Source organism: Tateyamaria sp. Alg231-49 (assembly GCF_900143535.1).
Lineage (GTDB): Bacteria > Pseudomonadota > Alphaproteobacteria > Rhodobacterales > Rhodobacteraceae > Tateyamaria.
This window is the reverse complement of the sequence record NZ_FRFA01000012.1, coordinates 1-56523: the sequence shown is the minus strand read 5'-3', so window position 1 is coordinate 56523 and position 56523 is coordinate 1. Positions and strand designations below refer to the sequence as shown.

The 56523-nt window shown below is 55.2% G+C and carries 58 protein-coding genes, 1 tRNA gene, 2 pseudogenes and 1 riboswitch (1 of these 62 only partly in view); of the genes and pseudogenes, 39 read left to right on the top strand and 22 right to left on the bottom strand.

Annotated features, from left to right (window positions below; translation table 11 throughout):
* The 5 genes in view from DHN60_RS16660 to DHN60_RS16640 are tightly spaced (at most 12 nt apart) and all read left to right on the top strand, a layout consistent with a single transcriptional unit that may run on beyond the window.
* On the top strand, positions 1–219 hold the final stretch of the coding sequence (locus DHN60_RS16660) for a peroxidase family protein (RefSeq protein WP_108838458.1). The gene continues 1569 nt to the left of window position 1, outside the view; only the last 219 of its 1788 coding nucleotides appear in the window; the start codon falls outside the window, past its left edge; it ends in the stop codon at positions 217–219.
* Entirely contained in the window at positions 216–1061 is an 846-nt protein-coding gene (locus tag DHN60_RS16655) for a hypothetical protein (RefSeq protein ID WP_108838457.1), read from the top strand. The genes DHN60_RS16660 and DHN60_RS16655 overlap by 4 nt, the downstream gene beginning before the upstream one ends.
* Entirely contained in the window at positions 1058–2386 is a 1329-nt protein-coding gene (locus tag DHN60_RS16650; protein ID WP_108838456.1) for an NADH:flavin oxidoreductase, read from the top strand. The genes DHN60_RS16655 and DHN60_RS16650 overlap by 4 nt, the downstream gene beginning before the upstream one ends.
* A 1-nt stretch (position 2387) precedes the next feature.
* Positions 2388–3887 carry a hypothetical protein gene (locus tag DHN60_RS16645; protein ID WP_108838455.1) on the top strand — a complete coding sequence of 500 codons (1500 nt, stop codon included), beginning with the start codon at positions 2388–2390 and terminating at the stop codon, positions 3885–3887.
* A 12-nt stretch (positions 3888–3899) separates the two neighbouring features.
* Positions 3900–4319, top strand: a complete 420-nt coding sequence (locus DHN60_RS16640) for a hypothetical protein (RefSeq protein ID WP_108838454.1) — start codon at positions 3900–3902, stop codon at positions 4317–4319.
* On the opposite strand, the gene DHN60_RS16635 is transcribed toward DHN60_RS16640, so the two are convergent.
* Positions 4316–5395 carry a serine protease gene (locus DHN60_RS16635; protein WP_108838453.1) on the bottom strand — a complete coding sequence of 360 codons (1080 nt, stop codon included), beginning with the start codon at positions 5393–5395 and terminating at the stop codon, positions 4316–4318. The two genes, DHN60_RS16640 and DHN60_RS16635, sit on opposite strands and share 4 nt — an antisense overlap.
* Positions 5396–5471: 76 nt before the next feature.
* Here DHN60_RS16635 and DHN60_RS16630 point away from each other — a divergent pair, with 76 nt between their 5' ends.
* The 4 genes from DHN60_RS16630 (at position 5472) to gcvP (ending at position 11265) form a co-directional block, all read left to right on the top strand.
* Positions 5472–6509 carry a hypothetical protein gene (locus DHN60_RS16630; protein ID WP_108838452.1) on the top strand — a complete coding sequence of 346 codons (1038 nt, stop codon included), beginning with the start codon at positions 5472–5474 and terminating at the stop codon, positions 6507–6509.
* 160 nt (positions 6510–6669) lie between these two features.
* Positions 6670–6754, top strand: a riboswitch (glycine riboswitch).
* Positions 6755–6915: 161 nt separating this feature from the next.
* Positions 6916–8040: a glycine cleavage system aminomethyltransferase GcvT gene (gene gcvT, locus DHN60_RS16625; protein ID WP_108838451.1), complete on the top strand. Its 1125-nt coding sequence runs from the start codon at positions 6916–6918 to the stop codon at positions 8038–8040.
* A gap of 16 nt (positions 8041–8056) precedes the next feature.
* Positions 8057–8416 (top strand): glycine cleavage system protein GcvH, encoded by a 360-nt coding sequence (gene gcvH, locus DHN60_RS16620; protein WP_108838450.1) that lies wholly within the window; start codon positions 8057–8059, stop codon positions 8414–8416.
* A gap of 11 nt (positions 8417–8427) precedes the next feature.
* Complete coding sequence (gcvP, locus tag DHN60_RS16615; protein ID WP_108838449.1) at positions 8428–11265, top strand: aminomethyl-transferring glycine dehydrogenase; 2838 nt, start codon at positions 8428–8430, stop codon at positions 11263–11265.
* Positions 11266–11504: 239 nt separating this feature from the next.
* Here gcvP and DHN60_RS16610 read toward each other — a convergent pair whose 3' ends face one another.
* Entirely contained in the window at positions 11505–12122 is a 618-nt protein-coding gene (locus DHN60_RS16610; RefSeq protein ID WP_108838448.1) for a response regulator transcription factor, read from the bottom strand.
* A gap of 164 nt (positions 12123–12286) precedes the next feature.
* Here DHN60_RS16610 and DHN60_RS16605 point away from each other — a divergent pair, with 164 nt between their 5' ends.
* The 3 genes from DHN60_RS16605 to DHN60_RS22355 all read left to right on the top strand — a co-directional run bounded on the left by DHN60_RS16605 (position 12287) and on the right by DHN60_RS22355 (position 15684).
* Entirely contained in the window at positions 12287–12781 is a 495-nt protein-coding gene (locus tag DHN60_RS16605; protein WP_108838494.1) for an oxidoreductase, read from the top strand.
* Between the two features lie 44 nt (positions 12782–12825).
* Positions 12826–15363, top strand: coding sequence for an ATP-binding protein (locus tag DHN60_RS16600; RefSeq protein ID WP_108838447.1), 2538 nt, complete (start codon positions 12826–12828; stop codon positions 15361–15363).
* A 117-nt stretch (positions 15364–15480) separates the two neighbouring features.
* Positions 15481–15684, top strand: coding sequence for a hypothetical protein (locus DHN60_RS22355; protein ID WP_159089251.1), 204 nt, complete (start codon positions 15481–15483; stop codon positions 15682–15684).
* Positions 15685–15734: 50 nt separating this feature from the next.
* Here DHN60_RS22355 and DHN60_RS16595 read toward each other — a convergent pair whose 3' ends face one another.
* The 4 genes from DHN60_RS16595 to DHN60_RS16580 all read right to left on the bottom strand — a co-directional run bounded on the left by DHN60_RS16595 (position 15735) and on the right by DHN60_RS16580 (position 20815).
* Entirely contained in the window at positions 15735–16736 is a 1002-nt protein-coding gene (locus tag DHN60_RS16595; RefSeq protein WP_234423678.1) for an alpha/beta hydrolase, read from the bottom strand.
* A gap of 481 nt (positions 16737–17217) precedes the next feature.
* A complete protein-coding gene (locus DHN60_RS16590; protein WP_108838445.1) occupies positions 17218–18945 on the bottom strand; it encodes a thiamine pyrophosphate-binding protein in 1728 nt (575 codons plus the stop codon).
* Positions 18945–20072: an enolase C-terminal domain-like protein gene (locus DHN60_RS16585; protein ID WP_108838444.1), complete on the bottom strand. Its 1128-nt coding sequence runs from the start codon at positions 20070–20072 to the stop codon at positions 18945–18947. The genes DHN60_RS16590 and DHN60_RS16585 overlap by 1 nt, the downstream gene beginning before the upstream one ends.
* On the bottom strand, positions 20069–20815 hold the full coding sequence (locus tag DHN60_RS16580; RefSeq protein ID WP_108838443.1) for an aspartate/glutamate racemase family protein: 747 nt from the start codon (positions 20813–20815) through the stop codon (positions 20069–20071). The genes DHN60_RS16585 and DHN60_RS16580 overlap by 4 nt, the downstream gene beginning before the upstream one ends.
* Positions 20816–20951: 136 nt before the next feature.
* On the opposite strand from DHN60_RS16580, the gene DHN60_RS16575 reads away from it, so the two are divergent.
* From DHN60_RS16575 to DHN60_RS16555, 5 genes are all read left to right on the top strand, one after another.
* Positions 20952–22193 (top strand): FAD-binding oxidoreductase, encoded by a 1242-nt coding sequence (locus DHN60_RS16575; RefSeq protein ID WP_108838493.1) that lies wholly within the window; start codon positions 20952–20954, stop codon positions 22191–22193.
* 33 nt (positions 22194–22226) lie between these two features.
* Positions 22227–23207: a TRAP transporter substrate-binding protein gene (locus DHN60_RS16570; protein ID WP_108838442.1), complete on the top strand. Its 981-nt coding sequence runs from the start codon at positions 22227–22229 to the stop codon at positions 23205–23207.
* A 63-nt stretch (positions 23208–23270) separates the two neighbouring features.
* Positions 23271–23807, top strand: a complete 537-nt coding sequence (locus DHN60_RS16565) for a TRAP transporter small permease (protein ID WP_234423677.1) — start codon at positions 23271–23273, stop codon at positions 23805–23807.
* Positions 23808–23811: 4 nt separating this feature from the next.
* Entirely contained in the window at positions 23812–25119 is a 1308-nt protein-coding gene (locus tag DHN60_RS16560) for a TRAP transporter large permease (protein WP_108838441.1), read from the top strand.
* Between the two features lie 3 nt (positions 25120–25122).
* On the top strand, positions 25123–26061 hold the full coding sequence (locus tag DHN60_RS16555) for a hypothetical protein (RefSeq protein WP_108838440.1): 939 nt from the start codon (positions 25123–25125) through the stop codon (positions 26059–26061).
* Positions 26062–26900: 839 nt separating this feature from the next.
* On the opposite strand, the gene DHN60_RS16550 is transcribed toward DHN60_RS16555, so the two are convergent.
* Positions 26901–28340: a lysophospholipid acyltransferase family protein gene (locus DHN60_RS16550; protein WP_108838439.1), complete on the bottom strand. Its 1440-nt coding sequence runs from the start codon at positions 28338–28340 to the stop codon at positions 26901–26903.
* Complete coding sequence (locus DHN60_RS16545) at positions 28337–28912, bottom strand: TetR/AcrR family transcriptional regulator (RefSeq protein WP_255415583.1); 576 nt, start codon at positions 28910–28912, stop codon at positions 28337–28339. The genes DHN60_RS16550 and DHN60_RS16545 overlap by 4 nt, the downstream gene beginning before the upstream one ends.
* Positions 28913–29499: 587 nt before the next feature.
* Here DHN60_RS16545 and DHN60_RS16540 point away from each other — a divergent pair.
* A complete protein-coding gene (locus DHN60_RS16540; protein ID WP_108838437.1) occupies positions 29500–30135 on the top strand; it encodes a glutathione S-transferase in 636 nt (211 codons plus the stop codon).
* 133 nt (positions 30136–30268) lie between these two features.
* Here DHN60_RS16540 and DHN60_RS16535 read toward each other — a convergent pair whose 3' ends face one another.
* From DHN60_RS16535 to DHN60_RS22350, 5 genes are read right to left on the bottom strand one after another with little or no spacing between them, the layout of a single operon-like run.
* Complete coding sequence (locus DHN60_RS16535) at positions 30269–31465, bottom strand: TonB family protein (RefSeq protein WP_108838436.1); 1197 nt, start codon at positions 31463–31465, stop codon at positions 30269–30271.
* Positions 31462–31839 (bottom strand): biopolymer transporter ExbD, encoded by a 378-nt coding sequence (locus DHN60_RS16530; protein WP_108838435.1) that lies wholly within the window; start codon positions 31837–31839, stop codon positions 31462–31464. The genes DHN60_RS16535 and DHN60_RS16530 overlap by 4 nt, the downstream gene beginning before the upstream one ends.
* 4 nt (positions 31840–31843) lie before the next feature.
* Positions 31844–32170 carry a biopolymer transporter ExbD gene (locus DHN60_RS16525; RefSeq protein WP_108838434.1) on the bottom strand — a complete coding sequence of 109 codons (327 nt, stop codon included), beginning with the start codon at positions 32168–32170 and terminating at the stop codon, positions 31844–31846.
* A 31-nt stretch (positions 32171–32201) separates the two neighbouring features.
* Positions 32202–32861, bottom strand: coding sequence for a MotA/TolQ/ExbB proton channel family protein (locus DHN60_RS16520; RefSeq protein WP_108838433.1), 660 nt, complete (start codon positions 32859–32861; stop codon positions 32202–32204).
* On the bottom strand, positions 32858–33142 hold the full coding sequence (locus DHN60_RS22350; RefSeq protein ID WP_159089250.1) for a hypothetical protein: 285 nt from the start codon (positions 33140–33142) through the stop codon (positions 32858–32860). The genes DHN60_RS16520 and DHN60_RS22350 overlap by 4 nt, the downstream gene beginning before the upstream one ends.
* Positions 33143–33549: 407 nt before the next feature.
* Between DHN60_RS22350 and DHN60_RS16510 the strand changes: the two genes are divergently transcribed.
* The 6 genes from DHN60_RS16510 to DHN60_RS16490 all read left to right on the top strand — a co-directional run bounded on the left by DHN60_RS16510 (position 33550) and on the right by DHN60_RS16490 (position 38623).
* Complete coding sequence (locus DHN60_RS16510) at positions 33550–34710, top strand: iron-containing alcohol dehydrogenase (RefSeq protein ID WP_108838431.1); 1161 nt, start codon at positions 33550–33552, stop codon at positions 34708–34710.
* A gap of 372 nt (positions 34711–35082) precedes the next feature.
* The gene (locus tag DHN60_RS16505) at positions 35083–36159 is read left to right on the top strand and encodes an integrase family protein (protein WP_108838430.1); all 1077 of its coding nucleotides are present in this window, start codon (positions 35083–35085) and stop codon (positions 36157–36159) included.
* Between the two features lie 353 nt (positions 36160–36512).
* Positions 36513–36926: a thermonuclease family protein gene (locus tag DHN60_RS16500; protein WP_234423676.1), complete on the top strand. Its 414-nt coding sequence runs from the start codon at positions 36513–36515 to the stop codon at positions 36924–36926.
* 215 nt (positions 36927–37141) lie between these two features.
* Entirely contained in the window at positions 37142–37345 is a 204-nt protein-coding gene (locus tag DHN60_RS22975; RefSeq protein ID WP_108838428.1) for a DUF4236 domain-containing protein, read from the top strand.
* A gap of 28 nt (positions 37346–37373) precedes the next feature.
* Positions 37374–37499, top strand: a complete 126-nt coding sequence (locus DHN60_RS22850) for a hypothetical protein (RefSeq protein ID WP_255415582.1) — start codon at positions 37374–37376, stop codon at positions 37497–37499.
* A 161-nt stretch (positions 37500–37660) separates the two neighbouring features.
* Positions 37661–38623, top strand: a complete 963-nt coding sequence (locus DHN60_RS16490) for a Gfo/Idh/MocA family protein (RefSeq protein WP_108838427.1) — start codon at positions 37661–37663, stop codon at positions 38621–38623.
* A 19-nt stretch (positions 38624–38642) separates the two neighbouring features.
* On the opposite strand, the gene DHN60_RS16485 is transcribed toward DHN60_RS16490, so the two are convergent.
* Positions 38643–39353 carry a hypothetical protein gene (locus DHN60_RS16485; RefSeq protein WP_234423675.1) on the bottom strand — a complete coding sequence of 237 codons (711 nt, stop codon included), beginning with the start codon at positions 39351–39353 and terminating at the stop codon, positions 38643–38645.
* A gap of 259 nt (positions 39354–39612) precedes the next feature.
* Here DHN60_RS16485 and DHN60_RS16480 point away from each other — a divergent pair, with 259 nt between their 5' ends.
* The 3 genes from DHN60_RS16480 (at position 39613) to DHN60_RS16470 (ending at position 42437) form a co-directional block, all read left to right on the top strand.
* Positions 39613–40617 carry an AraC family transcriptional regulator gene (locus tag DHN60_RS16480; RefSeq protein ID WP_108838425.1) on the top strand — a complete coding sequence of 335 codons (1005 nt, stop codon included), beginning with the start codon at positions 39613–39615 and terminating at the stop codon, positions 40615–40617.
* Positions 40618–40974: 357 nt separating this feature from the next.
* A complete protein-coding gene (locus DHN60_RS16475; protein ID WP_234423674.1) occupies positions 40975–41520 on the top strand; it encodes a CIA30 family protein in 546 nt (181 codons plus the stop codon).
* Between the two features lie 245 nt (positions 41521–41765).
* Complete coding sequence (locus DHN60_RS16470; protein ID WP_108838423.1) at positions 41766–42437, top strand: YitT family protein; 672 nt, start codon at positions 41766–41768, stop codon at positions 42435–42437.
* 117 nt (positions 42438–42554) lie between these two features.
* On the opposite strand, the gene DHN60_RS16465 is transcribed toward DHN60_RS16470, so the two are convergent.
* The 4 genes from DHN60_RS16465 to DHN60_RS16450 all read right to left on the bottom strand — a co-directional run bounded on the left by DHN60_RS16465 (position 42555) and on the right by DHN60_RS16450 (position 46202).
* Positions 42555–43562: an LLM class flavin-dependent oxidoreductase gene (locus DHN60_RS16465; protein ID WP_108838422.1), complete on the bottom strand. Its 1008-nt coding sequence runs from the start codon at positions 43560–43562 to the stop codon at positions 42555–42557.
* 76 nt (positions 43563–43638) lie between these two features.
* On the bottom strand, positions 43639–44058 hold the full coding sequence (locus DHN60_RS16460; protein WP_108838421.1) for a DUF3010 family protein: 420 nt from the start codon (positions 44056–44058) through the stop codon (positions 43639–43641).
* A 153-nt stretch (positions 44059–44211) separates the two neighbouring features.
* Positions 44212–44691: a TspO/MBR family protein gene (locus DHN60_RS16455; RefSeq protein WP_108838420.1), complete on the bottom strand. Its 480-nt coding sequence runs from the start codon at positions 44689–44691 to the stop codon at positions 44212–44214.
* A 98-nt stretch (positions 44692–44789) separates the two neighbouring features.
* Positions 44790–46202, bottom strand: coding sequence for a M20 family metallopeptidase (locus DHN60_RS16450; protein ID WP_108838419.1), 1413 nt, complete (start codon positions 46200–46202; stop codon positions 44790–44792).
* Positions 46203–46421: 219 nt separating this feature from the next.
* Between DHN60_RS16450 and DHN60_RS16445 the strand changes: the two genes are divergently transcribed.
* The 9 genes and pseudogenes from DHN60_RS16445 to DHN60_RS16410 form a co-directional block, all read left to right on the top strand.
* Positions 46422–46769: a carboxymuconolactone decarboxylase family protein gene (locus DHN60_RS16445; protein ID WP_108838491.1), complete on the top strand. Its 348-nt coding sequence runs from the start codon at positions 46422–46424 to the stop codon at positions 46767–46769.
* A 112-nt stretch (positions 46770–46881) separates the two neighbouring features.
* Complete coding sequence (locus DHN60_RS16440) at positions 46882–47493, top strand: HdeD family acid-resistance protein (RefSeq protein WP_108838418.1); 612 nt, start codon at positions 46882–46884, stop codon at positions 47491–47493.
* A 45-nt stretch (positions 47494–47538) separates the two neighbouring features.
* Positions 47539–47952 carry a cytochrome c gene (locus DHN60_RS16435; protein ID WP_159089248.1) on the top strand — a complete coding sequence of 138 codons (414 nt, stop codon included), beginning with the start codon at positions 47539–47541 and terminating at the stop codon, positions 47950–47952.
* A gap of 255 nt (positions 47953–48207) precedes the next feature.
* Positions 48208–50079 carry a molecular chaperone HtpG gene (htpG, locus tag DHN60_RS16430; protein ID WP_108838416.1) on the top strand — a complete coding sequence of 624 codons (1872 nt, stop codon included), beginning with the start codon at positions 48208–48210 and terminating at the stop codon, positions 50077–50079.
* Between the two features lie 80 nt (positions 50080–50159).
* Positions 50160–50378 (top strand): exonuclease domain-containing protein, encoded by a 219-nt coding sequence (locus DHN60_RS16425; RefSeq protein ID WP_306416014.1) that lies wholly within the window; start codon positions 50160–50162, stop codon positions 50376–50378.
* A pseudogene (locus tag DHN60_RS16420) lies at positions 50303–50980 on the top strand (tyrosine-type recombinase/integrase); the annotation flags it as partial. The gene DHN60_RS16425 and the pseudogene DHN60_RS16420, both read left to right, overlap by 76 nt.
* A gap of 134 nt (positions 50981–51114) precedes the next feature.
* A complete protein-coding gene (locus DHN60_RS16415; RefSeq protein ID WP_199913692.1) occupies positions 51115–51531 on the top strand; it encodes an EamA family transporter in 417 nt (138 codons plus the stop codon).
* A complete protein-coding gene (locus tag DHN60_RS22340) occupies positions 51528–51701 on the top strand; it encodes a hypothetical protein (protein WP_159089247.1) in 174 nt (57 codons plus the stop codon). The genes DHN60_RS16415 and DHN60_RS22340 overlap by 4 nt, the downstream gene beginning before the upstream one ends.
* A 2-nt stretch (positions 51702–51703) precedes the next feature.
* Positions 51704–52247 (top strand): annotated as a pseudogene (locus DHN60_RS16410) (IS5 family transposase); the annotation flags it as partial.
* Between the two features lie 97 nt (positions 52248–52344).
* On the opposite strand, the gene DHN60_RS16405 reads toward DHN60_RS16410, so the two are convergent.
* Positions 52345–52515 carry a hypothetical protein gene (locus DHN60_RS16405; RefSeq protein WP_159089246.1) on the bottom strand — a complete coding sequence of 57 codons (171 nt, stop codon included), beginning with the start codon at positions 52513–52515 and terminating at the stop codon, positions 52345–52347.
* Positions 52516–52639: 124 nt separating this feature from the next.
* Here DHN60_RS16405 and DHN60_RS16400 point away from each other — a divergent pair, with 124 nt between their 5' ends.
* From DHN60_RS16400 to DHN60_RS16385, 3 genes are all read left to right on the top strand, one after another.
* On the top strand, positions 52640–52912 hold the full coding sequence (locus DHN60_RS16400) for a hypothetical protein (protein WP_108838412.1): 273 nt from the start codon (positions 52640–52642) through the stop codon (positions 52910–52912).
* A gap of 475 nt (positions 52913–53387) precedes the next feature.
* On the top strand, positions 53388–53618 hold the full coding sequence (locus tag DHN60_RS16395; RefSeq protein WP_159089245.1) for a hypothetical protein: 231 nt from the start codon (positions 53388–53390) through the stop codon (positions 53616–53618).
* A 338-nt stretch (positions 53619–53956) separates the two neighbouring features.
* Positions 53957–54030, top strand: a tRNA-Gly gene (locus DHN60_RS16385).
* Positions 54031–54395: 365 nt separating this feature from the next.
* On the opposite strand, the gene DHN60_RS16380 is transcribed toward DHN60_RS16385, so the two are convergent.
* From DHN60_RS16380 to DHN60_RS16370, 3 genes are all read right to left on the bottom strand, one after another.
* Positions 54396–54872: a hypothetical protein gene (locus tag DHN60_RS16380; protein WP_108838410.1), complete on the bottom strand. Its 477-nt coding sequence runs from the start codon at positions 54870–54872 to the stop codon at positions 54396–54398.
* 927 nt (positions 54873–55799) lie between these two features.
* Positions 55800–55973: a hypothetical protein gene (locus DHN60_RS16375; protein ID WP_234423673.1), complete on the bottom strand. Its 174-nt coding sequence runs from the start codon at positions 55971–55973 to the stop codon at positions 55800–55802.
* 46 nt (positions 55974–56019) lie between these two features.
* The coding region (locus DHN60_RS16370) for an integrase core domain-containing protein (protein ID WP_159089244.1) at positions 56020–56523 on the bottom strand (504 nt) is incomplete at its 5' end.

The following is a 56523-nucleotide window of genomic DNA, read 5'->3' as shown; positions in this document are numbered from 1 at the left end:
GATACCGCGTTTCGCATCTTTATCCTGATGGCGTCCCGTCGTTTGAAATCGGATCGTTTCTTTACCGATGATTTCCGGCCTGAGATTTACACTGAGGCCGGTTTCCGGTGGGTGCACGAAAACACCATGGAGACGGTTGTGAAACGGCATTGCCCGGACCTTGCCCCGGCCTTTGGCAATGCGCGCAATATGTTCTTTCCCTGGACGCGCGCGTCATGAAGATCCCCGGCCTGATCGACGTACAGCGCGTGCGTGATCCGGGCGTTGTTCGATCTGTCGCGGCGGACACAAGGCTTGGGCGGGTTGCGCCCGGCCGCGGGCCTCTGGTGAACCGGTTCATCGCGCGGATGGCTGCCGATCTTTTTCGCGCAGAGGGGCGCGTGCTGCCCAGTGGGCGCGCACCGGATGACCGACTGAGGCTGGATATGCGCGCGGCTTTGGCCGAACGGATCGCGGCCCCTGATCTGGGCGACAGGTGTGCCGCCGCCGTCAGTGAGGCCGCCGCTTTTGTGCGCGGGGGATCGGGCGACGCGATGCGCGTCACGCAAGCGGTCCTTGGCTGTGTGGTTCTTGATGCTTTTGAGCCTAGCACTCAAACCGTCAAAGCGGCTGAGGACATTGGACGCGTTTTGAATGGCGGGCTTTTGCGGCAGGCGCTGGACTGGATTGTGGGGGGGTCGCGAGGTGCCCGTTCTATCCTTTTCAAGGTGTGCGATGGTGATCTTAACGCAGTGCATACGTTGGGGATTGCCTCGCAAAATTTTGCCGCGTCTCTGAACATCCTGCGGTCCTTGCCGCCAGAGACTGAGGCCAAAGTGGCCCTAGCACGTGCAATGACCGCACCTGCGCAGGTGGTTCGGCAAGGCAAGTGCCCGGCCGAGACACGTGCAGGCGGCGTGGACAGCGGCACCTTGGTGATCCTGCAAACCAGCGACGTCACCCGGCGCACGCTTGATCCGCGCGACGCGTTCCTGCGGGATGCCTGGAGTGGATGCCCGGCTCATGCGCTGGTGCCTGACCTTTTGCGCCGGATCTGGATCGAGGCGGGGGGCGCGCCATGAGCGATCCGATCTTTGAACCACTGGAATTCCGCAACCTCACGGTCAAGAACCGCATTTTCCGCTCGAACATCTCGGGCCGGTTTGACAACGAAGACGGCTCGCTCACTCAGACCCGGATCAACTGGGAATGCCGTTTTGCCGCCGGAGGTGCAGGGGCCGTCATCTCGTCCTATGTGCCGGTGCGTATGGATGGGCGGATCATCGCAGGCTACGCAACGATCCACCGCGATGAGTTTATCCCGTTGTGGCAAAAGCTGGGGGAGGCCGTGCGGGCGCATGGTGCCAAATACATCCTTCAGCTTAGCCATTCGGGTCGCCAGATGGATATTCCGGGGGTGCACAACATGCACCGCCCCAGCCCCGCGCCGACGTCGAACATGGAATCGCTGCATGGTTTTCTGTGTCAGGCGATGTCGACCGGCGAAGTGCGGCAGATGGTGCGCGATTTTGCCCAAGGGGCATGGCGTGCGCGCGAGGCGGGGCTTGATGGCATAGAATTGCACGCTGCGAACGGGTATCTGTTCACCCAGTTTCTGAGTTCCGCCATCAATGATCGCACTGATTGCTATGGCGGGTCGCTGCGCAACCGCGCCCGCTTTTTGCTGGAGGTGATCGAGGCGATCCGGGACAAGGTCGGGCGCGACTTTCATTTGCAGGTCAAACTGTCGGCAACCGATCACAACAATGTCCTGCCGTGGGAGGGCAAAGGAAACACCGTCGCAGATACGATTGAGGTGGCGCAATGGTGCGAGGCGTTGGGGGCGGATGCGCTCCACGTTTCAACCGGGTCACTGTTTCCACACCCGTTGAACCCGCCGGGTGATTTGCCGCTGGATGTTTTGGCGGTGACATATGATGCCATGATCTCTTCTGGAGTCAGTGGGTTTCGGAACTTCCTGCTGTTTCGCTATCCGATGCTGCGCCCGATCTTTCGCTGGCTGTGGTTCCGCATGAAGAAGGGCCGACCTGTAGAAGGTGTCGGATACGAAGAGGCGCGGTTGATCAAAGATGCTGTGACCATCCCGGTGTTGTCTACGGGCGGGTGGCAAACCGCATCGTCCGTGCGCAATGCTTTGGGGCACATCGACGGGGTGTCGATGGCCCGCGCGCTGGTTGCCAACCCGGATTTGCCGCAGATTTGGGCTGCGGGCCATGATCTGCCGCCTGCGCCGTGCACCCATTGCAACAAATGCCTTGTGGGTGCGCCCAAGCTACCAATGGGTTGTCACGAACTTGAACGCTTCCCATCGCGCGATGCGATGATCGATCAGCTGATGGAGGTCTATGACACCAAGGCTGAACTGCAAATACCGGAGGCCTCATGACATGACTGCCGTGTCTGCTGTCGAAGCCGCCCTTGCACAACGCCGCCGCCGTTGGCGCCCGGTCTTGTGGCTCCTCCTCGCCGCTGTGTTGGTTGTTGTGTTCATCGCGCTTGGTCTGATCATCCGCGTGTTGCAGTCGGGCACTCCGTATTACAGCGACGATGACCAGCACTTCCGTTTCGGCTCGATCGGGGCGGAGGTGGCTTCTGGCATTCCATACAAAGTGTGGCAGGCCCTGCCTGTGCTCTTCCCCGAAGACTTCCCGGCGGGCGACTACAGCAGTTTTGGGTTTCTGTACGACGGCACGGGGGATTTGCCGATTGGCATCTCGAAACGCCGGGTGAGCGGTGTTGATCTGGTTTGGTTCAATTGCGCCGTTTGCCATGCGGGCACCTATCGTGAGAGTGAAGAAGATGCGCCGCAGATCGTGACGGGGATGCCTGCGCATCAGCTGGACCTGCACGGGTTCACCACGGTTGTTCTGGGGGCCGCGTCTGATCCACGGATGGCGCCAGACTCGTTGCGCACTGCGATGACGGAGGCTGGAGTCGGGCTGGGTCCGATTGAAAGCATCTTGTGGAACGTGGCCGTCTTTCCCCGCCTGCGCGAGGGGATGATTGCGCGGGCCAGCCGATTGCAGCCGCTGCTTGATCGGCAACCGGACTGGGCACATGGCCGGGTCGATACGTTCAACCCCTACAAGGTGCTTGAGTTTGATTGGCCGACCGACACCTTGAGCGAACAAGAGGTCGTGGGCGCATCCGATTTCCCGTCCATCTTTCTGCAAGGACCGCGTGCGGATATGCAGCTGCACTGGGATGGCAACAACCCGTCGCTGGCGGAACGAAACCTGTCCGCTGCCCTTGGGGCCGGGGTCACGCCTGAAACGGTGGACCACGGGTCAATCGAACGGGTTGCGGAATGGCTGCTGGACCTGGAACCACCCACCAGCCCGCACCAGCCGAACGCAGACGCAGTGGCCCGTGGGTTCGACATCTACATGCGCGATTGCGCAAGCTGCCACGGCTGGCAAAGCCCGGATGGATACGTGTTCGAAGGCGACCTTTTGGGCGACATAACCCCGCTGGACGAGGTCGGCACCGACCCGAACAGATTGCACAGCTACACGCAGGCCTTTCGCGACCAGCAAGTGTCTGAATTGTTCAAGGACACGCCCCATGCGTTCCGCCAGTTCCAGAAAACGGACGGCTATGCCAACGCGCCGCTGGATGGTCTGTGGCTGCGTGGCCCGTATTTGCACAACGGATCGGTTCCGACGCTGGCGGACCTGCTGACGCCGTCGCCTGAGCGGCCCAAGACGTTCGTGCGGGGTGGTGACGTGATTGATCCGCTGGGTGGTTTTATTTCGCCTCCCTGCACGACTGAGGCCGCCTGTTTCGATACTGCGACACGCGGAAATTCAAACATGGGGCATGTGTGGGGCACTGATCTGGATGCACCGGGCAAGTCTGATTTGATCGCCTATTTGCTGACGTTCTAAAGGAGTATTTTTATGTCTTCGCTGGAAATTGGATGGACTGAGGCGCAGGCGCGCAGCGCACTGACCCGGTTCCGTCGTGTGTTTGCAATCAATCTGATCCTGCAAAGCCTGATCGCGTTGGCTTGTATCCTTGCGCCGCGCTTCGGGGCGCGGCTTGTCGGCCTTGATCCTTCGGAAGCACTGCCATTCTTGCCGATCTGGGGTGGCATGGTGATTGTCGCCTCGGCGCTGCAATTGTTTGCCTATCTTGACCCGATCACCCAACGCTTTCAGGTGGCCATCGCTATGTTTGGGCGGTTCCTGATGGTCCTTATCTATGTATGCCTTGGGGCTGCGTTTTGGCGGTTTGCAGCCTTTGATGCCCTGTTTGCGGTGATCCTGTCGGTTCTGTTTTACCGCGCGCTGATCGCAGAGTTGCAAACGCGCCCCTAAAGCTGCTTGCCCATGCCATCATAGGACGCACGGCGCGCCCGTTGTGTGCACATCGGGTCTGCCCATAGGGCCAGCAGGTCATCACGCACCGTAGAATATTGCGGATTGTCGAAAACCTTGGCTTCTAACGCGCCGACGATGCGGGACACGCGGATGCCTTCATTGGCCAGCCAGTGCACCCGAGCGTTGTTTTCGGCAAACCTTTCTTTTGAGATCTTCTTGCCGTTGACGTCCAGCACGTGGCCATTCACGTCCGTGTCAGGGACAGCCTTGTGATGCACTGCCAAGACTTCCCAGCGATTGTTGAGAACGGGTGAGCCGGAACTGCCGGGGTTGGTATCGCCCGAGTACCAGCAGAACGCATCGGCATCGGTGCCGTTGTCGACCAAGGTGAACACGCTTTCGTGCACCACGATGCGTTTCTCTTCTCCGTCAGGGTGCTGGATGATGTTGGTCGCATCGCCGATCAGTGCCTTGCCTTCTTCCCGCAAGAACGGGATCCACCCAAAGATATTGATGTCAGTCACACCTTGCAGGCCAAGGAAACAGATATCGAGGGCTTCATCCGCCCAAAAGAAATGGTCAGTGTCGGCGACATACACTTCGGTACTGCGCGGTGTGCCGATCCTGTTGTCGTCAAACAGAAACTCGAACATTGCGGTCTTTGCCTCGGCTTTGTCCTTGATGACGTGGTAGTTGGTGACAACGATCCCATTCCCGACCAGAAACCCGGTCCCTGTTTCGATGCCCCGGGAAATGTGACAGACAGCACGCGCCGTTAGAATGCCGATCTCCAAAAACTCGCCCGAAAGGATGTTGTCTCGCTCATTGATTTTGGCTTCTTGGCCCAACCCAGGCGTGAGCATCAGAAAGCGCTCTGATTCGTCTACTTCGGCCTCGGCCAGCGCATTTTGCCGCAACTCGGCCTTGAGCTTGCGTTGATCGCTTTCTAATGCGCGCCCATTTCCGCGGGCAATATTTTGTATTGATTTCTGCCACTTATCTTTGCGTGCGCGCAGGCGTTGAATGCTCTTATCCAGAGCGCCGGACCCCAGATCCTGTGGTGTAATGGACATATCATCTCGCAATCAAAATTGGTGTAGAATACCCGTAAGCCTAGAAACCAGGCTTTGTTATGCAAGGTATTTTCCAATGGATAAAATTTCATACGACGCCTACGTCTCTCTTTCAACGGACCGCAATCGACGCAAAGAGTTCCGCGCCTATTCGAATGTGATCCCCGGCGAGAGCGCGTTTGATTTCCGAGTTGTGCCCAATCCCGATCTGGTCGTGGACATCCCGGACGACATCGAACTTGAAAACGCGATGCAGGCGGGCAATGGCATTGAACGCACCGCCCGGCGTCTGGCCTTCAACCTTGATCGCATCTTTAACCGAAAAAAGCCGGTGCTTGTGGCTGAAGGGGACAGTTGGTTCCAGTTCCCGATCCTGATCGACGAAATCCTTGACCACCTGTCGGACACCTTCGCCATCCTGTCGCTGGCAGCGGCAGGCGACACGGCGGAAAACATTGTCGATGGTCCCGAGCAATCTGGCGGGCGCGAATACATGATCAATTTGCGAAAACAAAAGGAACACGTGCGGGCCTTTTTGTTTTCGGCCGCTGGCAACGACATCATTGGCGAAGATCCGCAAACCGGCAAATCCGCGCTGTTTGATATCATCAACGACTTTGATCCGGCCCGGACGGACATTGACGAACACATCAATGCGGTTGTGTTGCAGGAACGGCTGACCAGCCTGCGGGACGCTTACACCCGGGTCATTACGGATGTGCGCGCAGAGCCGGGGCTCGAAACCCTTCCGATTATCGTGCACGGATATGACTATACCTTTCCGTATCCGCACTTTGAAAATGACCCGCGCAATCCGATTCATGCGGCCAACAACGAGTGGTTGGGGCAGCCGTTGGACCAGCGCAATTTCCCGACCGCAACTCAGGCGCAACGCGATCTGCGGCGCAACATCGTCATCAGGCTGATCGACCAACTCTATGACATGCTCGATGACTTGGCGCAGACGCACAACGACGTTGTTGTTGTCGATTGCCGGGGCGCAATGTCAGAGGTGACCGATTGGGCCGATGAAATTCACGGCACCGACGAAGGTTTTGCCAAGGTGACCCAACGCTTCCGAGTGGCCCTGAATGGCGCTTTGACGGGCGGATAAGCGGGTTGGTCTTGGCCCGTCGTGGATGAGGGTGTGGCTGCTTGTGCTATTGTCAGGAGCGCGCCGTCGGGACGGGGCACGCCGTTTTCCGAGTGCTGTCACAGCGCGTTTCCAGATATGACTTGCCATCCGCGATGTGTTTCCTATACGAAACAAAAGACGTTTGACGTTGGGAGAACCAGATAACTGGTGCCGAAGGAGCAACTGCCTCGGAAACTCTCAGGCCACAGGACCAGCGCCAAACAACGAATACTCTGGAGAGTGGTGCGTATGCACCCGCCGAAGGGATAATGATCTCAGGCAAAGAGGACAGAGGAGGCACCGATGCGCAGATGTTTGTCTGCGTTCCAATGGGTGCCGCGTGATGTGATGAAATCTCGTCGGCTTGCAGACAGGCGGTGACGGCATGACATCTCTCAAACAAACTCCGCTTCACGCGCTGCACTTGTCGCTTGGCGCCAAGATGGTGCCTTTTGCGGGCTACGATATGCCGGTGCAGTATCCTCTGGGCGTGATGAAGGAACATCTCCATACGCGAGCGAATGCCGGACTATTTGATGTCAGCCATATGGGTCAGGTCATTGTGCGTGGTTCAACTTTTGACGCGGCGGCAAGAGGCCTTGAGAGACTGATCCCTGTCGATGTGCTGGGTCTTGGTGAAAACCGTCAGCGCTATGGATTTTTTACAAATGCGGATGGCGGGATCGAAGACGACCTGATGCTGGCCAACCGTGGAGACCACGTTTTTGTCGTGGTGAATGCGGCCTGCAAAGATGCCGACATCGCACATATGAAAGCTGAACTTGAACCGGATTTGACGGTGACAGAGATTACAGACCGCGCCTTGCTTGCGCTGCAAGGGCCTGCCGCCGAAGGCGTGCTTGGCGCGCTTGATCCGCGGGCCGCAGAGATGCGGTTTATGGATGTCGCAACGCTGGATTTGAACGGGGTTGAGGCGTGGGTATCTCGGTCTGGATACACCGGTGAAGACGGGTACGAGATTTCTGTACCGTCTGAAGAGGCCGCTGCGGTCGCGCAGGCGCTTCTTGATCATCCGGATGTTGAACCCATCGGCCTAGGGGCGCGGGATTCTCTGCGGCTTGAGGCAGGGCTATGCCTTTATGGTCATGACATCGATCAAACCACCACGCCGGTCGAGGCTGCTCTTGTCTGGGCGATCCAGAAGGTGCGCCGCGCGGGCGGTGATCGGACAGGGGGCTTTCCCGGAGCGGACGTTATCCTTGGACAATTTGGCAACCCTGTGGCCCGCAAGCGCGTTGGCCTGCTGCCCACGGGCCGCGCACCCATGCGCGAAGGCGTTGCACTGTTTGCCAGTGAAGACGCGGCAGACCCCATCGGGGAAATCACCTCGGGCGGGTTTGGTCCTACGGTCGGTGGCCCTGTTGCGATGGGCTATGTCAGCACTGATCACGCTGCGCCCGGCACCACGCTTTACGGAGAGCTGCGCGGCAAGCGCCACCCCCTGACCGTCGCAAAGACACCGTTCACACCCGCCAATTTCAAAAGATAACCAAAGAGGGAAATCCATGAAGTACACCGAAGAACACGAATGGCTGCGCGCCGATGGTGATGCGTATGTTGTTGGCATCACCGAACATGCGACCACCCAGTTGGGCGATCTCGTCTTTGTCGAATTGCCCGAGGTTGGCACGGTCGTCAGCAAGGACGATGAGATCGTTGTGATTGAAAGCGTCAAGGCGGCCTCGGACATCATGGCCCCCGTCGATGGAGAGATCGTCGCCGTGAATACCGACCTTGCGGACGACCCGAGCCTCGCCAACAGCGATCCATTGGGCAATGGCTGGTTCTTTAAGATCAAACCGTCAGACACCTCCCAATTCGATGGGTTGATGGACGAAGATGCCTACAACGCTCTGATCGGCTAAAGGAACGCGCGATGACTTTCAAACCCACCGACTACCTGCCTTACGATTTTGCAAACCGCCGCCATATTGGGCCGTCTCCGGCCGAAATGGACGAGATGCTGGACGTGGTGGGGGCGAAAGACCTTGATGCGCTGATCGACGACACCATCCCAGCCAACATCCGACAAAAAGAGCCGTTGGATTTTGGCAAGGCCAAGTCCGAGCGCGAGCTTTTGCACCACATGCGGGTGACGGCGTCCAAGAACAAGGTACTCACGTCGCTGATCGGCCAAGGCTATCACGGGACGGTCACACCCCCCGCGATCCAGCGCAACATCCTTGAGAATCCGGCCTGGTACACGGCCTACACCCCGTATCAGCCCGAGATCAGTCAGGGCCGGCTTGAGGCGTTGCTGAACTTTCAGACCATGGTGTCGGACCTGACCGGGCTTGAGATTGCCAACGCGTCGCTTTTGGACGAGGCGACAGCCTGCGCCGAGGCGATGACCATGGCGCAACGGGTGAGCAAATCGAAGGTGACCGGCTTTTTTGTCGACGAAAACTGTCACCCCCAGAACATCGCGGTGATGCAGACGCGCGCCGCGCCCCTTGGTATCGAGATCACCGTTGGGAACCCTGATGATCTGGACGCCAGCGCCGTGTTTGGCGCGATCTTTCAATATCCCGGCACATTCGGTCACATCCGGGATTTCACCGGGGAAATCGCCAAACTGCATGAAAACAAGGCGATTGGCATCATCTCGGCCGATCCGCTGTCGCTGACCCTGCTCAAAGAGCCGGGCGCGATGGGCGCCGACATTGCCGTTGGTACAACGCAACGGTTTGGCGTGCCGGTTGGTTATGGTGGTCCACACGCCGCCTATATGGCAACCAAGGCGAATTACGCCCGCAACATGCCGGGCCGCATCGTGGGCGTGTCCGTCGACACCCATGGTAATCGCGCTTACCGGCTGTCTTTGCAAACCCGCGAACAGCACATCCGCCGCGAAAAAGCGACTTCGAACGTCTGTACTGCACAAGCGCTGCTGGCCGTCATGGCAGGTTTCTACGGCGTGTTTCACGGCCCTGACGGCCTGAGGGCCATTGCTCAACGTATCCACCGCAAAACGGCACGGCTGGCCGAAGGGCTGAAGCAGGCAGGGTTTGATGTGCGGCCTGCTGCATTCTTTGACACGATCACTGTCGATGTCGGCCCCTTGCAGTCGGCGGTGATCAAGTCGGCCTTGGATGAGGGGATCAACCTGCGCGTTGTAGGCAATACAGCCGTTGGGATCACGCTGGATGAGCGGGCGCGGCCTGCCACCATTGAAAAGGTCTGGCGCGCCTTTGGCATTGAACGGCAGGACAAGGATTACACACCGCATTACAACATGCCGGACAAGCTGATCCGCACGTCTGATTTCATGACCCACCCGATTTTCCACATGAACCGGGCGGAAACGGAAATGATGCGCTATATGCGCCGCCTTGCAGACCGTGATCTGGCGCTGGACCGCGCGATGATCCCGCTGGGGTCCTGCACGATGAAACTGAACTCGGCCGCTGAGATGATGCCCGTCAGTTGGCGCGAATTCTCGCTGTTGCACCCCTATTGCCCCAAGGATCAGGCGGCGGGTTATATCGAGATTATCGAGGACCTGTCGGCCAAGCTGTGTGACATCACGGGCTATGACGCTGTGTCCATGCAACCCAACTCGGGTGCGCAGGGCGAGTATGCTGGCCTCCTTAGCATTGCAAGCTGGCACCGTGCCAACGGGCAGGGGCACCGCAATATTTGCCTGATCCCGATGAGCGCGCATGGCACCAACCCGGCCTCTGCCCAGATGGTCGGCTGGAAGGTTGTGCCAGTAAAATCGGCTGCGAACGGCGACATCGACGTGGATGATTTCAAGGCCAAAGTGGAGGAGCACCGCGACAACCTTGCCGGGTGCATGATCACTTACCCGTCGACGCACGGGGTGTTCGAAGAGACGGTGATTGACGTCTGCAAGATCACCCATGAGGCAGGTGGGCAGGTCTATATTGATGGGGCCAACATGAACGCGATGGTCGGCCTGAGCCGCCCGGGCGATCTGGGCGGTGATGTCAGTCACCTGAACCTGCACAAAACCTTCTGCATTCCGCATGGCGGCGGTGGTCCCGGCATGGGGCCGATCGGGGTGAAGGCGCATCTGACACCTCACCTGCCCGGAGACCCCAACGGAGGCTCTGGAGCGGTCAGCGCTGCCGCTTTTGGTTCGCCATCGCTCTTGCCGATTTCGTGGGCCTACTGCCTGATGATGGGCGGTGAGGGTCTGACACAGGCGACGCGCGTTGCGATCCTGAATGCGAACTACATCGCCAAACGCCTCGAAGGAGCGTTCGACGTGCTCTACAAAGGACCAACGGGCCGTATCGCGCATGAGTGCATTATCGACACCCGGCCCTTTGCGGACAGTGCGCACGTCACCGTAGACGACATCGCCAAGCGTCTTGCCGATTGCGGTTTTCACGCGCCCACAATGTCCTGGCCTGTGGCTGGCACGCTGATGATCGAACCAACAGAGTCCGAAACCAAGGCCGAACTCGATCGGTTCTGTGATGCCATGCTGGGCATTCGCGCCGAAATTCAGGCCATCGAGGACGGCACGATGGACGCCGAAAACAACCCCCTCAAAAACGCACCGCATACGATGGAAGATTTGGTGCGCGACTGGGACCGCCCCTACAGCCGCGAAAGTGCGTGTTTTCCAGCTGGGTCGTTCCGCGTTGACAAGTATTGGCCGCCGGTCAATCGGGTCGACAACGTCTGGGGGGACAGAAACCTGTCATGCACATGCCCGCCGATGGAGGATTACGCCAAATCGTAAGGTTGGAGCCGACCTCGGGTGGCTATGTGGCGCTGAAAACTTGAGTCCTGCACGCTGGTAAACGGGCAGACGGGTTTTCGCGCGCCGCAATGGCACTTTTCGGTGTTATCAAAATCTGGAATGGGGCGTTATTTTTCCAGAGTGCATGCAACCGACCGTTTTGCCAAAGCTGACGATCAAAAGCTCACAGTTGGCAACTCGGGTCAGGTTCGGAACGTTCGCGCTGTGTTTTGTGCAGGCTAGAAAAGTTGGTTTTCCTTGGCGAGCAATGCGGCTTGGGTTCTGTTTGACACACCCAGCTTTGCAAAGACGTTTTTGACGTGCAGCTTGATCGTGACTTCCTGAACGCCAAGTTTGCGCGCGATTTCCTTGTTGGACAGTCCGATGCTGAGCTGTTCGAGGGTCTGCATTTCGCGATCAGAAAGGTCTGAAAACGCGCTGTTTGGCTTTGAGTTTTCTTCGTTCGATCCGAAGTCGAAGGGGAAGTAACGCTCGCCAGAGAGCACAAATTGTATTGCGTTGACCATAGATGCCGCGGTGAGTGATTTTGGAATGAAACCATGTGCTCCGTTTGCCATGGCCGATGTGGCCACCTCGCGGCTGGCGACGCCTGACATTAAGGCCACCTTCACGGCCGGAAAAGCTTTGCGTGCTTGTTCAAGCCCGTTTAGGCCGTTCATTCCTGGCATATTGTAGTCGAGTATCAAAAGGTCGATGGCGTCGAGGCCGCGCATTTTCTCCATCGCGTCCTGCACGTTGGTTGCAGTAAAAACGGTGAACCCGTCCACAGTCTCTAAATAGGCGGCAATCGTATCGAGGACGAGATCGTGATCATCAGCAATCAAAATGTTAGGCATGTCTTCTGCACTCTCAGCTTGTCACTAACATAGCCCTTACCTGACCGAAAAACTTGGTAAAATATGGCTTACCTATACTTTAGTATAGGTGACTATGCCAATGCCTTGAAGACCTGTTCTTTCGCATCGATTAAGGGGTTACGATGGAAACCAAAGGAGCGGTCATGGCAAAGGCCATCTATACGCACGCCTGTGCGTTGATATTTGCACTTTTTCTGGGATTGAGTGCCGAGGTTGAAGCGCAATCTGCGACCGCTCTCGAAATCTCCGGCGCAGGCGCCGACGCTGGTCCCGTCTATTTGGAACTGGCCGATTTGGACGCATTGCCGCAAGTCACTTTTGAAACGTCGACGATCTGGACAGATGGAACAGTTACGTTTTCCGGTGTTCCGCTGAAAGCGCTGCTTGGGGAACTGAGCGGGCGAAACGGTGTGGTCGAAATGGTTGCATTGAATGATTACAAAGTGGACATGCCGTTGGACCGTTTAGAAGACGGGGCCCCCATAGTGGCCACACGGCTGAATGGCGAATCGATGTCGGTACGCGACAAGGGACCCTACTGGGTGGTATTTCCTTATGACTCGGATACCAAGTATCAAACAGAAACGACGTATGCATGGAGCATCTGGCAACTGAATCGTTTGAAGGTCGTGGATTAACGGACTTCATGGCTGTGCGGTGGCCGTAGACAAAGAGGTCACGCGTGAAAACAGGGTTGAACCGCTACCGGTTGGCAATTTTTGTGGGCATTCTTGTTCTCATTGTTTTGCTTGCGGCGATGGCGGCAAACCTGCCGTCCCAACTGCGGGAACTGTCACGCGCGGCCGAAGACAATTTGCAGTGGAGCATCACGCAAATTGACACTGAGTTTGCGAACCTTGACGCTGCCATCAGTAGGCAAATTGCCACGCAATCCTTGCCAGAAGAAAACATTCGCCTTCGAGTAGATATCGCTCTCAGCCGCCTCGCGATTATCAACTCGGGCCGATCAGCCGAAATCTTCGGTGATAGCGAAGAAGCGCGCTTACTAATCGAGCCAATCAACGATTTTGCTGACGCCGCAATCGCGCTTTCAGATGCACCGGGTCCGCTTGCGGGCGATGCACTGTCGGAAATGCAGCAACTTGTCAGTGATGTCCGTCCACTGGTCCGTGATATTGCGCTGTTGGGCGTTCGGCTTGGAGCAGAACAGGCCGAGTCGCGCCGCACTCAATTTGCCAATCAACTGACGCGCACGGGTGGCATTGCCATGGCCCTCCTGGTCTTGATGGCCATACTGATGATCGTTCTGGATCGGCTATTGCGTCGGGCTGATCATCGTGACGCAGAACTCTCCGCCTCGACCAAACAACTGGCTTCCACGGTCACGGCGTCGTTGGACGCCATCGTGACCGCAAATGAAAGCGGTGAAATCATTGATTTCAACACCTCGGCAGAGCGTGTTTTCGGGTGGAAGCGCGACGAGATTGTTGGCCTGACGATGGAAGACACCTTTATCCCTCACCGTATGCGGGACGCGCATCACAATGGGATGAAACGTTATCTTGAAACAGGAACGCCACGTGTTGTTGATGCTGGCCGTGTTGAGCTCGCTGCGCTGCGCAAGAGCGGCGAAGAGTTTCCGGTTGAGCTGAACATTACCACCACCCAAAGCGGCACCGATACGATCTTTATTGCCTATATCCGTGACATCAGCGAGCGGAAGATCAACGAACAGAAGTTGATTGATGCACGTGATCGGGCCGAAAGGGCGGACAAGGCTAAATCACAGTTTCTTACGGTCATGAGCCATGAAATGCGCACACCGCTGAATGGCATATTGGGCGTGCTGGATTTGCTCAAGACGACGTCCCTCTCTGAGGAGCAAGGGCGCTATGCAAAGATTGCCACGTCCTCCAGCGAAGTGCTTTTGGAACACGTGAATGAAGCACTGGACATCACGCGGATTGAAAATGGCAGACTACAGCTGACGTTTCAGGATTTTGATTTGGCAGACCTGATGCGTGGGTTGATGGACGTTTTTGTGCCATTGGCGCAGGAAAAGAATCTGACCTGCACGCTCGAAATCGACGCGACTATGCGCCAACGCTTTCATGGTGATTCCGGGCGCATCCGACAGATCCTCACCAATTTGATTGGCAATGCGATCAAGTTCACGGATGAAGGCGGCGTGCATCTTCACGTCAGTGGAATCAACGGTCTTAAGTCTTCCTCGCTTCGGTTCGAGGTGCGCGACACAGGCATCGGCATTCCCAAAGACAAACAGGACCAGGTATTTGATGACTTCGTGGCTCTGGCCAATAGCTCCGGACGGCAGAGCCGCGGAGACGGGCTTGGGTTGGCTATTTCACGACGGATTGCGCGGGCCATGGACGGTGATGTGACGCTGACCAAGAGCGAAGACACTGGATCGACCTTCACGCTCACACTGTCGACGTTGAGCGCGGTTCCAGAGGAAAACACAAAGTCAGAGCCCAGTGATGTGGCGCCCCCGCCTGTGCAGCCGCGCAATGTTCTGATTGTCGAAGATAATTCCATCAATCGCAGCGTTCTTAACGGCATGCTCACGGCCATGGGTCATGACGTCGTTGAGGCGGTGAACGGTGTAGAGTGTCTTAAGAAAGCGGATGAAACGGTGTTCGATGTCATTTTTATGGACATCGGTATGCCGGTGATGGATGGGATTGAGGCCACCCAGCGTTTGCGCGCTGATCGGGGGCCAAACGCACAAACCCAAATCATTGGTCTGACGGCGCACGGGCGAGAGGAATTCCGCGAACAAGCGGTTGCTGCGGGCATGAACCGGTTTCACACCAAGCCGATCCGTCTGGACGCATTGCGCAGTATTTTCATTGAACTGGCATCCGGAACCCCCAGCAGGCTTGATGCGGAAAAATTTCCCGAAGCCCTGACAGAAATGATCGACCTGCTCGGACATGCCAAGGTGCGCGCGGTTGCTGATACATTCTTTGCTGAGCTTAAGACGCTCATAGCTGACTTGGGGGATAATGCCGCGCATTCGGACAAGACGCTTTTGGCCGAAGCTGTACACAAAGCTAAAGGGGCGGCGTCTTTGCTTGGCCAAACTGAGCTGCAAGCCAAACTCGGTGATCTTGAGCACGAAGCGCGCAGCGATGCGTTAGGTGATTTGACCGCTTGGGCGGATGCGCTCGTTTCGAGCGCGCAAAAGGCTGAACAATCGATCGCCAAAGCAATTCCGCCCGACTCCGGAACCACATAAGACGTGGCGACCTATTTCAAGCGTTAGCCGTCCTATCCTTAAGCGCGCCATTTTCAGGTGCACATCCGCATCAATCCTGTGTTCATGGAAATCAGGCCTGCCTAAGGGAATAATGGCATGACACGAGCAAGAGCATCCTCGTCGTTGGTCGCGACGGCTTTTGCGACCATGGTCGGTTGGTGGATGCGTTATGTTTTGATGCGGTGCGCAGCATCGTTTTTCCGATATGCAGGCCGCGATCAGGTCTGTGTGCCGACGTTGCGGGTCATGTCCTGTCATCCGGAGAATGCGAGGGGATTGTTGGATGAGCCAACATCCTGAGATAGAGCGTGTGCGGACACACTCTTTGTTATCTTTCGCGTGCCAGATCGCTACTCGAAGGCGACAGTTATCGGAACGCCGGCAAAGAATTCGCTTAACATATTGGCCCTCGCGTGGCGTTTGAATGTTCCGGCTTCATTCAAACCACGCCCGAGCAGTTGAACAACCTCCGGAGATCCTGCGAACTTGGAATGGCTACCAGAGGCAGAGTCGTCGACTTTGGACAAATCAATTGCGATCACACCCAGTTCGGCAAGCTGGTTTGCGTCAGTCGCTCCGACCCGCGGGACCCCGCCAGCAATGCGCCGGGAGGTTCGAAGTGCGCTGTCATCTTCGGAGATCAGAACAAACAAAAAGTCTTTGCCGACCTTAATTTCGTCCAGTTGGACCCTGAAGAGATCGATATCAATATCAGGAGACGCCAAGATAATGTTCCGTAGTCGGTTTGAAGAGTTGAACCGGCCATGGGCGACTTGTTCCTTGACGGCCTCCATGATCAGAAACCCACCCATCGAGTGGGCAAATACGCTGTAACCTTCCGCGTTGGTGCTCGACAGCATTTTGCTAATCTTATTGATCTGCGGTCGCGCAATCAGGGCGCTGTTCAGGTCGTAAACATAACGGCTCACCTTTGCCGCTGACGCCCAATCAAACAGGACAGCCACACCCTGATAATTCGTGTCTTCGACGAATTGCCCAAGCCGAAGCAAAGCATCGCTCGTGGTGTTGTTGTAGCCGTGGACAAAGAACAAAATGTCCCGGCTTCCCGGAGGCCGCATTGCCAATTGCTTGTTTATGGCGGCTACAAAGGAGTTCTCCGTTGGGTAAATGGTCGGCTCGATAATCGCAAATTCCGTTCGCGGGTCTGGCGGCAACTGTTTGGGCCGGTTGAGTTCTCCGACAACATGGTTTGGTGGTACGGACACGACGACGGATGCGAGGCCCAATTCAGGGGCGCGTTCCGCCGAAAAAAATGCGCCGACTGTCTCGGTGGCCTGACGTGTGGAAGTGAGAAAAATCTTGTGTTTTGTGGCGGTTTGAACAGAAGCCACGGGAACTTCCGGATTGTCTATTCCGATAAGTTCCGGAGGCCGGCCACAGGCCGACAGGAAGGTGCACAACGCAAAAAGTGCCAATATCTTCAAACGGTTCAATCGACTACCCTCGTTTCACAAAGCTCATACCGTATTTTGCTGTCGCTGTCAGGTCATGCAAGCCTGATGACCAAGATCCATAAATAAAGGCGTTGGACAGCGAAAGCCCCACCTTGCAAGCAGATAGCAAGCGCATCCCACTCGGGGAAGTTTAAGCAAAGAGGCTTTTCACGAGCAAGGAAGACCGATGATTGGTGCGCCTTAGGGGGTGGCGATCGCCAATTGTCAGGCGTGTTTGCAAAGTGGGGCCGCGGGTGTACCAAGCTGTTTCAAAAAGCCAGCGCTGACTTGCCGTCAAAATTTGCCCCGCATTGGTCGTTCGAACTTGGGTATTGCGCGGAACAGGAACCTGGTTCTTTGGCTCGGCGCTGACGACGAGTTAATAGAAATGGGGCAGGTTCTTTGCTCTGGCTGCGCGGACCCAGTTGGGAACGAAGGGCACGATTTCATCCTGCGTCGGGACCCGGATTTCGATGAAGTTCGCTCCGGGGTTTGAAATTGCCTGTTTGAGCAAAGGTTCGATCTCTGCGTCCGATGTGATGCGGGCGGTCTCAAAGCCAAAACCCTCGGCGATCTTAAGGTAATCCACCGCGCCGAAATCGGTCGACCATGGTGCGTCGACATCATCGAGCAGGATCGCTTCGCCCCGGATCCATCCAAAACTGTCGTTGCGGTTGAGAATGATTGTTACGTTCTTGCCGGAGCGCTTTATCGTCTCCATGTCGCCCATCACGAATCCAAATGACCCGTCCCCGGTCAGGCTGATGACGGGCCCGTCGCCCGCATAGGACGCGCCCAGAGCCGCCGGAACCGAATAGCCCAAGGCCCCCATCGAATAGTTGGTGATATAACGCCGACCGGCTTCGCGAAACGTCAACAGTGCCGATGGATAGATGGCGCTCACGCCGGGTTCGGATGTGACGATCGCGTCTGTGGGCATAAGCCGGTCGAGGGCCTGAGACAGCTTTACAGGCGATATCGTGCCTTCGGGCATCGGGATATTCGCGTTAAAGACCTTGTCTAACGCGGTCTGTTTCATCTGCGTCAGATCAATTTGCGGACGGTTCAGATCGGGGTGTTCGGATCTGAGGATCTCGACCATATGGGTGATCGTGGCACGGGCATCGCCTGCAAGCCCGACCTTGACGGGGAAGTTGTTTCCTATGTGCGCCTCGGCGATGTCGAGGTGCAGAAATGTCGTGGTGCCCGGATCGCCATAAAGCTTCCAATGATCGGTCGCGGCACTGTCGGTGTTCGAACCAATAAAGAATATCAGATCAGCGTCGTGCATGTATTGGTTGGAATATTCCATCCCACCCCGCCCGCCGATCACCCGCAAGGCAAGCGGGTGGTTTTCGGGGATGGTGCCTTTGCCCGGAGTCGTTGTGCCGACGGGGATTTGCAGCAGTTCGGCGAGTTCGATGATGACGTCCGAGGCTTTGGAAATCAGCGCGCCCTGTCCGCAAACAATCGCAGGTTTGTCCGCTATCAGCAGCGCGTCAATCGCTGCCCGTATCTTTCCATGGTCGGCCACGGGGCGGTGCGCGGGATATGCGCTGTATTCCGGCTCTGCATATAGATCCGTCAACTCTGCCTCTTCGCCGAAGATGTTGATTGGCACGCGGATATGGACAGGCGCCGGACGGCCCGAAGTCGCCACACGGAAAGCGCGGCGTAGCAGAAAAGGGATCTCGGCGACTTTTGTGACAACAAAGGATTCCTTGCAGATACTCTCATAGAGGGCGGTCTGGTCGACACCAGTCAGTCCGTGTTTCTTGTCCTGATTGATGGGAATGTCGGAACTAAAGAAGATGACGGGAACAGAGCTGAGGAAAGCCTCGGTGATGCCGGGCGTGCAATGGGTAACACCGGGGCTTGGGGCTTCGAGAACGGCGGGTTTGCCGGTGATCTTTGCGTAGGCTTCGGCCGCATAAGAAGCTGTGCGTTCGTCGCGGGTAAGCACAAATTCGATGTTCGAATGGGCGCGCCATTCCTTGTACCAGCCGATGGTGGTTTCGCCCGGCAGACCAAACACGTGGGTGACGTCATGCAATTCGAGCATGCGCAACAGAGCCTGTGCGCCGTTCATACGAGTGGGCTCAGCCATTATCTGTCCTCCAGAAGGTGCGTGCGGTAGCGGTCCAGTTTCTCCGGGTCGGGCGTGGTGCCAAGGCCCGGTGTCGAGGGGACGTGGACATGGCCGTTTTTGACTGGGAACGGGGCGGCGGCAAGGTCTGTTTCTGCATAGTAGGTGGACATGTAGAACTCGCATCCCAGCGTAAGATTGGGGATGGCCGCCATCAAATGTGCTCCTGCCATATGCGCGATAGAGGTTTCGAACATACAACCGCCATAGACTTCGATCCCGGCGGCGCGCGCGATGGCCGCGATCTCGATGCAGCGCCGAATACCGCCTGACTTGGCAGTCTTGAGCGAGAAGATGTCGGCCATCCGTGTGTTTGCACCGCGCAGCGCCTCGCGTACATTAAAGACTGACTCGTCTGCCATGATCGGCACGTCCACTGCGCGGGTGATATCGGCAAGCGCTTCGCGTTCGTGCATGAGCACAGGTTGCTCGACAAAATCCGGACGGAAGGCTTCCAGATCGCGGATGTGCCGGATCGCGTCATAGGCGGGTAGGCCCTGATTATAGTCAATGCGCAGGCGAATGGCGTCACCATATTTCGCACGCAGCTTTTCCAGCCGCATGAGGTCAAAGGCGTGATCGGCGAACCCAGTTTTGAGTTTGAAGACGCGGAAACCGTCGCCCCAGATGCGGGCAATGTCGTCCAGATCGGCGTCAAAGTCCGGGTTGGCGATCGAAAAGCTAAGCGGGATTTCAGTGCGGTGTCGGCCACCAACCAGCTCTGCGATGGGCAGGTTTGCAATCTGACCGGTGAGGTCCAGCAGGGCGCATTCCAGCGCGGCCTTTGCCTCTGGGTGACCGACGAGAGTGCGGTCGGCTGCCGCCATGATAGGTTCGACAAGCGTGGGGTCTTGGCCGATGATGCAGTGGCGCAAGTGGACATGCAGCGCCGCTGCGTTTGCTTCAAGCGTTCCGGTAAAGACGGGCCAGGGGGACGCCTCGCCCCAACCGGTGAGGCCGGTGTCGGTAGTGAGTTCGCACAGGGCCGCGTTGATATTGCCGACGTCACCGGACCCGTGGGAATGGACCGCCTGCGCCGGGATTTGCACGCAATGAACCCGCAGGGCGATGATGCGGTGGTCGCTCATGGATTTGCACGCGGGATGTCGTCAAGGTCGGACGAAAAACGGCGCGGCAGCAGGCCGGATTGAAACCACAGCAGGTACGTGTAGATCGAAAAAACGGGGCGGCCTGTGGCGCGGCGGATGTCGGCGGCATAGGGCACCATGTTTGTGCATTCGAGCAGGATGGCACCGATATCCGGATGATCTGACACCAACTGCTTGGCGGCCGCGACGTTGTCAGCGCGGGCCTGTTCGAAGTCGATGCTGTCGGCGTCGCCGAGCACGTGTGCGGTGAAATGAGAGGCGGCACCGGTACCGCCGACGGGCGTGCCCTGTGGAATGCCTGCGGCGTCAAGATGGGCGGTGGTCAGCGTTTCGGATGAAATTGTCAGGATGCCCAGTTGCTGGTCTGCAGGGAGAGTCTGACGGATCAGAGTGGCCTGTAACAGCGACGAAGAGGCAATGGGCACCCCAAGGGCGCGTGACATCTCTGTCTGGAACGGAACGAGGAAGCCGCAATTGGTGGCGATGCCGTCGCAGCCCATTTCGACCAACTCACGGCCCGCGTCGATGAAGGCGCCCAGCAACGGTGTCGCATCTCCGCGCACCACGTTGTCAGGCGTGGCGTCGCGGACAACCTTGTATTGCACGGGAAAGGGCCAGGTACCCGCGTTGCCGATATCGCCCGGGATGCGGGGAAAGCGGGTGTTCAGCATCAGGATGCCGACAGATGCGCCGAAAACTGTTTTGCCGCCAAGTGTTGTCATGTTGGGTCTTTCTTTGGGCAATGATTGCAGCGCTGTTGGCCGCACGCTAGCGCGGCACTTGCGTTGCGCACAAGGCTGTGCCTTGCTTGGGCCGAAGTTTGGCAGGTGGATCAAGCTGCTCTTGGGGGACGCGATGATGTCAAAACAGGTGATTATTGCCGGAGCCGGGATCGTCGGTGTTTCGACGGGCATCTGGCTGCGCCGCTTTTGCGATGCAAAGGTCACGATCATTGATCGCTTGCCGCCAGGAGAAGGAACATCACATGGGAATGCGGGTGTGCTTGCCGCCTGCGCCATTGCCCCTGTCACCGCACCGGGTTTGATCCGCAAGGCACCCAAGATGCTGATGAACCCGGACTTTCCTCTGTTTATGCGCTGGGGGTATTTCCCAAAGTTGCTGCCGTGGTTGATCAAGTATCTGGGAACCGCAAATGACGCTGACACGCGCCGGATTGCCAGTGGTTTGGTTACTATCGTCGCTGACAGTGTCGATCAGCATAAGTCGCTGGTGACAGATACGGATGCGGCTTCTTGGGTCACTGAAAGCGACTATTCCTTTGCCTATACCAATCGCGCGGCGTTTGAGGCGGACAGCTATACGTGGGGTTTGCGCCGCGAAGCGGGATTTGAACCTTTGCTGCGCGAAGGTGAGGCCGTACGAGAGTATGAGCCGCAGCTTTCTCCTTCGATAGGGCTGCTCGCGACGATGAGCGATCATGGCTACATCCGTGATCCGGGTGGGTATGTGAAGGCGCTGGCCAAAGTCTTTGAGGGGTTGGGTGGCACCATTTTGCAGGCCAAAATCAAGGATTTCGAGATGACCGACGGCAAGGTGACCGCAGTTGCGACGTCAGAGGGGCGTCAACCTTGCGATCAGGCGGTTCTGGCGACCGGCGTTTGGTCAAAACCGTTGATGAAGAAACTGGGTCTGTCGATCCCGATCGAAGCAGAACGTGGATACCACGTTATCTTTGTAGACGCCGAAGGGGGGCCTTCGCATCCGGTTATGGTGGCAAGCGGCAAGTTCGTCGCCACACCCATGGCTGCTGGCCTGCGCTGTGCTGGGGTTGTTGAGTTTGGCGGGTTGGAGGCAGGACCGTCCAAGGCGCCTCTGAATCTGCTGCGAAAACAGGCAAAAGCCGCCTTTCCAAACCTTTCCTACAAGGGAGAGATCGAATGGCTTGGACACAGGCCCGCGCCGTCCGACAGTCTGCCTTTGATCGGTGAAGTCCGGAATACAGGCGTGTTCACAGCCTTTGGACATCAACACATTGGATTGACCGGTGGTCCAAAAACGGGAAGGATCGTTGCAGGTCTTGTTGCGGAGCAACCTGTCAACACCGACATCGGTGCATTTGATCCCATGCGTTTTGCATGAGTCCGCAAAGAATTGACCACCAGGGAGACTAAAATGACAAAAGCTACAACACTATGCGCCAGCCTTGCGGCAGCCACGATGCTTGCGATGCCTGCGGCGGCAGAAGAAAAGTGGGACCTTCCCATGGCCTATTCGGGCTCCAACTTCCACTCGGTGACAGGTGCAGAGTTCGCCCAATGCGTGACCACCGGGACAGGCGGCGAGATTGAGATCACGACACACCCATCCGGTTCGCTTTATGCGGGCGCAGATATTAAACGCGCGGTTCAGACAGGGCAGGTGCCAATCGGTGAGCGTCTGCTGTCAGGTCACCAGAATGAAAGCGCCATTTTCGGTTGGGATTCCGTGCCCTTCCTTGTGTCGTCCTTTGATGAACATGAGAAGTTGTACGAAGCCGCCTTGCCCCATGTTCAAGAACTGTTGGCCGAGCAAAACATGACCATGCTCTATTCTGTGCCATGGCCACCGCAGGGGCTGTATTTCAACAAGGAAGTGAACTCTGTCGCCGATATGGAAGGCCTGAAGTTCCGGTCCTACAACAACGCAACGGCTCGGATGGCTGAACTGACCAAGATGTTGCCTGTATCCATCGAGGCGGCTGAGATCAGCCAAGCCTTTGCCACGGGTGTTGCTGAATCCATGGTGTCGTCCGGTGCGACGGGTTACGACCGCAAGGTCTGGGAAAGCCTGAGCCATTTCTATTCCGTCGATGCGTGGCTGCCCCGCAACTATATGCTGATCAACAACGATGTCTGGTCAGATGTGTCCGACCAGAACAAGAACGTGATCAACGCTTGTGCCGCAATGGCCGAGTATGCGGGCACGTGGCGCGCCAAGGAATACACCGGCTTTACCCTCGCGGGTCTTGCAGAAGGTGGCATGACAGTTGGCGCTGCAGGTGATCAGTTGATGACCGATCTGCGCGCTGTTGGTGAAACCATGTCTGCCGAATGGCTCGAAGCTGCCGGTGAAACTGGCGCGGCCATCCTCGACGCTTACAACGCTGCCCAATAAGCACGAATGGCCCGGGCTGCTTTTGTGCGGCCCGGGCGTTTTTCCAGCCCCGGAGACTGACCTATGACGGGTGCCCTGAGCGGTCTGCGCCGCTTCCTTGATTTTCTGTATCTTGCTGCAGGTATTCTGGCTGCTCTGTGCCTGATTGCGATCCTGTTGTTGATTGTGGCCCAGATGGTTGCCCGCTGGACAGGCGAGATTTTTCCCGGTGCTGCCAACTACGCCGGCTACGCGATGGCAGCGGCCAGTTTCTTTGCCTTTGCCAATGCCCTGAACCGAGGGTCGCATATCAGGGTGTCGATTCTGCTGAATGCAGTGCCAACAAAACTTCGCAGGTTCATGGAGATCTGGTGTTTCGGCATTGCGGCGGCTGTGATGTGGTATTTTACCTATTACGCTTACTGGTTCACCTACTGGTCGTGGAAGTTCAACGAACTGAGCCAGGCACAAGACGCCACGCCTTTGTGGATCCCACAATCGGTCATGGTCATCGGGGGCGGCATTCTGGCCATCTCACTCACCGACCATCTGGTACACGTCATTTTCCGGGGGGATCACCGCATTCAGCGCGACCTCGTTGATCAAAGTTTCGCGGAGTAGCGTGATGGAAGAAATTTATGCAATCACCCTGTTCCTGTTTGTCCTGTTCCTGCTTTTGGGCACGGGGGTCTGGGTGGGGCTGGCCCTGATGGGTGTGGCCTGGGTTGGGATGGAGTTGTTCACCACCCGACCGGTCGGCGACACGATGATCACAACGATCTGGGCGTCGTCCTCAAGCTGGACGTTGACCGCGCTGCCCTTGTTCATCTGGATGGGAGAGATCCTGTTTCGAACGCGATTGTCGGAGGACATGTTTCGCGGTCTGTCCCCATGGCTGGCGCGTTTGCCGGGTGGGTTGGTGCATACCAATATCGTGGGCTGCACAGTGTTTGCGGCTGTGTCAGGGTCGTCTGCGGCGACGCTGACCACAGTGGGCAAGATGTCCATACCCGAGTTGCGGGCGCGGGATTATCCTGAGCGGATTGTGATCGGTACGCTTGCCGGGGCGGCAACGCTTGGTCTGATGATCCCACCCTCTTTGGCGCTGATCGTCTATGGCGTGACAGTGAATGAAAGTATCACGCAGTTGTTCTTTGCCGGCGTATTTCCGGGCCTGTGTCTGGCGCTGATGTTTATGGGCTATGTCGCAATGTATTCGTGGTTTTCGGGCAACTGGAACCCGAAGCAAGAGACGGGCATGAGCTTTGGCGACAAGCTGAAGAACTCGCGCTTTCTGATCCCGGTGTTGTGCCTGATCTTTGTAGTGATCGGGTCGATGTATGCGGGCTACGCCACTGCCACCGAAGCCGCTGCGATCGGTGTGATCGGCGCGCTTGTGCTGGCGGCAAGTCAGGGGTCGTTGAACTGGTCCACCTTTACCGAAAGCCTGATGGGAGCAACGCGCACATCTGCCATGATTGCGCTCATTCTTGCGGGGGCGGCGTTCCTGAAACTGGCCATGGGCTTTACCGGCCTGCCGCGTGCATTGGCTGACGGGATTGCGACGATGGACTTGTCGCGGTTCGAACTCCTGATGATCCTGATGGTGTTTTACATCGTGTTGGGGATGTTCCTTGATGGCATTTCGTCTGTTGTTTTGACCATGGCCGTGGTCGAACCAATGGTGCGCGAGGCCGGGATCGACCTGATCTGGTTTGGCATTTTTGTGGTTGTTGTGGTCGAGATGGCGCAAATTACTCCGCCCATCGGGTTCAACCTGTTTGTGCTGCAGGGCATGACGGAACATGAAATGGGGTATATTACCCGAGCGGCCTTTCCGATGTTCATGATTATGGTGCTGATGTGCTTTGTGCTCATCTGGTTCCCGGACATTGCGATGTGGTTACCGGAAACCATGCGACAGGCTCCCTGACGAATGCTCAGTGCTCTGTCGTGGATCGGAGCGCAGGGACGCTATTGCCTGATTGCCGGTCTTTGCCTTGGCCTTCTTGCGCCCGGACTGGCCGAGGTAATCCGCCCGTGGATCGGCACGCTTGTGGCACTGCTGTTGCTTGTCACCGGCATCCGCATAGGTGCCCGTCAGGCGTTCGGTGAGCGCCGCGATCTTTGGCCAACGCTTGTGCGTATCGCTGCCTTTCAAACCGTATTGCCGCTGATCGTCATTGCCGCATTTGCCCTCGCAGGCCTGTCACACCTTCCACTGGCCATCGCTGTATCCTTGATGCTCGCGGCGCCTTCGCTGACGGGTGCGCCAAACTTTGCCATTATGATGGGGCTGGATCCGGCGCCCGGAATGCGCCTGCTGGTGATGGGAACGGCGCTGTTTCCGCTCACGGCCCTCCCGGTTTTCCTGATCCTTGATCCGGCAGGCGGAGGCGTCATCAGCGGGATCACCCTGTCGCTGGGTCTGCTGCTGGCAATCCTGACGTCAGTCGGCGTTGGCTTTGCAATCCGGCACTTGGTGCCCCGGTTGGCTGAAACACAGATGCAAGGCGCGTTGGATGGGTGTGCGGCGCTTCTTCTGGCCGTCGTTGTTGTTGGCCTAATGAGTGCAATTGGCCCGCTGTTGCGAAATGATCCTTTGGTGCTTCTTTTGTGGCTACTTGCGGCCCTTGCGATCAACTTTGGCCTCGTGGTTGTGACCTTGCGACTGTTCAACCGGGCGCGTTTGGCAATGGCGGTGCCGACCGCCATCTACGCAGGTCATCGCAATATCGCTCTGTTCCTGATTGTGCTGCCAGATGAGATAGCCGCGCCGTTGATGATCTTTGTCGGGTGTTATCAAATTCCGATGTACCTGACGCCTTTCCTGTTGGCGCGACTGAAGATGCCCGGCATTGAACCCACCGCGTGACAGTGCGCATCTTGGTAATTTCTCTGCAAGGGTGCGCGCATGAGCGGCGGTAAAGTCATCACGTTTGCAACTGCATGACAAACTGTACGTGCAACGAAATTGAAAAAGCTGACCTTGATGGATGCGATCAGATGTCCGGTTGAGCCTGATCCGGAAGGCTGGCTGGCCCGGTCAAAAAAGAGCCAACCCAAATCTGTTTCCGCGTAGAGATATCAGGCCTATCGCGCTGTCACCAATGTTCGAACACCATTCGCCGCTGGACCATAATTCGTTGCCGAGGACCGTCATTGCGAGGTGTTCGACCTGCATCACAGGCCGGGAAGGCGAGGGGCCAATCCATTGAGATTGCGCATATCGACAGCATCTCCAATGGCGAGCGACAAGTCCGTCGCGGCACTCGTGACACCAGGAATCTCTGGGGCAGAGCATGCAATGGGTCCAAAACAAAGAGCTGACAGGAGCAGAACAGTTCTCGACGTTGACCGAATGGCGCGACGCGTTCCGGAAGCGGTTTGAGTTTGAGTAGACATGGTTTTCTCCATTAACTGAACGATGTTCATTTAATTGCATGCAATTGAACGTCGGTCAATATAAATATTGAACGGCGCTCAAAATCTTGGTGCAATGTAAATAAAACCTTATTTTAACAGAGGTTTAGCTCAGAAACTATTTTCTGAACGCGTCGCCGCTGTGGAATGGTGGGCCTGCGGTTTCAGGTTTTCGGCGTAGGAACAGCTCCGCAAGAGAATCAATGCAACGCTGAAAATTTGCAGATCACTTCCGTGGATTGCAAAACCGAACCACACAGAATGCACGCGCCTTCACCCGACTGAAAACCCTTAGTCAGGCTTTCGATGTGCTTCGTCTGAACGATGGGCTTCAACTAGCGCACGAAGCTTCTCAAGGATGATCTGCCGTTTCTCGGTCAGACTATCGCCCAAACTGTTTGCTCCGTGCAAACGGGTCCGTGCGCGGGCTTCGGCCACAGTTTCAGAGTAAAGATCAAGATATCCGAGCATCGCCTTGCCGGAAACCGGACAGGCGATCAAAACTGCGCTGCCGATGATCCAAAAGGCAGCCGCACCCCAAATCGTGGAACCGACATATCCAGAGACGATGGCCGCAATTGTCCAAAATATGGGGAATAGAAAAAATCCCGCAAAGATCGACCACGTTGACCGCTTATCCAGATCCCTCCAGTGGCTTAATGCCAGCAACGCCCGGTAAGGCGGCCAGTTTAGCAATAACCCGATGCAGACGATGGGCAGACCCAAAAGAAAACGCACCAACGTTTTGACTATGAACGGGCCTGCCCCCGCAGACGGAGTGTTCGCGACTTGACCGTCACGCAAGGCGGTTGCCCGAAGCAGGTTGTCATACTCCGCGAGATCTTGCCGCAGAGCCGCTGTTTGTTCCGGGTGGGTTTCGCGCACGATGGCATATCCCCGGCTCAGATCTCTGCGGGTGGTGTTCAATGTTGCCCAATCATTGTGCTGAGCGTCGATCGGGTCTGGCTGACCGATAATTTCGGCGGCTCGACCGATCAGGCGGGCCTCTTCCCATGTCTCGTGACGGGGTGCCAGCGCCTGTAGGCATTCACTGATTTGCGAAGTCAGTTGCTTTACCGCCGCGGCTCGAACTGCGGGATCTTGCGACCTATAGGCTTCGATCTGATCTCGACTCGCGGCAATCGGGGAGCCGATTTCGACCAAAGTTCGGGACCGGAATCTGTTCTTGGCCTCAAATGTCAGAGCGACTGGAACGATCTGCACGCTGAGCAGATCCGTATCTGAATCGGCCTCCAGCGCAATCCTGGCTGTACCCGTTTTCAATGGTAGAAGGCTGGGTTCATTATGACTTTTGCCCTCAGGAAAGATTGCTAGCACGCCACCTGACCGCAGCAGTTCAGCAGCTTTGGTAAATGTCGCAGGCATAGAACCTTTTACCTTGCGCCCATCTTGTGCTCGGAAAAGAGGCACAACACCCGCCGCATTCAGAAGCGGCCTGATCGGGGTAAAGTCCCATATCGTACTCGCAGCAAGAAACCTCGGCATCCTTGGCAAAAAGGACGTAATGAACACGCCATCGACAAGGCTGTTGAAGTGGTTGGCGACAACGATGACCGGCCCGGATTCTGGAAGGTGATTTGAACCCGTCACTTCGATCTGACGATAGTAGGCTTGCAAGACGAGCCGCCCCAAACCGCGCAAGAGTGAGTCCATAAAGGGCCGAGGCGGGTCACCACCAATCCGCGGCTCTGTGCGGGCGCTATGGGTCATCGATGGGGTTCTTGGTCGTCCTGTTCGGCGATGAGGCCGCGAAGGTAGTGTTCGACCAGATCTTCAGCCATCAGGTCCACACTGTAGCCCCCTTCTTTGAGGAAACGCGCAGAAGCAGGAACCGACGCGATGCCAAGCAGTGAAGCCCATAGGACCCGAACAGACTTTCTGACCTCTTTATCGCTTCGGTTTGGAAGACCAGGCGAAACGATCCGCACGACACAATCGACTACCGCCTCAAGGGCTTCGTCATAAATTTGAGCCTGCTCAATATCCTGACGCATCGCGTGCACATTGTTCGCAGCCCAAAGCTTTGAGTGTTCGGCTTGAAAGCGGGAATAAACCTGCAAAACAGATTTGGCATCCGCATGTACGTCACCGGTTTCCTGAACTTCTGCAATTTTGGTTTCCAAAGCGCGCAGGGTGCGGGCGTTGATGTGTGAAATCAGGTCGTCAAGATTGCGAAAAACGTTGTAAACCGAGCCTGCGGAATACCCGATGGCTGTTCCGATTTGGCGCACCGTCAGCTCTCGAAGTCCTTTGGTGGCGATGATCTTCTCACCAGCCTCCAGAATGAGTTCGGTTAGTTGTTCGCGTGTATGATCCGATCGTCTGGCCAGTGTTCACATCCTGATATGCAAGGCGGAAGACCGCGTTCGTGCAGCTAAACCTGACTTTGGCCCGAGAGATATTCCGGCCATGAACCCAAGCTTCGTAGACTAGGGTTTTATCAAGGTAATTGGACGCTGTCCACAATGTTATTGATCATCGTTCAGTTTTTCAGCAAGAATAATGAACATTGCTCAATTAAGGAAGGTAAAATGCCCTCAACGTGCCATCCCAAAACCCTCGGCCCCCCAAGTTTTCAGAAAAGTTTGCTGATAGCCTTCCTTTTGACGGCTCTGGTCACAGGGACTGCTAGCGACCAATTTCACGGCCACGCCACAGGCTGAAATGCCCGAGCCATACCAGAGATGAGTGGATCAACACGGCGCTCACATGGTGTTTTATGGCCGCTTGCTGCACATTGTGTCAGTTCGCACAACGCGCAAAACCGACAGTCTGGGTCCTGACCCGCGATAGCGTTATTCGATCAGAACAACTTCGTCCGAAAGCTATCCTCGCTCAACCACGTTGTTTCTTGCTATGTAGGCCTCATATGTCCCAGCACCCTATTCTTTGGACGTTTCGACGTTGCCCCTACGCCATCCGGGCGCGCCTTGCGATTGCAAGTGCCGGGGTCAAAGTAGAGCTGCGCGAAATTCTATTGCAGGACAAACCGCCAGCGTTCCTAGAGACGTCAGCCTCGGCCACGGTACCGGCTCTTCGTCTCGCGGATCGGGCACTGGATGAAAGCAGGGACATCATGGTCTGGGCCCTTGAACAGAATGATCCGCACCATCTGCTGAACATGCCGAAGGAAGGTTGGGACCTGATTGGCGAAAATGATGGCCCATTTAAATCGGCTCTGGATCACACAAAATATGCGTCGCGCTACCCAGACGTGGACCCACAGGTCGAGCGTGGAAAAGCGGCCACTTTTCTGATTAATCTTGATGCGCAACTTCGGGGGCAGACGGCACTGTATGGAAACCACACAACGGTGGCCGATCTTGCCATATTTCCGTTTGTACGTCAGTTCGCCAACGTTGATCGTGAATGGTTTGATGCGCAACCATGGCCAAGTTTGATTGTATGGCTTGATACGTTCATGCAAATCGAGGCCTTTGCGCACGTTATGACCAAATACGTCCCTTGGTCAGAGGGCGACGCGCCGACATGGTTTGGAGGCTGATCTTTAGTTTTGCGGACGGAGTCAGCGCGTCATTGATAGAATGCAATGTCGGCCCGTCGCGGAACTTTTCCCGTTGTTTGCATTGATCGCCTAAGGTTCAAGAACCCTAGGTGCGCTCAATTCAACTGTCAGATCAATCGATCCGATAGATAAAGTTCAGAGTTCTTCTCTTGCCGCTCGGTGGGCGTGGGAATGGCACCGCGCTTCTTACTTGGAGTTTTGCCGCGCCTTCGATTGATCGTGACCCGGAACTGTCGAGGACGGCGACCGATGCGAGACTGCCGTCCGGATTGATCTGGAAGAATACGCGCGCCCATCCTTTGCCAGAGACCGGGACGGATGGCGTTCGATTCAAGTGAACCAGAACTTGTCCCACATAGTTTGTAACATCAGAGTTGCCGGAATTGCGCGACACTCCAAAGCCTTGGCGGCTGGCACCGGTTTGACCTCCTTGCTGACCAAACACATTGGCTCCGCCGCGCTTGTAAGCGGTCAGCGGGGACTCGATCAGCTGGGAGGGCGCCAATCGGGTTTCGAGGTTTTCGGGCGCGCCGTCGGCCGCGCCTTCTTGCGCTGATGGTGGTCTTTTCGCAGGCAGGCGGGGGCGCAGGGACGTTGTGACGGCCAATTCGGAAGGCTCTGAATCGATCGCCTCCTCTGGGGTTTGCGTTGGCTCTGGTTCTATTGGAGTGACAGGCGTTTCAGGTTCAATGTCTGAAGGTTGCAGTGAAACGACTGGCACTGAAGGCACCACGGGTATCTGTGAAACAGGCGGAACAGGTGCTGGCGCAGATGGCACGGCGGTTGGTTGACTGGCCAAAGGAGGCTGTGGCGAAGCGTCAGAGGGTTCGACGGGCTGACCTTGGGGGATGGCAGTCACAGTGTCAGTCCCAGCCGGAGGCGTAAGGCTTGGTTCCACAGCTGCGCTATCATCAACGCCCACAGGTGCCACGGTTGTTGGCTGGGGCGTTTGACTTGGCTCGGGTGCAGTGGGTTCGGCCAACTCGGATGGGGGGGACTGCGCAGTGCCTGTGTCAGGCGCCGTCGTCTGTTGTGGATTTTCAGACGCAACCAGAGCGTCACTGGTTGGGACTTCGGCGGGCTCAGGGGGCACAGCCTCTTCGGGTTCCGGTGTGACAGGCTCGCTGACGGGATCTGCGAGGTCTTCAAATGCACTGCCGGGTGCAACAATCTCCGTTGACGTGCCAGCAGTGTCTGGCTCGGGCTTGGGGCGTTGTTGAATCGTCGAGGTGACTCTCACCCCAAGGAAATGCACGGCAAGAGACAGCAAGACCGCTATCACAGCGACAGTGACCGATCTTGAAATCATTCAAGAGCCCGTTCAGTGACCAGAATGATCGACGCAGCACCAAGGTCACGGAGGATGGCAGAGACCTCTATCACACGCGGGCCACTTGCATTGCGATCCGGCACAATGCGCACAGGCCCGGTCTCATACGTGCTCATATAGGCATCAGCATCAATCGGCGCCCCGCGGAAACTCAAAGTCCCATCTTCGCGCAGAACAAGTGCGTCAGAGGGGTCGCGTCCTTCCAGCCCAGCGGTGTCGACAAGCTGCAAGTCGCTATCCAGTGGCGGCGCGATGGTCCCGGCGATGAGAAAAAAGATCAGCATTATGAAAATAACATTGATCAGCGCAATCGACGGGTCACGTTTCGGATTTTGGCGTGCGGGTCGGATCATGTGACTACTCCAGCACCAAAACAGTCAATTCAGGTTGTCCGCGCAGCCGGACCAAAAGGTCCACCAATCGCTGTGCGGACACGTCCGTATCAAGGCTGACCAGAACCTGCCCGCGCTCCATTTGCTCTGCCAGATCGTCAATTTTGGTGGGCGCACCGTTCAAAACCAGACGCGCAGCACCCAGTTGAACAAAAAACCGGTCGCTCGGTGCGGCCAGCTGTGCCTCGCCACCCGATGCCTGATTAAGCTCGACTTCGCCAAAGTTGGAAAAGGTCGAAGACAGCATAAAGAACAGCAGAAGCAGAAAGACCACATCGATAAGAGGGGTCATGGAAACGGCGCGCCTGACGAAGGGAGCTGCGTTACGCATGGCCCAGCTGGGCGCGCTGGTCTCCAACCTCCCCAGGCCTGCCCTGTTCCGGCACCAGAACAGTCCGCAACGCCATATCGGCAAACACACGTTCTCGAGCGGTGCGGCTTTCCAGCCAAGCCAGCACCATTGACGTGGGCATGGCCACCGCCAACCCTACGGCTGTGGTCAGCAACGCCACCCAGATGCCTCCGGCCAACAAAGACGGATCAACCGAGGAACCAGCAGATTGCAAGCTTTGGAACGCCTCGATCATACCCAAGACAGTCCCAAACAGACCAAGAAGCGGTGCGATCTGCGCGACAGTATCAAGTAGGCGAAACCCGCGTTCAAGGCGCGCCAACAGCAACCCGGCCTCTGCATCCAGCCGTGCTTCGATGCCCGGTCGATTTGCACCGTCCATGGCTGCGTTCAGAATAGGAGCGAGGTAGCTGCGGCTCTTGGCCAAATGCACCCGCGCATCAGCCGTCTCGCCTTTGTCCCATGCCGTCAGCGCCTGAGACAGAAACTGGTGGTGGCCAACTCTCGAAGCGGAGAATTGCCAAATCTTATAAAGAGCGACCGAGAGCGTGAGCACTGACATGACAAACAGGATCACAACCACAGGCCCGCCCAGAGCGAAGATGTTGCTAATTGCTTCGAAAAAACTCATCCGATCAACTCAACCGACAGTCGGCTTTTCAGCAAGAGTGCGTCTTTGCAAATCGTGCTTTCAGCGCCCTCTACAACGCATGAGCTTGCGCCGTTAATAAGGGCCTTGCCAATGCTGTCGCAGCCCATTCCAGCAAGATCAAACTGACGCACTCTGGCACGATCGACAGGAAGATCCTGGAAATCGAACAGGGTCAAATTCACAACCCCGCCATTCGCATCAAAAATAACGGTCTCGAAAATAGCCCGTTCTATCGCCGCGGCGGTTTCGTTTGTGGCCACGAATGACAACCGACAAGCGCCTTCGATGTCTTGCAAGTTGTTGAGTTCGAGATGCAACTGTGAGGGCTGTGTTTGAGCGGATTGAGCCAACGCAGCAAACGGCACGCAGCCGGTGAAAAACAACAAAAACGCAAGTCGACAAAAAGGCACGAGCGGACTCCCATACATGTAAGCCGGTCTGATCGGCATAGCGCGTCCGATTGATCTAATGCACACTTCGAACGTGTGAAAGCCCTGTGTCAGTGTTTTGTAACAACATGGCATCAAGAATTGTTGTTCGCGGGATACCCGTGATGGGCCGTCAAAAGCAGACCAAGCGACGCTCCGTTCACTCTTTTATCCACTGAAACGATTTTCCCTTGTTCGCCTCAATCACCTGGGCTTCTCTGATCAGAGGAGGATTTCTAATGGAGACTGGAACCATCGGGCGCGTGCAATCGCCACGTATCATTCGTGTGGGCGGTGGTGTGGCAGGGGAGACAGCAGAGGTTCTGTCTCAATTGGGACTGTCACGGCCTTTGATCGTAACTGACCCGACGGTTGCTCGGTTACATTTGGCGCGGCTGACGGACGTCTTGGACGCGTGCGATCTGCCTTGGGGCGTTTTCGATCAAGTGGTAGAGGACCCCACCGATGTCTGTGTTGACGCTGCTCTCTCGGCCTTTCGATCCGGTGACTATGATTGCGTGATCGGATTTGGAGGTGGTAGTCCAATGGACACAGCCAAGGCAGTGTCATTCATGGCTGTAAATCCTGGGCATGTCCGGGACTACAAAGCCCCCGCTCAAATCGATCGCTGTGGAGTGCCCATCGTATTGATCCCGACGACAGGTGGCACAGGTTCTGAACTCACACGTTGGTGCGTTATCACAGACACAAAAAGCCCTGAGAAATACAATTTATCGGGCCTTGCCTGCGTGGCGACTGCCGCGCTTATCGATTGGACGTTCACAGTCACAAAACCCGCTCGCATCACCGCCGATACGGGAGTCGATAGCCTTACCCACGCGATCGAGGCGTATGTCAGTCGCAAGGCGTTTCCTTATACGGACGCCTTTGCGCTGTCGGCCATGCCGCTTATTTCCGCCTACGTAAGACGTGCCTGCGCCGACCCTTCTGACGCGAAGGCGCGCGAAGCATTGATGCTTGCCGCATCGCAAGCGGGCATGGCCTTCTCCAACGCCTCGGTCGCGCTGGTTCACGGGATGAGCCGGCCTATCGGGGCCCATTTTCACGTCGCTCATGGGCTTTCAAATGCGATGCTATTGCCTGCAGTGACCGCATTTTCGGTGGATGCAGCACCCCATCGGTATGCGGACTGTGCTCGGGTCATGGAGATGGCAGAAAGCAACGACAGCGACGCAACAGCCTGCGCAAAACTTGTGGACGGCTTGCGCAAGCTCAATCAGGACTTGGCCGTGCCATCCCCGTCGGACCTAGGTCATCAGGCTGACGACGCGATGTTTTCACTCATGGCGGAACAAGCACTTGCGTCTGGCTCACCCGGAAACAACCCCCGCATTCCGACAGTAGAAGACATCAAAGGCTTGTACCGGGCGATGTGGTAGTGCGCGCTGGGCCAAGATCTGCATTGCGGGTGGCGATTGCAGCAATGATGCCAACCGTCCACTTCGGTGAAACTGCACTTTCGCGTCGAGTTGCCGTGTCATTAACTGCATTGAATGGAAAGGAACCGCATCTTCGTCCATCAGACAGTTTGCTGGAATGCTGTACTTGACGCTCTGTGGGGTATGAAATAGTACCTAAATCCGTTGAGCGGGCGTTGTGTAGTGGTAAGACCTTAGCCTTCCAAACTAATGATGCGGTTTTCCTCAAGTGCTCAATAGTTGACAACTATCTGAAAATAATGAATTTATATTCGCATCTGATGACAGGCTACGTCTGTCGTTTCCTTCTGTCACCTACAAAATACCTACAAAATGCCAAAACTCACAGAAACCTATGCAAAGAAGCTTCCACAGTCCGTAGAGGGGACAACGAGGCACTGGGACAGCGAGGTCAAAGGTCTCGTCTTGTACGTCGGAAAACGTTCGAAGACCTGGTATTTTCAGAAGGACGTCGGTGGACAAACCAAACGGATTCTGATTGGCCGCTACCCTGTAATTTCGTCTCAAGCAGCACGCCAAACTGCAATGGAATTGGCTTTGGAAATGGCCCGCGGTTTGGGGAGCGCGGCGCAACTTGGAGCACCGACGCTTTCTGGAGCAATGGAAGCCTACCTTGCGCGGCCAAAACTCCGATCTGAAGCGTACAAACACAGTGTTCGGGCTTATATGGAGAACCAGTTAAAAGACTGGCTAAGGCTACCTTTGGACGAGATCACCAAGGCCATGGCCGTTCGGCGTCATCAACAACTTGCGCCTTACCCATCAACTGCAAACCATGCGCTTCGATATTTTCGCTCAATCTATAATCACGCGCGCCGGACTTACGATCTGCCCGAATGCCCCACGATGGCAATCGAATGGTATGAAGAACAACCCGATGGCAGGGTAATCGAGAATCTATGCGAGTGGCGCCAATCCGTCGATGGATTAGACAACCCAATCCACAAGTCATTCTACCAGTTGCTCTTGTTTACCGGTCTGAGAAAGACAGAGGCCGTGACACTAGAATGGGAGAATATACATGACGATCGCATTCACTTGCCAGTGACCAAAAACGGCCGCAGTTTTGATCTACCAATTCTGCCAGTCCATCACGATATTTTGGCACCAATGAAGCGCTTGGGCCGAACTTGGGTCTTCCCGTCTCCCAGCGCTGCGCGCGGCCACATTGCTGCACCAAGAAAACTTAAGTGGAGTCCTCACGCACATCGCCGCACATTTGCAACGGTGGCAATTGAAGCGGGCGTATTGGAAGAGATCGTAGGTAGGTTATTAAACCATACACCGCCGTCAATTACCGGTCGGCGATATGCTCTACCGTCTTTGAATGCGTTGAAGCCAGCTATGGAGAGGGTTTGCGCTGAGTTGTCGGAGCGTCAGAAATTGTGAGCATCCGTAATTGGCGGTTATGAGGCAGGCCGCGCTGACGAATGCCAAAAATCCAACAACGATTGATTGGCGCAAACTCAAAACACTTTGGCCGAAATTAGAAAGTTGGCGGTTCTAGCTGTGCCCATATCACTGGTGTCAGGCGGGCCACTAGTTGTTGTGGCATTGGTGATGAGTTTCGGTCCGCCTGGCCCTTGAAAATTGGGTCACAGTCAAACCGAGGGTAACAGCATGTTGAGCTCATCAAGTTTAAACACGAAAGTCGCTTTGGAAATCTCTGCCTTGGCAACGGGTTATTTGTTTGTAGGGCTACCGCTCTTTAGCGCCGTAGCCATTTATGTCGGCACATTTCTATGAAACGCCTACTCGTAACCGCAACAGCTATCATGATGGCCACTGCTACTATGGCTGCGACCATCGAAAGCCACCGCGTCAGCGTTCGTGACGTTGACACAATTGTTGTGGGCGGCACACCTGTGCGCCTGAACGGTGTAGACGGTCCAGAAACATCCACACGCGCAGGCCGCAATGCCAAAGCGTGGATGCAAAGCCATGTGCGAGGCGAGACAGTTACCTGCCAGCTGAACGGCGAGCGGACATACGACCGCATGGTTGGCGTCTGTTACGTCAATGGCGTGGATATTGGGGCATCTGCTATTGCTGCGGGTCATGCGCTAGACTGCCGACGCTATTCTGGCGGGCGTTATCGCAACCTTGAAACCGCAGCGGCTCGATCACTCATTAATCGTGCGGGTTACTGCAGGTAGGTGACCGCAAGACATAGCAAGCCAACGTGCGCGCGCCTGCGACGACATCATTTTAGCGCTTAAACATGGCGCGTTTAATGTCGAATGCCGAGTTGGCCGGATTGCCAAAGAAAATGGCAAAAAATCAACAGACTATGGTCATTCTGGCAACTAAATAGGGCCAATCAAGAGCAACAAAATGGTCGTGCCTCATTGGGCTCAACCACTCTTGCTGAATGACAAAACCTAGCAACTACAAAACCAATGTAGGCAACATGAATTTGCGTTTCCGACGAAGCCTAAAAATCGCGCCCTGCTTGAGGCTCAACTTTAGCAAGTCGGGCATTAGCACAACCCTTGGCCCGCGTAGTTCGACGATAACTGTAGGCAAACCGGGCATCAGCCGAAACGTTGGTCTACCCGGTACAGGGATTTCCTGAAATGAAACAAAGTCTTGGAAAAAAATACATGGCGACCATGGGAATGCTAGTCGCGACAATCAACTTGATGGTGATATTGGACGGAAACCCCATGACCCGCCCGATCCGAGGTCAGTTCGGCTCGTCAAAACAGATCGAAAGGGACGATGGATAGTGTTTTCCCTAGGTTGGCTGGCCGGAGTGGCGACAATCATCTTTCTAGCTGTGGTCTGAGTGAGGCTATACACTGTTTCTAGAGGGTGTTGATCGCCTTGCCGAAGAGCTTTCGAAATTCACGACCGCTTGCCGGCGAAGAGGCCAGTAAAGGATCAGAATATGAGCGTAAAAACTGCTGTTATTGGCTTGGGGATCATGGGGCGTCGGATGGCCGAACATATGGCGTTGCATCCCGGTTTCACTCCCGTCGCCTTGTGGGATCCTGATCCAGCAGCCTGCCGCGCCGCGCTTGCGATTACACCGGACGCGTTGGTGACGAATACTCCAGAAGAGGCGATTGCGATTGCAGACCTGGTGTATTTGGCCTGTCCGCCTGTGCCACGTAAGGCTTATGCTCTGGCGGCGGCGGACGCTGGAAAGTCCCTATTTCTGGAAAAACCGCTCGGTGTTGATGTTGCAGAAAGCAAGGCGCTTGTTGCGCATCTAGAAGAGCGCGGTGTCCCCGCCGTCGTCAACTTTACCCAGGCGGCAGGTGCAGCCCTGAGCGGTGTGAGCGAAGCGGCCCTTACGGGGACGATGGGGGATATCGTCGGCGCCGATATCGTTGTGACATACGCCGCGTGGCCACGAGAGTGGCAAAAGGCGGCGGACTGGCTGAGATTCAAGGACGAGGGTGGCCCTACTCGAGAAGTAATTTCGCATTTCCTATTCTTTTCGGAACGCATTCTTGGCGAGCTTTCCGTAGTTTGGGCGCGCCCGTCCTACCCGTCGGATGCAGGGCTGTGCGAAACGCAAATGCTGGCAAGGTTCGAAACGCACAGTGGTCGTCCCGTTAGTATCATGGTCAGCGTGGGCGGCGCTCAGCCGGACCGGCAGGAACTGACCATTAAAGGATCGCGCTCCAGCCGACGCATTTCGGAGTTCTACATTGATCAGGTGTCCGACGGTGGGCCATTTGTCGAAATCGCGGAACGACCCAAAGACCCCCGGGCCACCAGTTTGAACGCTCAGTTGGACGATCTGTTACTTTGTATGGATGGGAAACCGAATAGGCTAGCCACACTGCGCGAAGCCCTGCGGATTCAAATTCTAGTCGAGCAGATGCTTTCTGGCCATTCGTGAACGGAATCGGCGCTGATGACTACATCATCAGCGCCTTGTTTACTTTCGCCGATTTCCCTTCGAGCTGAGAAACATCAACCCCTCGTTCAGACAGCGCCTCAGAAAGCTCAGTTTCGCTCAGCGCCTCGATTGCATGTTCGGTCATCTTCATGAAGTTGAGCTTTCGCTTGAAGGGCGGGTTCGTTTCCCCGAAAAAGCTACGGTTTTCAAACGCAAAATCGTCTGCGTATTTGCTCATGAAGAACGAGAGAAACGTATTGATGCTTGTCCGAATGCGCGGATCATTGGCCGCCAAGTGCGATGATGAATCCAGTGTTTTCAACATGAGATTAGACCACAAATCCGCCCCTCTGTCATTCATCAGCTGCATTGCGTTATGCGTGTGGTGAAAGTTCAGACGGTATTCCGCTCCGTGGTAGTATGGCCCGCCGCCCATCACATCGATCCACATCGAAGCCTGTGTGTTGATATGATGGTTTATTCCACCAACACGCTCAAAAACTGACCTGAACCATTCTTCTTGATCGAACACACGTTGATAAAAGCTCTGGACGATTTCCACGATCGGATCTTGACCAAGCACTGAGTACAGTTGCCAAAATTGGATCGGCTTAGACACATCACTTGGTGCCGTCAGTGATAATATGTCAGCCATCCGATGGGCTTGCGTTGGCAATAGGTCTTTGCCAATCGCAGCTTGAATGTAGTCTCGCTGAATTTTTTCGGTCATGTACCCGTGTTGTGTAGGGAACTTGGGAAGATCAACATATGCCATGGTTTTCTTTCGTGGGTTTTCTTGCCCTTTTTGATGATGGATGGAATTGCACCCAAGCCGAGCTTGGTGCCGAGCCGATCACGTATGAACAGTCCCCAAGACATTCAACCCTTGCGGTGCAAACCTGCAACAGGACCCAGTGGAAGGCACTCCATATGGGGTTGGTAAGTTGAGTCTATTGACTAAATTGGCCGAGGGCCTTTGAATTTCGGCCATGGCACCAAAGCACACAGGCATATGGGCGCAGACGCTGGTTGAAGCGTTACGCAAACGAGGCATTTCTAATCAGGTAATCGTTGGGAATACAGGAATTAGTTTGCGCGCCTTGGAAGGCGATGAGCCAAAAATTGGATTTGACGACCTGGCTTTGCTTTTTGAACGCGCCGAAGAGGTGACGGGCGACAACCTGATCGGGTTCAATCACGGTCAGGGCCTCGACTACAGACGCGGTGGACTGATTGCCTTTACTGGCGTGTCGTCGCCAACCGTCCGAACCTGTCTACATAATTTTGCGCGCTACCAGCGGATCAGCAGCGACGCGATTGAACTTAGCACAACCAAACTGGATGATCGTGGCCTAGTTGAATGGCACTTTAAGGTGCCGCGCAGCGTGACACGTCGACAATATGTTGAGTTTGGCGGAACCGGGGTGGTGGACATCATTCGTCGCCTGACCAACCGGCGCGTAACCCCTCAGAAGATCGAGTTCAGGCACTTTCGCAAAACAAACCTGAAACCGATCTCTCAGTTCTTTGGCTGTTCTGTCGAATACGGCAGTGACGAGAACCGTATCACATTGAAACAGACGGATCTCGATCTGCCGCTGCGGAGTGCTGACAGTCAACTCTACAAAATGCTCAGAAAATTTAGTGAAGAAGCTCTGGAAAAAACGGGTAGCAACAAGTCATCCATTTTGATTGCGTTAGAAGAACGAGTTGCGGCCAATCCGGGCAAGTCACAGGATGATGTGGCAAAAGAGTTGGGCATGAGCACGCGAACACTGTCACGCCGATTGACCGAGGAAGGAACGACATATTTCAGGATGGTCGAAGCCTATAGAAAAGCCATGGCAAAGAGTATGTTGTCCGGGACAGATATGCAGTTCACCGAAGTGGCTCACGTCCTTGGCTATGCTGACGCTAGCACCTTTAGCACAGCCTTCAAACGTTGGGTGGACAAGACGCCGTCGCAATATCGAGATGCAACGGCATCGCGGTAAAACGTCGTTATCGCAACCTTGAAACCGCAGCGGCTCGATTGCGCATCAATCGTGCGGGTTGAGCTACGCCTCAGTTTGCATTCTCCCTGGTTCATCTTATGGCGGCACTCCCAATCCGGTGCCACTTCCGGCCGGAATGGTCCTACTTGGCAATGCAATCGCTGCTCTTGCTGTCAAAATGAGAAGGTGAACTTGAGCGCAGCATTTTGTTCGTCGGAAAGCAGCAAAGGCTATCGAGCGCTTCCAGGGAATTTGAGGTTGACCGCTTGGAGCGAGGTGATCAAACCTCGAAATCGTGTATTCAGGCTCTTTGCCGCGCCGCACTCCCAATGATATGGAGAGACCATGCCATCAATCTTGAAACTTGCTGCCGTGGCGTTCTTGCTGTTCGGCGTTCCTTCGACGTTAATTGCCGAGGAAAACATGATTGATAATTTTGAAAGCCAACCTGAAACAAGATGGCGCTTCTTTGCAGATACCGTAATGGGAGGTGTCTCGTCGGGTCAGGTGGCTTTTGAAAGAGATGGTGAGGCAGCTTTTGCCCATATGACCGGAATTGTCAGCACTGCAAACAATGGCGGTTTCATCCAAATCCGGACTGAATTGTCAGATGCGGTTCCGGCTGGGACAGTTGGTGTGCGCTTGATAGTGCGCGGCAACGATCAAAAGTATTTCGTTCATCTCCGAACAAGCGGAACAGTGCTGCCTTGGCAGTATTATCAGGCGGGGTTTGACGTTTCGGGCACTTGGGCCGAGATCCGCTTGCCTTTTGCGGCCTTTGAGGCGTCAGGTAGTATGCTGCGAACGGTTCCTCGTGCCGAGAGCCTAAGATCGGTTGGCATAGTCGCATACGGACGGGATCATGACGCTGAAATCGATATTCGAGAAGTTGGATTTTATTAGACGCGACTAGGCCGGTCTGGCTTTGAATTGGCTAAGATTATGATAACGCGGAGCGTCAGCACTGTTACTAGTGACCCTGCCCCATCGACGGGTCTTGAAAGAGGCGGCCTGACTGTGTACCTCGCACCGAAGGAGTTGGGGACCAATACTGCAGGTCAGATTTTCAACTGCCCGCGTGTGCAGCATGTATCGATCTTGCCGGGTGCAGATTAAGCTGGCACAAACCCAGATCAACCAGCGCCTTCATGTGGATCAAGGCTTTGAGTTTCCTTTCGATTACTTCAATCCCAAAGCTCCGCTGGAGTTCGCCAAAAGCTTTTACCCTAAAGCCGCCAATTGTGTCGGTCGTGTTTCTCATCACCGGCCTGGTCGTATTTGGCCTGGGAGAAGCATTGCTAGTCACCGCAGGTGTCGGAGTCAGCCCCTGGACTGTGTTCGCGCAAGGCGTGACCAATGTCACAGGGTGGAGCCTAGGATTTGCGACCTTTATCATCAGCGCATCTGTTTTACTTGTGTGGATACCACTTAGGCAAACACCCGGAATGGGAACCGTCCTCAACGCGATAATAATAGCCTTGGTGTTGGAGTTCATGCTGCCCTACCTCCCAACATTTGAGACGTTTGTGGCGAATGCCTTTCTGGCTCTGGTTGGTGTGTTCGTGACCGGGTTCGGAGGTGCAATATACCTGGTCGCAAATCTAGGACCGGGACCAAGAGATGGCCTCATGACCGGGCTTCAGGCCATCACGCATCAACCCATTGCGCTAGTGCGCACTTTTCTTGAGGTGTTGGTCGTCGCGATTGGTTGGGCTTTAGGCGGTACGCTTGGCTTGGGTACGGTTTTCTTCGCCTTGGGCATCGGACCAGCCATTGCGATTGGGATGCAAATTCTGCAATCCCGCGGTACTGTTCAGTAACTCCTATTGCGAAGGTGTGTAGCTCGGAATCTAAAATTGAGTTCGTTCAATATCCAATTTGCAGTCTGCTCAGACAGACTGTTGGTTTCCTTGCGCTGGGCGATTTGACCACAACGACTAGGCCGCTTCGTAAGCTTTCGAAATGCCGGCGAGAACATCTGCCGCTATAGCGAAGGACCTTAGACGCGCGGCGTGATCGTGGATCATACCAGTCACCATAACTTCTTCTGGTTGGTATCGCTCTATCAAGGCGGTCAGTTCACGATGAACCGTTTCAGGACTGCCAGTTGCCGAACAGGAGAGCGCCTGTTTCACCTGTGCAAGTACAGGTGCAGGAATCTCTTCTGTCAAATCCGCAACCGGGTGTGGGAGTTTGCCAGGGCGTCCTGTCCGCAAGCGGGCGAAGGCGAGCATTTGGGATGAGCGCAAAAACAATGCTTCATCATCAGTTGCCGCCGCACAGACCCCGGCGGCCAACATGAAGTATGGCTTGGCAAGCCACTTGGATGGTTGGAACGTCGATCTGTATGTTGCGATCGCATCCTCAAGCATTGCAGGCGCGAAATGCGAGGCGAAGGCATAGGGTAGCCCGAGATAGGCAGCGAGTTGTGCGCCATAAAGGCTAGAACCAAGTATCCAAACCGGCACATGCGTACCTTGTCCGGGAACCGCCCGAATTTGAGCCTCAACTGAGGCATCGTCGAAATACCCTAAAAGTTCCGCCACATCATGCGGAAAGTTATCATTGGCTTTCATATGCCTTCTGAGAGCCTGCGCTGTCGCACCATCGGTGCCCGGAGCGCGACCAAGCCCAAGATCAACCCGCCCAGGATAAAGCGTGGCAAGCGTGCCGAACTGTTCGGCAATGACCAGAGGCGCATGGTTAGGTAGCATGATGCCCCCAGCACCAACGCGGATGGTCTTTGTGGCCGACGCGACTGCTCCTATCACGACAGCGGTTGCAGCACTGGCGATGCCTGGCATATTGTGGTGCTCGGCCAACCAATAGCGATGATAGCCGCTTGCCTCTGCATTACGCGCCAGGTCGATTGTAGTGTTCAGGGCATCAGCGGCGGTTCCACCTTCCGGGATCGGTGACAGATCAAGCAGAGAGAAATGCTGCAACTTTGGCTCCTTGTTTTCTGAACGTCCAAATAACGCAAAAGAAGGTCTATCGCCACCGGCGCAGGTGGTTAGGAAGTCAGCCCCTAGTCAAAGTATATGCGCCAGATAGAAAGGCGTTCTTCAAATAGACCGGCAACTTTTCGGGATACTCTTCAACTTCCTTTTTAGCGAAGTGAGCAAGGGCCACCGGGCTGACAAAACGCGTGTGACACCCTTCCACGAGTTGGATCAGGGTTTCGATTTTGAAGGAAACGGCCCCACCAGCCATTCGACCTTTCTTGGCGCGTGTTTTGATTGAAAAGGTATCTATTTCATTCTCACGGGCAAAGTCATGAAGAGCCGACAGGAATGAACGTAGGTTGTCCTCAGATGTGTCATCCTCGAGCTCTATTCGGGTGGTCTTTGGTCGACGCATCTCCACATTGCCGTCATCATGTAGGAGCACGACGGCGAGCCGAACTTCTTTTGCCGAAATCTCGCAGCCACATACGACCATGCACTTTTCCTTCACGTATTTAATCTACACTACGACACTTTTCTGATCTGATAACCCAACTATCCGGTGCCAAGTACTTCAAGGTTGTGCCAACGGATATGTGCCCAGCGAATGAGACTTAAGGGCAGTGATTTTTACCAGTAGTGCTAAATCTTACAAATTTGCCATATCCAACGGTTTCTGATCCGGGTTCAGGCGCACCATGGACATGTTCAATGCTGCTGCAACACTCACCCACACCAGATAAGGTATAAATGCTAGCCCAGCCCACGTGTCCAATTGCCAATGGGTTATTGTCGCCCCCAAAACCGCACACCAAAGACAGGCCATGATAGGGATCGAGGCACGTAAATGACGCAGCCCAAAGAATACCGGAGTCCAAAGCGTGTTGAGCACGATCTGAATAGCCCAAAATACCATCGCATATGCACTGCCCTCAAGACCGGCCACCCGGGTGCCAGCGAATGCGATCAGCAGATAGATGGACGTCCAAGCTACTGGAAAAAGCCAGTTTGGTGGAACCCAAGAAGGCTTGTTCAAACCTTTGTACCAGGACCCAGTTGGGAACAACGTGCCAGTCGCCCCAGCGCCAATTGATGCGGCAAGAAAAAGGAAGAACAAAAGGAAATCCATGGAAGGCCCCTGTTAATTGATCTCATGAAACTAGGCTATCGGGCGGACGCTGCCAATCGCTGTGTCGGACATCGTCATTGCAACTGAAGCTTCTTGCGTCACCGGTGCTTCTGCCAGTCGCTTTGCGGAATACGAATCGCGCCGACGTCCCAAAAGAGGCCTGCCATGACACCCAGAGCATCGCGGCATACCGACTTCAGAACATGCTCATTTGGTGCATGTTGAGAGCAGCCCCTATAAGAGTGTGGCACCCAAATCGTCGGCACTCCAAGAATATCAGTGAAGCTGTCATTTGGGAGCGAGCCCGCAAGATTGGGCAGCACATGAAGCTTGCCGCCAGTGGTTTTGCGGATCGAGTTGCCGACGAACTCTGCCCAAGGGTGTTGCGGGTCCAACCGCGTTGCACTGAAAAAACTCCGGTCATGAAGAATGATCTGCACGTCTTCAAAACCTTGCGCGTCGAGATGGCGGCGCAATGCCGGAACAACCTCTTCAGGATCAGTCCCGACAACAAAACGAAGTTGGCATGTCGCGCGGGCCCACCCCGAAATCGCGTTTACCGGGGCTTCGGGTATACCGGCAATCTGTGCGAGAACGGCAAAACTATTCCATCCAAACACTCGCTCTGCCGGGGTTAAGCCTTCTTCGCCCCAATCTGGGTTTACCTGTGGGCCATTCCCGCCCTCAACGGGCAAGTCCTTTAGCGTCGCCCGCACAGCATCAGTTAGACTGTCGGGTCGCCATTCCGGCACATTGATCTGACCGCGACGGTCTGTAATCGACGCCAACGCATGCGCGAGGATCATTGCCGGATCGGCCAAAAGCCCCCCCCAATTGCCCGAGTGATGTGCCCCTTCATGCGTCTCGACCAAAAGATCAAAAGTGATCCCACCCCGTGACCCCATAAAAATGGTTGGCACGTCGGGCTGCAGGCGCGGCCCATCTGACGCGATCAGGACATCTGCTGTGAGGCGATCTTTGAAACGCTCAAAAACTTGGGGCAGACCCATGGATCCAACCTCTTCGCTCATTTCGATCACGATGCGGATGTTGAAGCCCAAGCATCCCCGCACAGACAGCACAGCTTCGAGTGCGGCGAGGTTGATCAAGTGTTGGCTCTTGTTGTCCGCTGCACCGCGGCCATACAACCGGTCACCCTCTTCAACCAGTGCCCACGGCTCAAGGCCGTCACGCCACATGCCTTCCTGTCCTAGCACAGTATCGCCATGGCCATAAGTCAACACAGTGCTCAGGTCGTCGCCTTCATGCCGCTCGCCGATCAACAGCGGACCGCCCTGGGGGTCAGGATTGTCGATAATCTGACAGGCAAAATTCATTGCTTCAAGCCGCGGCAACATTGCCGTTTCTAGATAGCGGTGGCTTTCAGTCCGAGCTTCATCAGCAGGGTTCTGACTTTCAGAACGATAGGTGACAAGATCTGCCAATTCAGACTGGAAAGCCCCTGTGTCGAAGTATTCATGTACACGGGCAATGGTGGCGTCACGGGTCATCGAAGTTCCTTTTTGAATTCGCAACGCAGCTCCAAACTGATGCGTAGGGGATGCTGAACACAACTTCTGTGTGCATCGTAGTATCGTCAATCTCTAACATCCCGACGCTTGCGAGTTGTCGCCCGTTCAAACGGATGTCGCCCCGCTTGATCCAAATCAGGTCGGCGCTTCACCCAGGTGGTAAAGTTGGATCCAAGAAATGGAACAAGGATGAGAGAAATGGGAACAACGTCATACCCCGAGTTGACCGAAGGGATTTCGAAACAAATCGGACAATTGCGGAAAGGCATACCGGATACAATGAAAGGCTTCTCTGCCATGGCGCAGGGCGCCACGGCGAATGCCGCTTTGGATGAGAAAACGAAAGAGCTAATTGCAATGGGCATAGCGATTGCACTGCGTTGTGATGGGTGCATCGGGTTTCACACCAAAACTCTTGTCCGGCTGGGTGCAACCCGCCAAGAGTTCGAAGAAATGCTTGGGGTAGCAATCTATATGGGCGGAGGTCCGTCCCTTATGTATGCCGCTCAGGCCCTAGATGCTTGGGAACAGTTCGGCGGGCAGTAACCGTCCGCTTGCAAACCTCAAGGTTGCACGGAACAACGTAGTCATTTTGAGATAGGCAAGACTCGACTGGTTGTGTGCGTTAGGGTCAAAATCAAACAAAACGAGATGTCTTATGGAACAACCGGAAACCCCGCATGCAGAGATCGTTGATGATGATCGACTAGAGGTTCGGGAGGCGCTCAGTAATCGGCTTGCAAATGTCTGGTGGACCTTCTTCCTGCGTGGACTGCTTGCAGCTGGTGTTGGCCTTGCAGCCTTGTTTTGGCCAACCGGCAGTATTTCGCTCTTACTTCAACTCGTGGGCGTCCTTCTGATCTTAGATGGTGGACTTACCTTGTTTGGATTTGGACGCGGTGGAGCTGCGGGCGGCGTCGGTATCGGTGCAATTGCCATCGGGTTGGTGTTGCTGATTTGGCCAGAGGGCACCGCACGGTTTGCATTTGCCCTTTTCGGTGCTTTTGCGTTGCTCACAGGTGCAGGCTCTCTTCTGACCTGGAGGCAGTTGCCGGACTCCGATCCTGAGCGGATGACGGCGCGCAATGCGGGAGTTGCTGCGCTGCTCATTGGTTTGTTTCTCATCTTCTGGCCCGGCACGGGTTTGGTCGCCCTTGGATGGGCCATCGCCTTTGGTGCCCTAGCCGTATCGGTCATGATGTTCTGGCTCGCATCCCGCTTCAAAGGAGCGAATGAACGCCTTAAGACCAATGTCATTAATCCGCGTTGACCTGTGGTTCTGCTTGCGCCTCATTTTTCGAAAAGGAGGTCATCCGTGAAGCAACTATTGTTTGTTGTCCCATTTGTTGCCTTGGGCTCTTCGCTGGAAGCTGAAAGCGTTGGGGAAACTCTATTCTTGGAAAACTGTGTCACCTGCCACGGTATTGCTGGGCAAGGCGACGGCCCAAATGCGAGGGGACTGGATACAGCCCCGGCAGATTTGACCAAAATTTCCGCCCAACGTGGTGGGGTATGGCCAATGCTGGAGATCATGTCGATCATTGATGGCTACTCCCGAAACACAGTGCCGCGCGAAGATATGCCGGTGTTCGAGAATTTTCTGGATAATGAGATGGTCGAATTCGACACCGGAAACGGTGTGGATATTCTGGTCCCGAGCAAGCTGATCGAAATAGTAAAATACCTCGAAACTCCACAGAACCCTCCGCCGTCGCGCTACGTGCCTTGACCCTAGAACAAATGATTTGCTGCTTCTCTCACCTCTTGTTCAATCGTCTCCTGAGCGAGATAAGCTGCCCCCGTTATCGCTGCGCAGCGGCCTAACGAGAAGCGAATGGCAAAGCGCTGCAGATTGGGCGACGCACTTGTTAGGAGCCTTCGGTAAGCACAAGCAGCAGGTGGCCCTTGGAGGTAGAATGTCACGCGTTGAAACCTGCGCCGAAACCACCTAAATCATCGTCGCCACTAGTATTTGGAGGGACAAATGTCAGAGACCATCGATAAGGAAACCTTTTCTTTTCAGACAGAAGTCGGCCAACTCTTGGAGATTGTTGCGGGCTCGCTCTATTCCAATCGCGAAGTGTTTCTACGGGAGCTCGTCTCTAACGCTTCTGATGCCTGTGACAAGTTGCGCTACGCGGCCCTGACAGATGCAAGCCTGGCACCATCACAGGATTTAGCAATAACTCTTGAGTTCGACACGAGAGCAAAGACGCTGTCGATCTCCGACAACGGCATTGGGATGAACCACGCTGATCTGTTGGAGACGCTGGGAACTATCGCCAAGTCTGGTACCGGCGCTTTCATGGAGGCGCTTAAAGCTGACGAAGTAGACGCCCCAGGTCTGATCGGTCAATTTGGTGTGGGTTTCTACTCCGCGTTTATGGTGTCTACCAAAGTCGATGTGCTGACCCGCAAAGCCGGGGAGGATGAGGCTTGGCTCTGGTCCTCAGACGGCAAAGGTTCCTTCACTATTGAGCCTGCACAGAGGGAAACCAGTGGCACTACCGTCACCCTGCATCTCAAGAAAGACGCCAAGGAATTTGCAGAAGACGCCCGCATTAGGCACATTATCAAAACGTACTCCGAGCATATCAGCTTCCCTGTGAAACTGGGTGATGAGACGCTAAACGCGGCCGAAGCGCTGTGGACCCGTCCTACGAAAGACATCACAAAAGAGCAATATACCGAGTTCTATCGCCACAGTTCACATGCCTTCGACGAGCCCTGGCATGTGATGCACAATAAGGTTGAGGGAACACTCAATCATACAAGTCTGCTATTTGTTCCTACCGCCCAACCTTTTGATCTGTTTGACGCTGAACGCAAAAGCCATGTCAAACTTTTTGTGAACCGCGTCTTCATTTCAGAGACAACAAAGGACTTGCTTCCGGCCTACCTGCGTTTCCTGCGCGGTATTGTGGATAGCCAGGATCTCTCATTGAACGTCTCACGCGAGATGCTTCAATCCGATCCGAAACTCGCCAAAATCAAGTCTCAGGTCACAAAGAAGGTTCTCAGCGAGCTGAAGAAAAAAGCTACAAAAGAGCCGGAGGATTACGCGAAGTTCTGGAATAACTTTGGCGCGGTGTTGAAAGAGGGGCTAGTCGAAGATGCGGCTCTACGCGACCGCATTGTTGAGATCTGCCGTTTCGCCTCCACGGGTGAAGTTGGGTTGGCGAGCCTCTCCGACTATGTGTCCCGTATGAAAGAGGGCCAAGACGCAATCTTCTACATCGCCGGTGAGGACGCCGCTAAGCTCGCACAGTCACCCCATTTGGAGGGCTTCAAGGCCAAGGGCGTTGAGGTGCTGCTTCTGTCCGACAACGTGGATGAGTTCTGGCTGCAGCACATTACCGAGTTCGATGGCAAACCGCTCAAGTCTATCACGCGTGGTGCTGCGGATCTGGATGAGATCAAAACGGGGGAAGATGCCAATGAAGAAGACAAAAGTGACGACGCTGATCTCGCTGACTTAATCGCTGCGATCAAAGAGGAACTGGGCGAGACAGTTAAAGATGTGCGCCCATCCAAACGCCTTACGGACAGCCCAGTCTGCCTCATCGCAGACGAAGGTGATATGGATGTCAATCTGGAGCGCCTGCTAAAGCGTCATGGTCAATTGGAGCATGGCATGCCACGCGTGCTGGAACTCAATCCAACTCATGCGATGATCACCACATTGGCCGAACGGGCTCAAGCAGAGAGCGCAAGCGACGATACCCTTCTAAAAGACGCTGCACATCTCCTGCTGGATCAGGCACGGATTGTCGAAGGTGAAAACCCAACCGACCCATCAGAGTTCGCACGGCGACTGGGAACTGTCATGGAGCGCGCTTTCACCACCTCACAGTAGCGCATGGCACAATTCCGTCTTGCCCACTTGAATTCAAGAGACGACCTAAAGGTGTCGTCTAAACATATGCCGGCTGCAGCATGGGGACTCGGGCTTTAACAAAGGATAAAGCTATGTTTGTCTTCTATGATTTTGAAACAACCGGAACCTCGCCAGCGTTTGACCAACCGGTTCAGTTTGCAGCCATCCTGACGGATGATGACTTCAATGAAACCGAGCGGGTGAGATATCCAAATCGATGGTGGCAGACCGACATCGCTCATTGGCCAGTACGCCCTCGGCCGCCAACCATTTGCTGAAGTACTTCCGGACGGTCTGGAACCACGCACGGCGTGTGCATGATCTGCCGGAATGCCCGACCATGGCCATCGAGTGGTTTGAAGAGCACCCGAAAGGGGAGATCATTGAGGATCTTCCGAAGTGGCGGGAGACTGTCGAGGCGCTCGACAATCCCATCCATAGTGCCTTTTTCGGGTTCATCCTATTCACGGGCTTGCGTAAGTCAGAGGCGTTCACGCTGGATTGGAAGAACGTGCATGAAGATCATATTCATCTTCCGATGACCAAGAACGGCCGCAGCTTTAATCTTCCGATCCTGCAAGTACATCATGAGATCCTGGCGCCCTTGCGCGGGCTCAGCCGCACCTGGGTGTTTCCGTCGCCCAAATCCCAGTCGGGGCACATTACAAATGCGAAACGGCTTGAGTGGAGCCCACATGCACACCGGCGCACGTTCGCCACTGTTGCAATGGAGGCTGGTGTGTTGGAAGAAATCGTTGGCCGCTTGCTGAACCACACCCCGCTTTCAATCACAGGGCAGCGATATGTCAAACCCTCACTCGAAGCACTGAGGCCGGCGATGGAGACCGTGTGTGCTGCGCTTCAGGCACGGGTGGAGTAGGATTCCTTTTTCTGTCTGCAGGCTGCTTGGCCAAGTTACAAGTGACGCCGCAAAACAATAATGGACCGGCTTGGCGTTGGAGCGTAACAGTTCTTGGAAGGTCCGGTGAGCGGCCTACTCATTGGAAGTCTGCAATGGCGATCACCCCAATCATACCAAGAAAATCAGTGCCATTGATGAGGCGAACGGACAGTATGCGAGGCGTTGCTCTCATGGCGTTGGGCATGTTTCTGTTTTCGGGTGTGGACACGATGGGGAAGTTCCTTACCGAGACAGTTCACCCCATACAGATCGTGTGGTTTCGCCAACTTGGACTGTTTTTTGGCGTCGTTGTCCTGATCGCCATCCGGGGTAGATCGGTGCTGATCTCATCCAACCCCAAACTGCAAATCGGACGCGGTGTGCTCGCCGCCTGTTCTGCCACAGTGTTCATTGTTGGGGTGAGCTATGTACCGCTCGCCGATGCTGTCGCCATTACATTTGTTGCCCCATTTATGGTCACGGTCATGGGGGCCCTGAAACGAAGCAAAAGAGAGCTTGCGCAAAAGTGACCGAACTTATCTCGGCACGCAAGAACGATCCGATCCAGAAGTGTTTAGAGGAATTCCGAGAGCACGGTACTTACTCGGAAGCCTGCGAAAAGGACGTAACCATTGACTGGCCCGAGAGTCGGGGCATTGACGAAGAAGAAGACCCGGCCCAAACAATACCTTGGGAATAGTTATCTTCGCACGGATGATGGCAGGTCTGGCCGCAGAGCACGGCGAAAAGAAGACTGTGATGATCGACGCAACGTACCTGAAGGCACACCGCACGGCGACCAGCATGGGCGTAAAAAAGGGGGCGTGGACGCCTCATCGGTCGCGGGAAAGGCGGCATGAACACCAAGCTGCACGCCATTTCCGACAGCCAGGGCCGACCGCTCAACCTGTTCGTCACGGCTGATCAGGTAAGCGACTACATCGGAGCGCGGGCGTTGCTCAGCAGCCTGCCGAATGTCGATTGGCTGCTCGGTGACCGCGGCTATGACGCCGACTGGTTCAGAGACGCATTGAAAGACAAGGGGATACGCGCTTGTATCCCCAGTCGAAAACAGCGCATGAAAACTGTGAAGTACGACAAGCGTCGATACAAAAGGCGTAACAGGATCGCAATCATGTTCGGCAGGCTGAAGGATTGGCGGCGCGTCGCAACCCGATACGACAGATGTCCCAAAGTCTTCTTATCCGCCATCGCTCTCGCTGTACTCGTCATTTACTGGCTATGAGTCCTGACACTAGGCAAGCACTAGTAGTGACGCGATCTGGAAGTAGCTTAGCCGAAGTGCCAATATATTGATTTCATGATAAATTATGATATTCTGGTCAAATTTTTGAGCGTTTCGATTTTTCGGCCTTCAGCCCAGCTATTAGTAGCTGCCGAACGGCATCAGCGCGAGTGACAGTTAAACCCGGAAACTGTTCCTGAAGTTCGGCCATGTATTTGTCTATCTTCGATACAATGTCCTCCGGTAGACGCACGGCAAGCGTATCCATGACCTCACTCTTGCGCGGTCGTCCTCGTTTACGTGTTTCCAGTAACGCCATCTGCTTGACCTCCGCGATTTGCTTATTTATGTAAACGAAAAATCACGAATATCAAACTAAAAGGAAACAAACGATGATCAAGCGAGACAACAACGGCCAAATCAAAGCTTCATGGCGACGTGTCGACACCAGAATTCAGGCAGAACTGTTGGTTGGAGATGGCTGGGAGGGCGTAGCTTATGCGGAACTTTTGCGTCTCAGTATCGAAGTTCAAGCTTACCATTCTCAACTGGATGGAAAGCCAGGGTTTTCTGAAACTAGGGAAGCGGCAGCGCTGCTCAAAAGGGCCGCGCAGGCAATCCAGAGTGAGTACGATGAACCGCATGACGAAGACAGCCTTCTCTAAGCGGAAATCAGCTCTCTCGATTTAGGGATGCTGCGTGGAGACCGGGAATAGTTGTGGGCCAAAGCCGTGTGGCTAGCCAAGAATGGTGAGGAGCGCTGGTTGGAAATCCAGCGAGAATTTAACACAACTGCGGCGTGATAACGTGTCAGGACGGACGGTGATTTGCGCATTCATCTACGAGTTGTCATTTTTGCCAAATTGACCTTCTCAGGAGACCGGTGTTCCGTGGGTGCGCCGCGTCATCAAGGTGGATGAATGGTGATCGCCATGCTACTCGCCCGGAGGATAGACTAATATGAAATCACACGTAAGATCATCAAAAAATCGAGTTGAACTCTGGTCGCCGCGGCGACTTCCGCTCCAGCCAAAAGGTGATCTTCTGGAGGCTCGTTCCGCTCTGAGGACGGCACTGCAGAAGTTGCCGAACGGTTGTTTCATTCGCGCCACCTATATGGAGCCAGTGCGATCGGAGCACTTGTTCGATGTCGAGAACGCCCTGATCTACAATGTTGGGACGGGCGCCTTCTCATCTGCTCAAGGGATCGAGTTTCGGTATGGCGGATGCGATTCAACTCTTCCGGGGCACTTGAACCTCTACGAAGTCGTTGACCCCCCGGATGACGCGGATGAGGTCATTGCCGAAACCAGCTTCACCCTTGCTCGGGTTGCCCGCCTTCTCGACCGCGCTGAGTACATCAGCAGTTGAAGAGCTGCGATGGGTCAACCCAATTACGCTAACGGACAAGCACCGAGAACGGCTGGCGCACCATCGAAAAGAGATATTCCAGGGCAGCTAACGACGGACTTTGGTCCAATCGCCATGTTGCAGAGATGTTGCAGAAAACAAAAGCCGCACCTAGGGGCGGCTTGTTACTCTCTTGTTATCTAAGAGAGATTGTGGCTCCGGCGGTAGGGATCGAACCTACGACCAATTGATTAACAGCCAATTGCTAGGATTTAGGTCGCAAAACTACGTATAGCTTGAACTCAACTAGACTGGACTTGACGTTAGCAATACAGTGGATTAGCTGCTGTTTTCGTTGAGCGGGCGTTGTGTAGTGGTAAGACCTTAGCCTTCCAAGCTAATGACGCGGGTTCGATTCCCGCCGCCCGCTCCAAAAACCTTCTCAAAAAAACAATGACCTAACTCAAGTCGGTTCGAAATCCGCCTGTTCCATGTTCGAAGCCTGTCCAAGACATTTTGAACCAGTTTTGAACAAGTGCGGCCCGTACCATCTCTAAGAAAGCCAAGGTCGACCTGTCGAATGTTTTCAAACGCGACGCTCTTCCTGCTGCGTAAAGGCGTTCGGAGTTCTAAGTGTCGCACGGGTACCGGGGCGGGAGGACACGGAGATTGGCGCCGCCAGCGAGATGACACTCGACGAGGCTACCCAGATGGTACGCGAGATCGGTGGTGAGACCCCGGCGGCGACGTCAGCCCGCCTCAAGGCCGTTTCACCTGACGGAGCAACCGAGGCCGTATTTACTTTTTCAGAACGTCGCGGATTTCTTTCATTTTCTCTTCGAATAGTGCGGGCGTTTGGTGGATCTGCTCCAGCAAAGTCACGATCTTCGTTTTTGTGGCCTCATCGAGAGAGCTGTCGTTTACGGCTTTGATAGCATTTTCATAACTAAAGCCTTCTTCGGTAAAGATTCCGGTGTTTTCCCAAGCGTCTGAGAGGCGGGTTGCCTCTGCTTTGGCGGCTTCGGCCGTGAGCGCAACGCTTTGAGCAAGGTCTGCTGCGGTTTCCTCTGCACTTGATTTCAAATTCTCGGCAGTCTCTGCCGCCCCATCTGAAATAGCTTCGCCCGCATCCTTTAAGGCGGCTGCCGCCGTTTCCGCAGCTTCTTCCAGTCGCTCCTGCGGCGTCTTTGGCGCAGGCTCTGGTTGGTTCAGCCAAAACACTGCTGCGATCACGACACCGCCCGCAATCAACGCAAAAATCGTACCCTTGTTCATTGGAATGCTCCCATTGCACGTGCCTCAGTCGAACGTAAGAGGGTCGACTGAGGGTGTTTAAGTCGCATCCAATTCAGAGATGCGACCATTCTTTCAAACCTACAGCTCCCTGCGCGTCGTGTTTGATTTCACGCAAATTGCTAGCAGAATTAGGAACCCTAGGCGTTCAACGACGAGGCAGAAACGGCTTTTGGACGCGCTTCAAACAAAGCGATTGATCAAAATCCGACCGTCTCTTCCATTACCGACGATTTTTCTTTCCCTTTCTGTGGTGGTTTTTGAAATTGTCGCGACGATCGTTTTTCTTGATCGCCCCCGATACGGCTCCGACAGCGGCGCTCACCAAAAAATTTCTGTCGCATGTTCCCCCCAGTTTTATTTCTCAATAACTTATCAGAAGTCATGGTCCGAAGAAACTGTTTGGGGGTGTCAGGCGAATTCGGACCAGCCTCAGTTTGGCGTCAGATCCGGGGAGTTGGCGGCAACACAGCTGCCGATTTTACGTCTATTCACCCTGTCCAATGAAGGTGGGCATGTTTGATGCGTCAGAAACTAAAACTGTCTTCAAGATCGAACGCCCAAGCGACCTATATCAGTAAATCAAAGAGATTGAGGCTGTGGTTCAGACCTATTCGTTGGTCGCATGACCCGCACTGATGATTGGAAACCGGGCCGCAATCCCCGGCTGCCTCTTTCATGTTTCTAACCTTAGCGTCCATCCCGACGACGTGCGCTACCTGCTGGCATCCAGACAACCAACGTCACGCACCCCCATGCTTTAATTTGCATCCAGATCATTCCGCTTTTTGTTGCGAAAAGCACCCGCTAGGCATCCGCAGCCAAGGTCCGGTCTTTCCGCTGAGCACTTTGTGATGAAGTGATGGTGCGACATGCCGGTTTGGCAGCAAAGCGGACGCCGGCGAGGCGTCAGAAGTTCCAACGGAATCCCGTCGCCTCTTCTGACACGTCCCACAGCTTTTCCATGACTGCCTTGTCATAGGCGTGCGGATTTAGCGTGCCCTTTCCAACTGGTCCGCCAGTTTGCATCATCCCTGTGGGGCCATAAAGCGCACTGTCCGTCGTCAGGGTTTTTGGAACCAATGGCGGCTTGAACTAAGAGAGAGTTTGGCTCATCTGGTTGGTTGCATTATGCGGCGCGTTGTCCGTGATGCAAGCGCCGCGCTTCGAGTGTCTTTCGTTTGATCCTTTCTCTTTCCTGTAGAATGGCTTTGTCCCTGCCGAAGTAGACGTTGGCGGGCGTGACGTTGTTCAAGCTTTCATGGTAGCGTTGGTGATTGTAATGATCGACGAAGGTTTCGATCTGGGCTTCGAGATCACCCGGTAAGAAGTAGTTTTCTAGCAGGATGCGGTTCTTCAGGGTCTGATGCCACCTTTCGATCTTGCCTTGGGTTTGAGGATGATATGGAGCGCCGCGAGAGTGCTTCATGCCTTTGTCCTGCAACCATTCAGCCAGTTCTCCAGAGACGTAGCTGGATCCGTTGTCGCTGAGCAGACGCGGCTTGTGGATGACGTGAACCTGATCGCAACCGGATGCTTCCAAAGCCAAGTCCAGCGTGTCCGTCACGTCTTGTGTCCGCATGTTGGTGCAGAGTTTCCACGAGATGATGTAGCGGCTGTAATCGTCCAAGAT

Bases quoted from the DNA above. Each gene is read 5' to 3' on its own strand.
- DHN60_RS16655 (WP_108838457.1), top strand. From the start codon at position 216: ATGAAGATCCCCGGCCTGATCGACGTACAGCGCGTGCGTGATCCGGGC.
- DHN60_RS16650 (WP_108838456.1), top strand. From the start codon at position 1,058: ATGAGCGATCCGATCTTTGAACCACTGGAATTCCGCAACCTCACGGTC.
- DHN60_RS16645 (WP_108838455.1), top strand. From the start codon at position 2,388: ATGACTGCCGTGTCTGCTGTCGAAGCCGCCCTTGCACAACGCCGCCGC.
- DHN60_RS16640 (WP_108838454.1), top strand. From the start codon at position 3,900: ATGTCTTCGCTGGAAATTGGATGGACTGAGGCGCAGGCGCGCAGCGCA.
- DHN60_RS16635 (WP_108838453.1), bottom strand. From the start codon at position 5,395: ATGTCCATTACACCACAGGATCTGGGGTCCGGCGCTCTGGATAAGAGC.
- DHN60_RS16630 (WP_108838452.1), top strand. From the start codon at position 5,472: ATGGATAAAATTTCATACGACGCCTACGTCTCTCTTTCAACGGACCGC.
- gcvT (WP_108838451.1), top strand. From the start codon at position 6,916: ATGACATCTCTCAAACAAACTCCGCTTCACGCGCTGCACTTGTCGCTT.
- gcvH (WP_108838450.1), top strand. From the start codon at position 8,057: ATGAAGTACACCGAAGAACACGAATGGCTGCGCGCCGATGGTGATGCG.
- gcvP (WP_108838449.1), top strand. From the start codon at position 8,428: ATGACTTTCAAACCCACCGACTACCTGCCTTACGATTTTGCAAACCGC.
- DHN60_RS16610 (WP_108838448.1), bottom strand. From the start codon at position 12,122: ATGCCTAACATTTTGATTGCTGATGATCACGATCTCGTCCTCGATACG.
- DHN60_RS16605 (WP_108838494.1), top strand. From the start codon at position 12,287: ATGGCAAAGGCCATCTATACGCACGCCTGTGCGTTGATATTTGCACTT.
- DHN60_RS22355 (WP_159089251.1), top strand. From the start codon at position 15,481: ATGACACGAGCAAGAGCATCCTCGTCGTTGGTCGCGACGGCTTTTGCG.
- DHN60_RS16590 (WP_108838445.1), bottom strand. From the start codon at position 18,945: ATGGCTGAGCCCACTCGTATGAACGGCGCACAGGCTCTGTTGCGCATG.
- DHN60_RS16585 (WP_108838444.1), bottom strand. From the start codon at position 20,072: ATGAGCGACCACCGCATCATCGCCCTGCGGGTTCATTGCGTGCAAATC.
- DHN60_RS16580 (WP_108838443.1), bottom strand. From the start codon at position 20,815: ATGACAACACTTGGCGGCAAAACAGTTTTCGGCGCATCTGTCGGCATC.
- DHN60_RS16575 (WP_108838493.1), top strand. From the start codon at position 20,952: ATGTCAAAACAGGTGATTATTGCCGGAGCCGGGATCGTCGGTGTTTCG.
- DHN60_RS16570 (WP_108838442.1), top strand. From the start codon at position 22,227: ATGACAAAAGCTACAACACTATGCGCCAGCCTTGCGGCAGCCACGATG.
- DHN60_RS16565 (WP_234423677.1), top strand. From the start codon at position 23,271: ATGACGGGTGCCCTGAGCGGTCTGCGCCGCTTCCTTGATTTTCTGTAT.
- DHN60_RS16560 (WP_108838441.1), top strand. From the start codon at position 23,812: ATGGAAGAAATTTATGCAATCACCCTGTTCCTGTTTGTCCTGTTCCTG.
- DHN60_RS16555 (WP_108838440.1), top strand. From the start codon at position 25,123: ATGCTCAGTGCTCTGTCGTGGATCGGAGCGCAGGGACGCTATTGCCTG.
- DHN60_RS16550 (WP_108838439.1), bottom strand. From the start codon at position 28,340: ATGACCCATAGCGCCCGCACAGAGCCGCGGATTGGTGGTGACCCGCCT.
- DHN60_RS16540 (WP_108838437.1), top strand. From the start codon at position 29,500: ATGTCCCAGCACCCTATTCTTTGGACGTTTCGACGTTGCCCCTACGCC.
- DHN60_RS16535 (WP_108838436.1), bottom strand. From the start codon at position 31,465: ATGATTTCAAGATCGGTCACTGTCGCTGTGATAGCGGTCTTGCTGTCT.
- DHN60_RS16530 (WP_108838435.1), bottom strand. From the start codon at position 31,839: ATGATCCGACCCGCACGCCAAAATCCGAAACGTGACCCGTCGATTGCG.
- DHN60_RS16525 (WP_108838434.1), bottom strand. From the start codon at position 32,170: ATGACCCCTCTTATCGATGTGGTCTTTCTGCTTCTGCTGTTCTTTATG.
- DHN60_RS16520 (WP_108838433.1), bottom strand. From the start codon at position 32,861: ATGAGTTTTTTCGAAGCAATTAGCAACATCTTCGCTCTGGGCGGGCCT.
- DHN60_RS16510 (WP_108838431.1), top strand. From the start codon at position 33,550: ATGGAGACTGGAACCATCGGGCGCGTGCAATCGCCACGTATCATTCGT.
- DHN60_RS16505 (WP_108838430.1), top strand. From the start codon at position 35,083: ATGCCAAAACTCACAGAAACCTATGCAAAGAAGCTTCCACAGTCCGTA.
- DHN60_RS16500 (WP_234423676.1), top strand. From the start codon at position 36,513: ATGAAACGCCTACTCGTAACCGCAACAGCTATCATGATGGCCACTGCT.
- DHN60_RS22975 (WP_108838428.1), top strand. From the start codon at position 37,142: ATGACAAAACCTAGCAACTACAAAACCAATGTAGGCAACATGAATTTG.
- DHN60_RS22850 (WP_255415582.1), top strand. From the start codon at position 37,374: ATGGCGACCATGGGAATGCTAGTCGCGACAATCAACTTGATGGTGATA.
- DHN60_RS16490 (WP_108838427.1), top strand. From the start codon at position 37,661: ATGAGCGTAAAAACTGCTGTTATTGGCTTGGGGATCATGGGGCGTCGG.
- DHN60_RS16485 (WP_234423675.1), bottom strand. From the start codon at position 39,353: ATGACCGAAAAAATTCAGCGAGACTACATTCAAGCTGCGATTGGCAAA.
- DHN60_RS16480 (WP_108838425.1), top strand. From the start codon at position 39,613: ATGGCACCAAAGCACACAGGCATATGGGCGCAGACGCTGGTTGAAGCG.
- DHN60_RS16470 (WP_108838423.1), top strand. From the start codon at position 41,766: ATGTGGATCAAGGCTTTGAGTTTCCTTTCGATTACTTCAATCCCAAAG.
- DHN60_RS16460 (WP_108838421.1), bottom strand. From the start codon at position 44,058: ATGGTCGTATGTGGCTGCGAGATTTCGGCAAAAGAAGTTCGGCTCGCC.
- DHN60_RS16455 (WP_108838420.1), bottom strand. From the start codon at position 44,691: ATGGATTTCCTTTTGTTCTTCCTTTTTCTTGCCGCATCAATTGGCGCT.
- DHN60_RS16450 (WP_108838419.1), bottom strand. From the start codon at position 46,202: ATGACCCGTGACGCCACCATTGCCCGTGTACATGAATACTTCGACACA.
- DHN60_RS16445 (WP_108838491.1), top strand. From the start codon at position 46,422: ATGGGAACAACGTCATACCCCGAGTTGACCGAAGGGATTTCGAAACAA.
- DHN60_RS16440 (WP_108838418.1), top strand. From the start codon at position 46,882: ATGGAACAACCGGAAACCCCGCATGCAGAGATCGTTGATGATGATCGA.
- htpG (WP_108838416.1), top strand. From the start codon at position 48,208: ATGTCAGAGACCATCGATAAGGAAACCTTTTCTTTTCAGACAGAAGTC.
- DHN60_RS16425 (WP_306416014.1), top strand. From the start codon at position 50,160: ATGGGGACTCGGGCTTTAACAAAGGATAAAGCTATGTTTGTCTTCTAT.
- DHN60_RS16415 (WP_199913692.1), top strand. From the start codon at position 51,115: ATGGCGATCACCCCAATCATACCAAGAAAATCAGTGCCATTGATGAGG.
- DHN60_RS16405 (WP_159089246.1), bottom strand. From the start codon at position 52,515: ATGGATACGCTTGCCGTGCGTCTACCGGAGGACATTGTATCGAAGATA.
- DHN60_RS16400 (WP_108838412.1), top strand. From the start codon at position 52,640: ATGATCAAGCGAGACAACAACGGCCAAATCAAAGCTTCATGGCGACGT.
- DHN60_RS16380 (WP_108838410.1), bottom strand. From the start codon at position 54,872: ATGAACAAGGGTACGATTTTTGCGTTGATTGCGGGCGGTGTCGTGATC.